Origin of the sequence: Mesorhizobium sp. M1A.T.Ca.IN.004.03.1.1, from assembly GCF_003997555.1 — a bacterium.
Taxonomy (GTDB): Bacteria; Pseudomonadota; Alphaproteobacteria; order Rhizobiales; family Rhizobiaceae; genus Mesorhizobium.
This window is the reverse complement of record NZ_RZTV01000002.1, coordinates 1-53313: the sequence shown is the minus strand read 5'-3', so window position 1 is coordinate 53313 and position 53313 is coordinate 1. Positions and strand designations below refer to the sequence as shown.

65 protein-coding genes, 1 tRNA gene, 1 pseudogene and 1 riboswitch (1 of these 68 only partly in view) are annotated in these 53313 nt (G+C 62.8%); of the genes and pseudogenes, 44 read left to right on the top strand and 23 right to left on the bottom strand.

What is annotated here, in order from left to right; genetic code table 11:
* From uvrC to crcB (EOD29_RS06165), 7 genes are all read left to right on the top strand, one after another.
* On the top strand, nt 1-1578 hold the 3' portion of the coding sequence (uvrC, locus tag EOD29_RS06195) for an excinuclease ABC subunit UvrC (protein WP_127246186.1). Its footprint begins 507 nt before the window's first position; only the last 1578 of its 2085 coding nucleotides appear in the window; its start codon lies off the left edge, out of view; its stop codon occupies nt 1576-1578.
* A 104-nt stretch (nt 1579-1682) separates the two neighbouring features.
* Entirely contained in the window at nt 1683-2279 is a 597-nt protein-coding gene (pgsA, locus tag EOD29_RS06190; RefSeq protein WP_067330383.1) for a CDP-diacylglycerol--glycerol-3-phosphate 3-phosphatidyltransferase, read from the top strand.
* A gap of 1 nt (nt 2280) precedes the next feature.
* Complete coding sequence (gene moaD, locus EOD29_RS06185; RefSeq protein WP_067330385.1) at nt 2281-2538, top strand: molybdopterin converting factor subunit 1; 258 nt, start codon at nt 2281-2283, stop codon at nt 2536-2538.
* Between the two features lies 1 nt (nt 2539).
* Entirely contained in the window at nt 2540-3019 is a 480-nt protein-coding gene (locus EOD29_RS06180) for a molybdenum cofactor biosynthesis protein MoaE (RefSeq protein WP_095800048.1), read from the top strand.
* 219 nt (nt 3020-3238) lie between these two features.
* Nucleotides 3239-3655, top strand: a complete 417-nt coding sequence (locus tag EOD29_RS06175) for a YbaY family lipoprotein (RefSeq protein ID WP_127246185.1) — start codon at nt 3239-3241, stop codon at nt 3653-3655.
* A gap of 208 nt (nt 3656-3863) precedes the next feature.
* A riboswitch (Fluoride riboswitch) is annotated at nt 3864-3937 on the top strand.
* A gap of 97 nt (nt 3938-4034) precedes the next feature.
* Nucleotides 4035-4427, top strand: coding sequence for a fluoride efflux transporter CrcB (crcB, locus tag EOD29_RS06170; protein WP_095800321.1), 393 nt, complete (start codon nt 4035-4037; stop codon nt 4425-4427).
* Nucleotides 4428-4432: 5 nt separating this feature from the next.
* The gene (gene crcB, locus EOD29_RS06165) at nt 4433-4861 is read left to right on the top strand and encodes a fluoride efflux transporter CrcB (protein WP_095800046.1); all 429 of its coding nucleotides are present in this window, start codon (nt 4433-4435) and stop codon (nt 4859-4861) included.
* A 145-nt stretch (nt 4862-5006) separates the two neighbouring features.
* On the opposite strand, the gene ndk is transcribed toward crcB (EOD29_RS06165), so the two are convergent.
* Nucleotides 5007-5429: a nucleoside-diphosphate kinase gene (ndk, locus tag EOD29_RS06160; RefSeq protein WP_127246184.1), complete on the bottom strand. Its 423-nt coding sequence runs from the start codon at nt 5427-5429 to the stop codon at nt 5007-5009.
* Nucleotides 5430-5605: 176 nt separating this feature from the next.
* On the opposite strand from ndk, the gene EOD29_RS06155 reads away from it, so the two are divergent.
* Nucleotides 5606-5821 carry a hypothetical protein gene (locus EOD29_RS06155; RefSeq protein ID WP_067330396.1) on the top strand — a complete coding sequence of 72 codons (216 nt, stop codon included), beginning with the start codon at nt 5606-5608 and terminating at the stop codon, nt 5819-5821.
* 139 nt (nt 5822-5960) lie between these two features.
* Here EOD29_RS06155 and EOD29_RS06150 read toward each other — a convergent pair whose 3' ends face one another.
* Nucleotides 5961-6653: a glutathione S-transferase family protein gene (locus tag EOD29_RS06150; RefSeq protein WP_127246183.1), complete on the bottom strand. Its 693-nt coding sequence runs from the start codon at nt 6651-6653 to the stop codon at nt 5961-5963.
* Between the two features lie 54 nt (nt 6654-6707).
* Between EOD29_RS06150 and EOD29_RS06145 the strand changes: the two genes are divergently transcribed.
* Nucleotides 6708-7217, top strand: a complete 510-nt coding sequence (locus EOD29_RS06145; RefSeq protein WP_095830262.1) for a DinB family protein — start codon at nt 6708-6710, stop codon at nt 7215-7217.
* 156 nt (nt 7218-7373) lie between these two features.
* On the opposite strand, the gene EOD29_RS37040 is transcribed toward EOD29_RS06145, so the two are convergent.
* On the bottom strand, nt 7374-7730 hold the full coding sequence (locus EOD29_RS37040) for a hypothetical protein (RefSeq protein WP_245475257.1): 357 nt from the start codon (nt 7728-7730) through the stop codon (nt 7374-7376).
* A 34-nt stretch (nt 7731-7764) separates the two neighbouring features.
* Here EOD29_RS37040 and EOD29_RS37035 point away from each other — a divergent pair, with 34 nt between their 5' ends.
* Both EOD29_RS37035 and EOD29_RS06135 read left to right on the top strand, forming a co-directional pair.
* Entirely contained in the window at nt 7765-8025 is a 261-nt protein-coding gene (locus tag EOD29_RS37035) for a hypothetical protein (RefSeq protein WP_245307739.1), read from the top strand.
* A 186-nt stretch (nt 8026-8211) separates the two neighbouring features.
* A complete protein-coding gene (locus tag EOD29_RS06135) occupies nt 8212-8997 on the top strand; it encodes a GGDEF domain-containing protein (protein WP_127246181.1) in 786 nt (261 codons plus the stop codon).
* Between the two features lie 82 nt (nt 8998-9079).
* On the opposite strand, the gene EOD29_RS06130 is transcribed toward EOD29_RS06135, so the two are convergent.
* Both EOD29_RS06130 and EOD29_RS35835 read right to left on the bottom strand, forming a co-directional pair.
* A complete protein-coding gene (locus EOD29_RS06130; RefSeq protein WP_127246180.1) occupies nt 9080-11161 on the bottom strand; it encodes an ATP-dependent helicase in 2082 nt (693 codons plus the stop codon).
* A gap of 161 nt (nt 11162-11322) precedes the next feature.
* Nucleotides 11323-11478, bottom strand: a complete 156-nt coding sequence (locus EOD29_RS35835; protein ID WP_164763700.1) for a hypothetical protein — start codon at nt 11476-11478, stop codon at nt 11323-11325.
* A gap of 127 nt (nt 11479-11605) precedes the next feature.
* Here EOD29_RS35835 and EOD29_RS06125 point away from each other — a divergent pair, with 127 nt between their 5' ends.
* Nucleotides 11606-11788 (top strand): hypothetical protein, encoded by a 183-nt coding sequence (locus tag EOD29_RS06125; protein ID WP_067330410.1) that lies wholly within the window; start codon nt 11606-11608, stop codon nt 11786-11788.
* A 250-nt stretch (nt 11789-12038) separates the two neighbouring features.
* Here the strand turns inward: EOD29_RS06125 and EOD29_RS06120 are convergent, their stop codons facing one another.
* Nucleotides 12039-13007 carry a LysR substrate-binding domain-containing protein gene (locus tag EOD29_RS06120; RefSeq protein WP_127216510.1) on the bottom strand — a complete coding sequence of 323 codons (969 nt, stop codon included), beginning with the start codon at nt 13005-13007 and terminating at the stop codon, nt 12039-12041.
* A 110-nt stretch (nt 13008-13117) separates the two neighbouring features.
* Here EOD29_RS06120 and EOD29_RS35830 point away from each other — a divergent pair, with 110 nt between their 5' ends.
* From EOD29_RS35830 to EOD29_RS06090, 5 genes are all read left to right on the top strand, one after another.
* Entirely contained in the window at nt 13118-13951 is an 834-nt protein-coding gene (locus tag EOD29_RS35830; protein ID WP_066995820.1) for a hypothetical protein, read from the top strand.
* A complete protein-coding gene (locus EOD29_RS06105; protein ID WP_245475255.1) occupies nt 13951-14994 on the top strand; it encodes a DMT family transporter in 1044 nt (347 codons plus the stop codon). The genes EOD29_RS35830 and EOD29_RS06105 overlap by 1 nt, the downstream gene beginning before the upstream one ends.
* A 5-nt stretch (nt 14995-14999) precedes the next feature.
* The gene (locus EOD29_RS06100) at nt 15000-15242 is read left to right on the top strand and encodes a hypothetical protein (RefSeq protein ID WP_245475253.1); all 243 of its coding nucleotides are present in this window, start codon (nt 15000-15002) and stop codon (nt 15240-15242) included.
* A gap of 350 nt (nt 15243-15592) precedes the next feature.
* Complete coding sequence (locus tag EOD29_RS06095; protein WP_066995912.1) at nt 15593-16033, top strand: MucR family transcriptional regulator; 441 nt, start codon at nt 15593-15595, stop codon at nt 16031-16033.
* A gap of 10 nt (nt 16034-16043) precedes the next feature.
* Nucleotides 16044-16325 (top strand): hypothetical protein, encoded by a 282-nt coding sequence (locus EOD29_RS06090; RefSeq protein WP_127246179.1) that lies wholly within the window; start codon nt 16044-16046, stop codon nt 16323-16325.
* 111 nt (nt 16326-16436) lie between these two features.
* On the opposite strand, the gene EOD29_RS06085 is transcribed toward EOD29_RS06090, so the two are convergent.
* Nucleotides 16437-16622, bottom strand: a complete 186-nt coding sequence (locus tag EOD29_RS06085) for a hypothetical protein (RefSeq protein ID WP_127246178.1) — start codon at nt 16620-16622, stop codon at nt 16437-16439.
* Nucleotides 16623-16820: 198 nt separating this feature from the next.
* Nucleotides 16821-17075 (bottom strand): hypothetical protein, encoded by a 255-nt coding sequence (locus EOD29_RS06080; RefSeq protein ID WP_127246177.1) that lies wholly within the window; start codon nt 17073-17075, stop codon nt 16821-16823.
* 129 nt (nt 17076-17204) lie between these two features.
* On the opposite strand from EOD29_RS06080, the gene EOD29_RS06075 reads away from it, so the two are divergent.
* The 6 genes from EOD29_RS06075 (at nt 17205) to EOD29_RS06050 (ending at nt 25426) form a co-directional block, all read left to right on the top strand.
* Nucleotides 17205-19082 (top strand): ABC-F family ATP-binding cassette domain-containing protein, encoded by a 1878-nt coding sequence (locus EOD29_RS06075; protein ID WP_127246176.1) that lies wholly within the window; start codon nt 17205-17207, stop codon nt 19080-19082.
* 248 nt (nt 19083-19330) lie between these two features.
* Entirely contained in the window at nt 19331-21436 is a 2106-nt protein-coding gene (locus tag EOD29_RS06070; protein WP_127246175.1) for a molybdopterin oxidoreductase family protein, read from the top strand.
* 112 nt (nt 21437-21548) lie between these two features.
* Nucleotides 21549-22328, top strand: a complete 780-nt coding sequence (gene dapB / locus EOD29_RS06065) for a 4-hydroxy-tetrahydrodipicolinate reductase (protein WP_281059206.1) — start codon at nt 21549-21551, stop codon at nt 22326-22328.
* Between the two features lie 204 nt (nt 22329-22532).
* The gene (locus tag EOD29_RS06060) at nt 22533-23519 is read left to right on the top strand and encodes an ABC transporter substrate-binding protein (RefSeq protein ID WP_245430701.1); all 987 of its coding nucleotides are present in this window, start codon (nt 22533-22535) and stop codon (nt 23517-23519) included.
* A 163-nt stretch (nt 23520-23682) separates the two neighbouring features.
* The gene (locus EOD29_RS06055; RefSeq protein ID WP_127246173.1) at nt 23683-24537 is read left to right on the top strand and encodes an ABC transporter ATP-binding protein; all 855 of its coding nucleotides are present in this window, start codon (nt 23683-23685) and stop codon (nt 24535-24537) included.
* A gap of 13 nt (nt 24538-24550) precedes the next feature.
* Complete coding sequence (locus EOD29_RS06050; RefSeq protein ID WP_127246172.1) at nt 24551-25426, top strand: ABC transporter permease; 876 nt, start codon at nt 24551-24553, stop codon at nt 25424-25426.
* Here the strand turns inward: EOD29_RS06050 and EOD29_RS06045 are convergent.
* Nucleotides 25407-26804: a sensor histidine kinase gene (locus EOD29_RS06045; RefSeq protein ID WP_095826472.1), complete on the bottom strand. Its 1398-nt coding sequence runs from the start codon at nt 26802-26804 to the stop codon at nt 25407-25409. The genes EOD29_RS06050 and EOD29_RS06045 overlap by 20 nt on opposite strands.
* Before the next feature lie 4 nt (nt 26805-26808).
* On the bottom strand, nt 26809-27477 hold the full coding sequence (locus EOD29_RS06040) for a response regulator (RefSeq protein WP_067330446.1): 669 nt from the start codon (nt 27475-27477) through the stop codon (nt 26809-26811).
* A gap of 484 nt (nt 27478-27961) precedes the next feature.
* Between EOD29_RS06040 and EOD29_RS06035 the strand changes: the two genes are divergently transcribed.
* The 3 genes from EOD29_RS06035 to EOD29_RS06025 are packed head-to-tail and all read left to right on the top strand — an operon-like array spanning nt 27962 to nt 28728.
* Complete coding sequence (locus tag EOD29_RS06035; RefSeq protein ID WP_066995852.1) at nt 27962-28207, top strand: DUF680 domain-containing protein; 246 nt, start codon at nt 27962-27964, stop codon at nt 28205-28207.
* A 53-nt stretch (nt 28208-28260) separates the two neighbouring features.
* Nucleotides 28261-28467 (top strand): DUF680 domain-containing protein, encoded by a 207-nt coding sequence (locus tag EOD29_RS06030; protein WP_066995857.1) that lies wholly within the window; start codon nt 28261-28263, stop codon nt 28465-28467.
* A 54-nt stretch (nt 28468-28521) separates the two neighbouring features.
* On the top strand, nt 28522-28728 hold the full coding sequence (locus EOD29_RS06025) for a DUF680 domain-containing protein (RefSeq protein WP_067330449.1): 207 nt from the start codon (nt 28522-28524) through the stop codon (nt 28726-28728).
* Nucleotides 28729-28850: 122 nt separating this feature from the next.
* Here EOD29_RS06025 and EOD29_RS06020 read toward each other — a convergent pair whose 3' ends face one another.
* Genes EOD29_RS06020 through purM form a run of 3 tightly spaced genes read right to left on the bottom strand, consistent with a single transcriptional unit; the run spans nt 28851 to nt 31160 of the window.
* Nucleotides 28851-29369, bottom strand: a complete 519-nt coding sequence (locus EOD29_RS06020; RefSeq protein WP_067330453.1) for a histidine phosphatase family protein — start codon at nt 29367-29369, stop codon at nt 28851-28853.
* Between the two features lie 7 nt (nt 29370-29376).
* A complete protein-coding gene (gene purN / locus EOD29_RS06015) occupies nt 29377-30084 on the bottom strand; it encodes a phosphoribosylglycinamide formyltransferase (protein ID WP_066995863.1) in 708 nt (235 codons plus the stop codon).
* Nucleotides 30081-31160, bottom strand: a complete 1080-nt coding sequence (gene purM / locus EOD29_RS06010; protein WP_095826474.1) for a phosphoribosylformylglycinamidine cyclo-ligase — start codon at nt 31158-31160, stop codon at nt 30081-30083. The genes purN and purM overlap by 4 nt, the downstream gene beginning before the upstream one ends.
* Before the next feature lie 259 nt (nt 31161-31419).
* On the opposite strand from purM, the gene EOD29_RS06005 reads away from it, so the two are divergent.
* The 3 genes from EOD29_RS06005 to hdaA are packed head-to-tail and all read left to right on the top strand — an operon-like array spanning nt 31420 to nt 33866.
* Nucleotides 31420-32007: a CDP-alcohol phosphatidyltransferase family protein gene (locus tag EOD29_RS06005; protein WP_127246171.1), complete on the top strand. Its 588-nt coding sequence runs from the start codon at nt 31420-31422 to the stop codon at nt 32005-32007.
* Nucleotides 31949-33160, top strand: coding sequence for an AI-2E family transporter (locus tag EOD29_RS06000; RefSeq protein ID WP_067330460.1), 1212 nt, complete (start codon nt 31949-31951; stop codon nt 33158-33160). The genes EOD29_RS06005 and EOD29_RS06000 overlap by 59 nt, the downstream gene beginning before the upstream one ends.
* Before the next feature lies 1 nt (nt 33161).
* On the top strand, nt 33162-33866 hold the full coding sequence (gene hdaA / locus EOD29_RS05995; protein WP_127246170.1) for a DnaA regulatory inactivator HdaA: 705 nt from the start codon (nt 33162-33164) through the stop codon (nt 33864-33866).
* Between the two features lie 37 nt (nt 33867-33903).
* Here hdaA and EOD29_RS05990 read toward each other — a convergent pair whose 3' ends face one another.
* The 4 genes from EOD29_RS05990 to EOD29_RS05975 form a co-directional block, all read right to left on the bottom strand.
* Complete coding sequence (locus tag EOD29_RS05990; RefSeq protein WP_127246169.1) at nt 33904-34170, bottom strand: hypothetical protein; 267 nt, start codon at nt 34168-34170, stop codon at nt 33904-33906.
* Nucleotides 34171-34465: 295 nt separating this feature from the next.
* On the bottom strand, nt 34466-34801 hold the full coding sequence (locus EOD29_RS05985) for a hypothetical protein (protein WP_067330472.1): 336 nt from the start codon (nt 34799-34801) through the stop codon (nt 34466-34468).
* Between the two features lie 64 nt (nt 34802-34865).
* Nucleotides 34866-34942 (bottom strand) — tRNA-Pro (locus tag EOD29_RS05980).
* Nucleotides 34943-35654: 712 nt separating this feature from the next.
* Nucleotides 35655-36233, bottom strand: a complete 579-nt coding sequence (locus EOD29_RS05975) for a PTS sugar transporter subunit IIA (protein ID WP_127246168.1) — start codon at nt 36231-36233, stop codon at nt 35655-35657.
* Nucleotides 36234-36664: 431 nt separating this feature from the next.
* Here EOD29_RS05975 and EOD29_RS05970 point away from each other — a divergent pair, with 431 nt between their 5' ends.
* The 3 genes from EOD29_RS05970 to EOD29_RS05960 all read left to right on the top strand — a co-directional run bounded on the left by EOD29_RS05970 (nt 36665) and on the right by EOD29_RS05960 (nt 38548).
* The gene (locus EOD29_RS05970) at nt 36665-37078 is read left to right on the top strand and encodes a DUF5602 domain-containing protein (protein ID WP_127216081.1); all 414 of its coding nucleotides are present in this window, start codon (nt 36665-36667) and stop codon (nt 37076-37078) included.
* Nucleotides 37079-37179: 101 nt separating this feature from the next.
* Nucleotides 37180-37623 (top strand): plastocyanin/azurin family copper-binding protein, encoded by a 444-nt coding sequence (locus EOD29_RS05965; RefSeq protein ID WP_127324463.1) that lies wholly within the window; start codon nt 37180-37182, stop codon nt 37621-37623.
* A 73-nt stretch (nt 37624-37696) separates the two neighbouring features.
* Entirely contained in the window at nt 37697-38548 is an 852-nt protein-coding gene (locus EOD29_RS05960; RefSeq protein WP_127216079.1) for an ATP-binding protein, read from the top strand.
* On the opposite strand, the gene EOD29_RS05955 is transcribed toward EOD29_RS05960, so the two are convergent.
* Nucleotides 38538-39389: a LysR family transcriptional regulator gene (locus tag EOD29_RS05955; protein WP_127216078.1), complete on the bottom strand. Its 852-nt coding sequence runs from the start codon at nt 39387-39389 to the stop codon at nt 38538-38540. The two genes, EOD29_RS05960 and EOD29_RS05955, sit on opposite strands and share 11 nt — an antisense overlap.
* A gap of 189 nt (nt 39390-39578) precedes the next feature.
* Here EOD29_RS05955 and EOD29_RS05950 point away from each other — a divergent pair, with 189 nt between their 5' ends.
* The 10 genes from EOD29_RS05950 to EOD29_RS37025 all read left to right on the top strand — a co-directional run bounded on the left by EOD29_RS05950 (nt 39579) and on the right by EOD29_RS37025 (nt 47263).
* A complete protein-coding gene (locus EOD29_RS05950; RefSeq protein WP_127216077.1) occupies nt 39579-40337 on the top strand; it encodes a gluconate 2-dehydrogenase subunit 3 family protein in 759 nt (252 codons plus the stop codon).
* Between the two features lie 103 nt (nt 40338-40440).
* Complete coding sequence (locus tag EOD29_RS05945; protein ID WP_348630409.1) at nt 40441-42114, top strand: GMC family oxidoreductase; 1674 nt, start codon at nt 40441-40443, stop codon at nt 42112-42114.
* A 118-nt stretch (nt 42115-42232) separates the two neighbouring features.
* Nucleotides 42233-42640: a cytochrome c family protein gene (locus tag EOD29_RS05940; protein WP_127246167.1), complete on the top strand. Its 408-nt coding sequence runs from the start codon at nt 42233-42235 to the stop codon at nt 42638-42640.
* Nucleotides 42641-42678: 38 nt separating this feature from the next.
* Nucleotides 42679-42933, top strand: a complete 255-nt coding sequence (locus tag EOD29_RS35825; RefSeq protein WP_127241940.1) for a hypothetical protein — start codon at nt 42679-42681, stop codon at nt 42931-42933.
* Complete coding sequence (locus EOD29_RS05935; RefSeq protein WP_095800014.1) at nt 42884-43255, top strand: DUF488 domain-containing protein; 372 nt, start codon at nt 42884-42886, stop codon at nt 43253-43255. The genes EOD29_RS35825 and EOD29_RS05935 overlap by 50 nt, the downstream gene beginning before the upstream one ends.
* A 125-nt stretch (nt 43256-43380) precedes the next feature.
* Nucleotides 43381-44037 carry a fructose-6-phosphate aldolase gene (gene fsa, locus EOD29_RS05930; RefSeq protein WP_067330524.1) on the top strand — a complete coding sequence of 219 codons (657 nt, stop codon included), beginning with the start codon at nt 43381-43383 and terminating at the stop codon, nt 44035-44037.
* A gap of 345 nt (nt 44038-44382) precedes the next feature.
* Complete coding sequence (locus EOD29_RS05925) at nt 44383-45912, top strand: FAD-dependent oxidoreductase (RefSeq protein ID WP_127246166.1); 1530 nt, start codon at nt 44383-44385, stop codon at nt 45910-45912.
* A gap of 82 nt (nt 45913-45994) precedes the next feature.
* Nucleotides 45995-46285, top strand: a complete 291-nt coding sequence (locus EOD29_RS05920; protein WP_127216072.1) for a hypothetical protein — start codon at nt 45995-45997, stop codon at nt 46283-46285.
* Nucleotides 46286-46360: 75 nt separating this feature from the next.
* On the top strand, nt 46361-46852 hold the full coding sequence (locus EOD29_RS37030; RefSeq protein WP_245475251.1) for a hypothetical protein: 492 nt from the start codon (nt 46361-46363) through the stop codon (nt 46850-46852).
* A 12-nt stretch (nt 46853-46864) separates the two neighbouring features.
* Nucleotides 46865-47263 carry a universal stress protein gene (locus EOD29_RS37025; RefSeq protein ID WP_245475250.1) on the top strand — a complete coding sequence of 133 codons (399 nt, stop codon included), beginning with the start codon at nt 46865-46867 and terminating at the stop codon, nt 47261-47263.
* A 121-nt stretch (nt 47264-47384) separates the two neighbouring features.
* On the opposite strand, the gene EOD29_RS05910 is transcribed toward EOD29_RS37025, so the two are convergent.
* Both EOD29_RS05910 and ctaD read right to left on the bottom strand, forming a co-directional pair.
* Nucleotides 47385-48014: a Tim44/TimA family putative adaptor protein gene (locus tag EOD29_RS05910; RefSeq protein WP_164747379.1), complete on the bottom strand. Its 630-nt coding sequence runs from the start codon at nt 48012-48014 to the stop codon at nt 47385-47387.
* 35 nt (nt 48015-48049) lie between these two features.
* Nucleotides 48050-49645 carry a cytochrome c oxidase subunit I gene (gene ctaD / locus EOD29_RS05905; RefSeq protein ID WP_127246164.1) on the bottom strand — a complete coding sequence of 532 codons (1596 nt, stop codon included), beginning with the start codon at nt 49643-49645 and terminating at the stop codon, nt 48050-48052.
* 602 nt (nt 49646-50247) lie between these two features.
* Here ctaD and EOD29_RS05900 point away from each other — a divergent pair.
* Nucleotides 50248-50632 (top strand): annotated as a pseudogene (locus EOD29_RS05900) (DUF488 family protein).
* Nucleotides 50633-50640: 8 nt separating this feature from the next.
* On the opposite strand, the gene EOD29_RS05895 reads toward EOD29_RS05900, so the two are convergent.
* On the bottom strand, nt 50641-51204 hold the full coding sequence (locus EOD29_RS05895; RefSeq protein ID WP_127246163.1) for a nucleoside-diphosphate kinase: 564 nt from the start codon (nt 51202-51204) through the stop codon (nt 50641-50643).
* Nucleotides 51205-51363: 159 nt separating this feature from the next.
* Nucleotides 51364-51828, bottom strand: a complete 465-nt coding sequence (rnk, locus tag EOD29_RS05890) for a nucleoside diphosphate kinase regulator (RefSeq protein ID WP_067330551.1) — start codon at nt 51826-51828, stop codon at nt 51364-51366.
* Nucleotides 51829-52267: 439 nt separating this feature from the next.
* Between rnk and EOD29_RS05885 the strand changes: the two genes are divergently transcribed.
* Nucleotides 52268-53089: a universal stress protein gene (locus tag EOD29_RS05885; RefSeq protein ID WP_127246162.1), complete on the top strand. Its 822-nt coding sequence runs from the start codon at nt 52268-52270 to the stop codon at nt 53087-53089.
* Here EOD29_RS05885 and EOD29_RS05880 read toward each other — a convergent pair.
* The coding region (locus tag EOD29_RS05880) for a transposase (protein WP_245475248.1) at nt 53002-53313 on the bottom strand (312 nt) is incomplete at its 5' end. The two genes, EOD29_RS05885 and EOD29_RS05880, sit on opposite strands and share 88 nt — an antisense overlap.

Genomic DNA, 53313 nt, shown 5'->3' with positions numbered 1-53313 from the left:
GTTTCGCCCGGCATCTACAAGCATCGCGGCGCGCGCTCGCGCAAGGGCGACTATTTTGGGCCCTTCGCTTCCGCCGGCGCGGTCGGGCGCACCATCAATTCGCTGCAGCGCGCCTTCCTGCTGCGAAGCTGCACGGATTCCTTCTACGAGAACCGCACGCGACCTTGCCTGCTCTACCAGATCAAGCGTTGCGCCGGTCCCTGCACCGGCGAGATATCGCATCGTGGCTATGCCGAGCTGGTTGCCGAGGCGAAGGATTTTCTCTCCGGCCGCAGCCAGAAGGTGAAGACCGAGATCTCGGCCGCCATGCAACAAGCCTCCGAAGAGCTCGACTTCGAGCGGGCCGCTATCTACCGGGATCGCCTGGCGGCGCTGTCGCATGTGCAGGCGCATCAGGGCATCAACCCGCAGACTGTGGAAGAGGCGGATGTCTTTGCCATCCACCAGGAAGGCGGCCAGACCTGCATCCAGGTGTTCTTCTTCCGCACCGGCCAGAACTGGGGCAACCGCGCCTATTTCCCCAAGGCCGATCCGGCGCTGGAGCCGGCCGAGGTGCTGGGCTCGTTCCTGGCGCAGTTCTATGACGACAAGCTGCCGGCGCGTACGCTGCTTCTCTCCCAGCCGGTGCAGGAGCAGGAGCTGCTCGCCGAGGCGCTGTCAACCCGCGCCGGGCGCAGGATAGCGATCTCGGTGCCGCAGCGCGGCGAGAAGAAGGATCTCACCGATCACGCGCTGCAGAACGCGCGTGAGGCGCTCGGCCGCAGGCTGGCGGAAACGTCGACGCAGGCGCGGCTATTGCAAGGCTTTGCCGAGACCTTCGGCCTCGCAAGGCCGCCAGTGCGCATCGAGGTCTACGACAATTCGCACATCATGGGCACCAATGCGGTTGGCGCCATGGTCGTCGCCGGGCCGGAAGGTTTTGTGAAGAACCAGTACCGAAAGTTCAACATCCGCTCGACCGAGATCACGCCCGGTGACGATTTCGGCATGATGCGCGAGGTGATGGAGCGCCGCTTCTCGCGGCTCCTCAGGGAGCATGGCGACGTCCAGCCTTCAATCGGAGCGGGCGCGGAGGCCGAGGACGATGCGGCAGAGGATCTTGTCGAGGGAAACGGCAGCTTCCCGGCATGGCCGGACGTCATCCTGATTGACGGCGGCCAGGGCCAGATGACGGCGGTGCGCAAGATCCTCTCCGATCTCGGCATCGAGGACCGGGTCGTCGCCATCGGCATCGCCAAGGGCCAGGACCGCGACGCCGGGCGCGAGCGCTTCTTCGTCAAGGGCAGGGACTCTTTCACGCTGCCGGTGCGCGACCCGGTGCTCTATTTCGTCCAGCGCCTGCGCGACGAGGTGCATCGCTTCGCCATTGGCTCGCACCGCGCCCGCCGCAAGAAGGAGATGGTCAAGAGCCCGCTTGACGAGATCGTCGGCATCGGCCCAGGCCGCAAGCGGGCGCTGCTTCACCATTTCGGCACCGCCAAGGCGGTCAGCCGCGCCGCGGTCGAGGACCTGGTCAAGGTCGATGGCATTTCCGAGCACGTGGCGAAGCTGGTCTACAACCATTTTCATGACAGCTGACCATTCTTGCGCCTATTTTGGGTTGACCAATCGAATCTCGCCTGTTGACCCCCCACATTGGCTTCTGATTTGAGTAGGCAGGCGGAGAGAGATCCCGATCAGATATGGCCCAGCGCGCGTTCAACCTGCCGAACATCCTCACCTACGCCCGCATCATCGCGGTGCCGCTGGTGGTGCTGTGCTTTTTTCTCGAAGGCCATCTGAAGTCCTCCGACTTTGCCCGCTGGTCGGCGCTCGCCATCTTCCTGCTCGCCTCCATCACCGACTATTTCGACGGCTATTTCGCGCGCGCCTGGCAGCAGACCTCCAACATCGGCAAGATGCTGGACCCGATCGCCGACAAGCTCCTGGTCGCCACCTGCCTGCTCTTGCTCGCCGCCGACACCGACCGCCATGCCGGCATTGCCGGCTGGTCGCTATGGGCGGCGATCATCATCCTGTGCCGCGAGATTCTTGTCTCGGGCCTGCGCGAATATTTGGCCGCGCTGAAGGTCTCGGTGCCGGTGACGCAACTCGCCAAATGGAAGACGACCATCCAGATGGTCGCCATCGCCTTCCTGCTCGTCGGCCCGGCCGGCGACAAGATCTTCCCGCTGACCACCCAAATCGGCCTGGTGCTGTTGTGGATCGCGGCACTTGTCACCCTCTACACCGGCTACGACTATTTCCGCGCCGGCCTGAAACACATCATGGACGAGTGAGATGTCGACCAAGCTCATTTATTTCGCCTGGGTGCGCGAGCGGATCGGCAAGCCGGAAGAGCATGTCGAACTGCCCGCCGGCGTCGAGACCGTCGCCGACCTGTTGCGCTGGCTGAAGTCGCGCGGCGAGGAATACGAAAACGCGCTGCAATATCCGGACGTCATTCGCGTCGCCATCAACCAGGAACATGTCGGCCACCGCGAGAAAATCGCGGGCGCGCGCGAGATCGCGCTGTTTCCGCCAATGACCGGGGGCTGAGATGGCGAGCACGGTCGTGCCGGCCATCCGCGTCCAGCGGGAGGATTTCGACGTCGCCGCCGAGATTGCCGCGCTGACCGAAGGCCGTGCCGACATCGGCGCCGTGGTCACCTTCTCCGGCCTCTGCCGTGACGAAAAAGGCGCGCTCGCCGCCCTCGAGCTCGAGCACTATCCCGGCATGGCCGAGGCCGAGATCGGCCGCATCGCCACTGAGGCCATCGGGCGTTGGCCGCTGCAGGGGCTCACCGTCGTACACCGCCATGGAAAAATCGCGCCGGGCGAAAACATCGTGCTGGTGGTCGCGGCCTCCGCACATCGCCAGGCGGCCTTCGAGGCGGCGAATTTCCTGATGGATTACCTGAAGTCGCGTGCGCCTTTCTGGAAGAAGGAGCACCGTGCCGACGGCTCCGAAGGCGGCTGGGTCGAGGCCAAGGAAGCCGACGACGAAGCCGCGGATCGTTGGAAGACCCCGGACAAGTAAGCCAGGACGGCATTGCCTTGGCGATCGCCCAATCTGGCGCGCTTCGCAGCACCTTCTCCCCTTGGGGAGAAGAGGGTCGCCCCGAACTGCTCTTCGCAATTTCGGTTGGCAATCCGCCTGAGGGACAAGCCGGCGAAATTTCCTCCCCAAGGCCATCGAACGACCGCAATCCTTCCCGACCTTGCAAATCGGTTTGATTTGCTGGGCGGGAGCAATCTTATGCTGGACAGGATCGCGGAATTTTTCATCTTCGGCCTTGTGCCGCTGGTGGTCGGCGTGCTTGCCGTGCCGGAGTTCACCAGTGCCGCCGAAAAGACGATTGCCGGCGAGGTGACCTATCGCGAGCGCATCGCGCTGCCGCCCAATGCCGTGCTTTCGGTCGAACTCGCCGACATCTCGCTGGCCGGCGCGCCGGCAACGCTCCTCGGCCAGCGCAAGATCGTCCTGGCCGGCCAAGTGCCGATCAAATTCGAGATCGGCTTCGATCCCAAGGCAATCCAGCCCGGCAGGGCCTACGCGCTGCAGGCCCGCATAACTGTCGATGATCGGCTGATCTTCCTCACCGACACTCGCCACCAGGTCGATCCGCTGGACGGCAAGCCGCAGACCATCGTGCTGAAGAAGGTCACGTCGTAGCCTGGTTCGCAAAATTTCCGACACGCCGGAAACGCATAGAGACGAGGGATCGCGGCCGCTTCTGCGTCAGCCCCGGGAGTTCCGGTCTCTCGTCCGCCACCGCGTCCGCCACCATAACGGATTCGGCAAATGTTAACGGGGCGCGAAGAAACGCGTCGCAACCATAGTGGCCCCGATTGACCGCGACCCCGCGACCACCTAGTTTCCCTCGTCAAATGGGGATGGGGTTCCCCCGAAACCGCCCGAGCTTTTCGCATCTGGGCTGATGACTCCTGCCAGGCGTGCTTTCGCGCGGCAGGATTTCTTTTTCCGCTCGCACACGCCTGTCTTGATGGCGCGATTCCCGCGAGGAATCGCTTTGTGGAAAGGCAAAGAAGCGATGAGCCTTGCGGCCTGCGCCCTGGTCCTGATCGGCGGCTTCCTCGGCGGTGTTTCCCGCTTCTTCCTGTCGGGCCTTGTCGGCCGCAGCGTCGGCGAGACCTTTCCCTGGGGCACGCTGGTGGTCAACGTCTCCGGCGCGCTTGCCATCGGCGCCTTCGCAGGCGCGGCGCGGGCCGTCGGCGGCATCTTTTCCGCCGAACTCGTGCGCGACCTGATCGTGGTCGGGCTGTTCGGCGGCTACACCACGGTTTCGTCCTTCTGCCTACAGACGCTGAACCTCGCGCTCGACGGCGAGCGCCGGCTCGCCGCCTTCAACATCGTGGCTTCGGCGGCGCTCTGCGTGCTTGCCGTCGCCTTCGGCTTTTGGACCGTCGTGCGGATGGCGGGGTAGGGCGCATGTTTGGAAACGATAGACAGACAGCCCTGCCGCTTTATCTGGCGGTCGGCTGCGGCGCGGCTATCGGTTCGCTGGCGCGCTTTTTATGCGGCTACGTCGTCGTCTCGCTGCTGGGCTGGAGCGCGCTGCTTGCAACGGCGTTCGTCAACGTCGTCGGCTCCTGGGTCATCATGTTCTTTTCCACGCTGACCCGGCCGGATGGACGCTTGATGGTCGGCCCGGCCGGCCGCCAGTTCGTGACCGGCGGCTTCTGCGGCGGTCTCACCACATTTTCGTCGATGAGCCTCGACACCTTCATCCTGCTTCTCGAGGGCGACCTCGGCCTTGCGGCGACCTATCTTGTCAGTGTGGTGGTGCTGTCGCTTGCGTCGGCCTGGCTCGGCTATCTCATGGCGGCCAGGTTCAACCGCTTGCCGATCACCAGGTGATCAGGCAGGAGAGCATGGCACTTCTCGCCGGCTCGGAGGCCTCGGCGCAGCCGCGGGCAATCGCCCGTTCCTAAAGCCTGCCCGGCCGCCCGCTCCAACAAAAAGGCGGCCCGAGAGCCGCCTTCATTGCCGGGACCGAAGCGTCTCAGCCGACGATCTCGGTGTCGGAGAACCAGTACCTGATCTCCTGCGCGGCGGTCTCCGGCGCGTCCGAGCCGTGCACCGAATTTTCGCCGATCGACAGCGCATGCACCTTGCGGATGGTGCCCTCGGCGGCATTGCCCGGGTTGGTGGCGCCCATCACTTCGCGGTTCTTGGCGATGGCGTTCTCGCCCTCCAGCACCTGCACGACGGTCGGGCCCGACGACATGAATTCGACCAGCTCGCCGAAGAAAGGACGCTCCTTGTGGACGGCGTAGAAGCCTTCGGCCTCGCGGCGGCTCATCCATACGCGACGCGACGCGACGACGCTGAGGCCCGCGTCTTCCAGCATCTTGGTGATGGCGCCGGTCAGATTGCGCTTGGTGGCATCCGGCTTGATCATGGAGAAGGTGCGTTCGATCGCCATTGGGTCGTCCTTGTTCTGGGAATGGAAATTGGAGTGGCGGGCTCTATACAAGCCGCTTGGCGGCTTGCCAAGGGGAGGCGGCTTCTGGTCAAGGCCGGCTGTTTGCGGGATAATTAGACGGCTGAGAGCGCGCTTCGCGTGCAGTCCGGAGCGCCGCGGCAGCGGAGCAGGAGGCGATGAACCGGCTCTACCTCAAACGCGACGATATCGCCGGCATTTTCTTGATGGCCGTGGTCCTTGCCGTGATCGTCTTCGTCCTGCTGTTCTTTCCACAAACCGGACAGCAGAATTTCGGCTTCGGCCCGGAATGGCAATGCGCCCGCATGGGAGAGGGCGATCCGATCTGCGTCAGGCTGGTCGAAAAGGATGAAGCCGGAAAATTCCCGCCTTGAGGGGGAGATGGCCGGCAGCACAGAGCGGGGCGCCGCGCGTGAAACGCCGACTTCTTCTTTCGCAAGTAGGCGCCGCAGCTGTTGAGGCGCCCACTCTGTCACCTTCGGCGACATCTTCCCACAAGAGGAAGATTAGCGCTTACGCCGCCGCGGCGACCTGCCGGCCGATTCCGCCATGCAGGTCGAGGCAGCGTTCGAACCATTCGGCAACGCCGTCGCCCGTCTCGAGCAGCTGGTAGGGCGAGGCGACGCGCGCCCATTGCAGCGCCCCGAACACGATGTAGTCGGCAAACAGCGGCGATGTCCCGCCGATGAAAGGCTGATAGCTGAGCATCGAGCGCAGCGGCTCGAGCGAGGCACGAAAGCCGGCAAGCCCCTCGTCGCGGCCGGCCACCACCTCTTCGAGCCGCTTGCCGAGCCGCTGCTCGCGGCTCTCGCGGAAATAGGCGCGGTTCGCCTCGTCCTGCATGCTGTGCAGATCGGTGAGCAGCACCGTCATGAGGTAAGGATGGATGGTGAGCTGCGACCAGCGTTCGATGAAGCGCGCCGTCGCCTTGCCGCCTTCGCCGCCGAACAACGTCGGCCGCTCGGGGTAGGCTTCGTCGAGATAAAGGGCGATGGCGAAGGAATCGGCCACCACGCGCTCGCCATCGCGGATCACCGGCACCGTCTTCGACGCGCCGCCTTCCACCTTGGGGACTTCCAGGAAGCGCGTCGGCACCTTGGTGGCGTCGAGCCTTTTGTGGGCCAGCGCCATCTTCGTCTTCCAGCAATGCGGACTGAATGGGCGTTTTGCGTCGTGGCCGACGAGATCATAGAACAGAATGGTCATTACGGTTCCTGCGGGTTACGAAGAGCCGGGATTGGTTGCGAGCCGGATGGAAGAATGAAACAGCATTTCATGATGTTTGCGGCCTACAATCAATGGGCCAACACGCGCATCTATGATGCCGCCGCCGATCTCAGCGAAGAGGAACTCGGCCGCGATGTCGGCGCCTTCTTCGGCTCGATGCTGGGCACGCTCAATCACCTGCTCGTCACCGACCGCGTCTGGATGAAGCGCTTTACGGGCGAGGGGGACGCGCCCTCAAACCTTGCGACGATCCTCTATCGCGCCTTCCCGGGCTTGCGCCTGGCACGCGAGGCCGAGGACAGGAGGATTGTCGACTGGATGGGCGGCATGACCGATAAGGCACTCACCGGGCGATTTTCCTATATGACCACCGACATGCGCACCGTTTCGCAGCGGCTGGCGCCGGCGCTCAGCCATCTCTTCAATCACCAGACCCACCATCGCGGCCAGGCGCATATGTGCCTTACCGTCCTCGGCAGGCCCTCGGTGCCGCTTGACCTGATGCAGTTCCAGCGCTCCGAAGAAGGCCGCGCCTACGCCTGAAGCTTACGGGATTCCGGTTGGCCAATTCAAAAAAATTAAGAAACACTTCAATTTCGTCTATATTTTTAAAGCAGAAGTATGGTTTTTGAAAAATACGATTCGTCACATGCGAAATAGCTAAAGAAACCGAAAGGGCACTCTCGGCGTATTTCTGTCTCAAAAGCTACGCGCTCTAGAAAAGCGCAACAAACGGTGCAAGGCGGAAATACAAAACCACAGGGAGAGTGTCATGGCCAGTATCGTAAAAAGATTCGCCAGCACATTGGCGAGTGGTGCAATCGTCGTTGCTCTTGCCATGCCTGCGAGCGCCCAGAGCGTCGGGGTCGGCAGCCTCGGCGGCGTATCCGTAGGCGGCAACAGCGCCGACGCCAATGCGGGCGGCCCAAATGGGGCTGACGGCAATGCATCCTTCGGCGGCAGCAACAGCAGCGCCAGGGTTTCGATCGGCGGCCCAAGCGGCGGCAGCGGAAACGCCACCATCGGCGGCAGCAGTTCCACGGCCACCGCATCCATCGGCGGCACCAACGGGGCTGGAGCCGATGCGACTTTGGGCAACGGCACCAATAGCGCGCTCAACGTGACGACCGGCGGCACGAGCGGCGCTGGCGTCGCCCTCGGCGCGGGCGCCGCCGTTCCTGGAACCGTCGGCGCGACGCCGCCGGGAACGACGAACCTGTCCTCCGCCGTCGCGCAAATGTCGAGCAGCCAGTTGTCGCGGATGAAGAAGCGCTGCGTCGATGTGCTCAGCAGCGAGGGCACCTATGATCGTGATCTGAGGGCGCTCTGCCTGATGATTTCGCGTCGTTGACGGCGCGCTGACGAGCGCCTCTGGCCAATCGCAAAGCCCGCCGCTGCGTCGGCGGGCCTTCTTCAGCTGGTATCGCGGTGCGGCGCGCTCGACGCCTGGTTAACCACATTCCCATTGAAGCCAATATATTAGGACTTCGTTTGCGCTCGCGCTCCACAATAGGCCAGTTGTAGTGGGAGCAATGCCATGCGCATCGATTTGTCCCCCACCAGTTGGGGCAGGGTCGCGCTGGTCACCGTTGCCGGCACGGCATTCTTCATTGCCGCGGCCTTCTTCGTCGATTCCTTCAACTTCGCCTCGCTGTCACCCGAAGCGCTGCTCTGGGCCAAGCTCACCGACCTGTTCCTGCCGCTCATCCTTGGCGGCTCCTTCCTTTTCTTCCTAATGTGGAAGACGCGCCAGCTGGCCATCGCCCAGAAGGAGCTCAGCATCATTGCCGCGACCGACAGCCTGACGGCGGTCTTCAACCGCGGCGCTTTCTCGATGCTGGTCGAGGCCTATCTCGACAAGGCCCGCAGCCACGCGGTGGCCGAAGCCGGCGCGCTGCTGATCGTCGATGCCGACCATTTCAAATCGATCAACGACCGGCTCGGCCACGATTGCGGCGATCAGGCGCTGAAGCTGATCGCGAGCACGATCCGGAGCCAGCTCCACGGCGCCGACATCGTTGGACGCATCGGCGGCGAGGAATTCGCGGTCTTCCTTCCGGGCGCCGACGCGACACGCTCCTTCCTGGTCGCCGAGTCGATCAGACTGCGTATCCGCGAGGCCGAGTTCGCGCCGGGCGGGCAGCCGTGCCCGCTTTCGGTCAGCATCGGCGGCGTCGCGTTCAGCGGGCCCACCACCTATCACCACATGTTTCGGGTCGCGGACAGGCATCTTTACAAGGCGAAGTCGAACGGACGCGACCAGGTGAGCTTCGAAAGCCCGCGCAGCAGGCTATCCGGCGAGGCCGCCGGCACGTTCCACTGAACGAACCCGCGCAGCAGGGAACGGAGCGCCCTCACCAGCGGTGGGGCTGAGTAGGAGTGTCGTCCCGCCTTTGGGTAGGCGTCTATTTCCACATGCCGCGCATGCGCGCGCCGAGATCGACCTTGACGCCCGGCTTTTGGCGCGGGTCGTCCGTGATCGCCGCGCTCGCCCAGGATGACTGTTCGAAAGCCGAAAGCATCGAGGCCGGGATAAAGCGGGTGCGCGAGGCATAGACGTGACGGTCGCCGCGGGCCGGCTGATTGTGCGGATAAAAGCGCTGCGGCACCACCAGGTGCAGGCTGTCCTTGGCGCGCGTCATCGCCACATAGAGCAGCCGCCGCTCCTCCTCGATATCCTCCTTGGTACCGACGCCGAGATCGGCCGGGATGCAGCCGTCGACCGTGTTGAGCACGAAGACGTTCTTCCACTCCTGGCCCTTGGCCGAATGGATCGTGGACAGGATCAGGTAATCCTCGTCGCGATGCGGCGGGCCGGCCTGGTCGCTGGTGGCGTCGGGCGGGTCGAGCGTCAGCTCGGTCAGGAAACGCTCGCGCGAGGGATAGCCCGACGCGATCTGCTCGAGCTGCAACAGGTCGGCCCGGCGCGTGATCGCGTCCTCGTGGATGCGCTCCAGATGCGGCTCGTACCAGAGCCTGACCCGCTCGAGGTCGGCCGGCCATTTGGCGCCGGCGCGCAGCCCGCTGTAGATGTCGAGGAAGACCGGCCAGTCTTCGGCCGCGCGCTGCGGCGGCCGGAAGCGTGCAAGGCCGAGCGTCTCGTCGAGCGACGTCGCCATCGCCTCGACGATCTGTGAGGCGGCCGAAGGCCCGATGCCGGGCATCAACTGCAGCACCCGGAAGCCGGCGATCCTGTCGCGCGGGTTCTCGGCAAAGCGCAGCATCGCCAGCATGTCTTTCACGTGCGCGGCATCGAGGAATTTCAGCCCGCCGAATTTGACGAAGGGGATGTTGCGCCGCGTGAGCTCCACCTCCAGCGGCCCGCTGTGATGCGAGGCGCGGAAGAGCACGGCTTGCGCCTTGAGCGCCGTGCCGGCCTCGCGCTCGGCAAGGATCGCCTGGCAGACATAATTGGCCTGCTCAGCGTCGTCGCGCACGCTTACCAGTTGCGGCTTGTGCGACGACCGGCGTTCGGTCCAGAGATTCTTGGTGAAACGCTCGCTTGCCTCGCCGATCACTTTGTTGGCGGCGGCCAGGATCGGCTCGGTCGAGCGGTAGTTGCGCTCCAGCATGACGATCTCGGCGCCTTGCGCGAACTGTTTTGGGAAATCGAGAATGTTGCGCACTTCCGCGGCCCGGAAGGAATATATCGACTGTGCGTCATCGCCCACCACGGTCAAGCCCGCGCCGTCCGGCTTCAGCGCCAACAGAATAGAGGCCTGCAGCCGGTTGGTGTCCTGGTATTCGTCGACCAGCACGTGGTCGAAGCGGGAGCCAAGGTGAGCGGCGATCTCCGGCTCGGCCGCCATCTGCGCCCAGTAGAGCAAAAGGTCGTCGTAATCGAGCACGTTCTGCGCCTGCTTGGCCTCGACATAAGCCGCGAACAGCTCCTTCAGCTGTTCCGCCCATCCTGAGCACCAGGGAAAGGCCGAGCCCAGCACCTCGCCGAGCGGCGCCTGGGCGTTCACCGCCCGCGAATAGATCTGCAGGCAGGTGGCTTTGGTCGGGAAGCGGCTTTCGGTCTTGGAAAAACCGAGCTCGTGCCGGGCAAGGTTCATCAGGTCGGCCGAATCCTCGCGATCGTGGATGGTGAAAGCCGGATCGAGGCCGATCTGATCGGCATAGTCGCGCAAGAGTCTGGCGCCGATACCGTGGAAAGTACCGGCCCAGGATAGCGCATCGGCGATGATCGCGGCATCGCGGCCCAGCACCTCGCCGGCGATGCGCTCGACGCGCTTTGCCATTTCAGCCGCGGCGCGGCGCGAAAAGGTCATCAAAAGGATGCGGCGCGGATCGGCGCCCTTGACGATGAGGTGCGCCACGCGATGCGCCAGCGTGCTGGTCTTGCCGGAGCCGGCCCCGGCGATCACCAGCAGCGGCGCGGCCACCTTGCCGTCGCCATGCACCACCGCCAGCCGCTGCTCGTCGTTCAGCCGGGCAAGATAGGCAGGAGTTTCGAAGGACGAATCACGGGCGGCGATGTTCATCGCCCATCAAGCATCGTTTCCGCTTTGTTCGCAATACAGCTAATCCCGCCCAAAGGCGACCAAGTGGGGGGCGATGCCCGGCAGGGCAGAGGGGACGCTGTACGCGCCGGCATGTGCTGGATAGGCCGGCCATCTTCCCAACAAGCGCGAGATTGGCCGATCTACCTTTTCGGCTCGACGCCCATCGACGCCGACTGGCGCCGCAGCGACCGCCGATCGTCCGGCGGCGCGAGATCGCCGGACGCCTCCTCGATGATCCTCATCGTGACGCGATAGGCCGTGTAGCCGAACAGGCCGACGAGCAGCAGACGGATCATGACATCTCCTCGTGAGTTATCGAGGTTCAACCGGAGACAGGCGCGTTGGTTCCCGCCGGACGGCGCAACCAAACCGCCGCCGCCTCGTTTGCTTCGAAGAAAGGGGCGAACGAGAGAGGAGGTCGTCATGAAGAAACTTCCTGTGCTGCTTGCTCTCGCGGCAGGGCTCGGGCTCGCCGCCTGCGACAACAGCGTGCAGCCCACCAAGGCGCCAAGCGACACCGTCGACAAAAACCCGCAGGTCGACAAGAACCCGGTGCCGCAATCGACCACCGGCGGCGACCAGCCCGGCACGCCGCCGAAGCAATGAGAGCGGACGATGTTGTCGGGAGACGAAGCGGCGGCGCCGCAGAAGAAGGCCGGCGCTGCTTGGGAGGAAGCTGGAAAGCGCCGGCCAAGCGGGAAAATCAGGCCCGCCGCAGGATCAAAGATAGCTGAGTCTCTCCGCCGCGTCATGGGGCGATCGCGCTAGCCGGCTACAGGTATCCGTCCAAACGCTTTGTCGGCCTTCAAAGATCGGAGAATCTCAGGGGTGTGTTTGCGTCGCTTGCGCCGCCGCGTCACGCCATCGCGGCGCGCGCCAGCGGCACGTTGGCGATCTCCAGGTCCAACTGGCGCTGCGTCAGCGCCGCTTCGGCCATGATCCACTGCTTGAACAGCTCCACCTTGCGGGCGCCGAGCGCCTTGATGGGGCTGACGAAATACCAGCCGGCGGTGTTGGGATGGTGGACCGCGAAGGGGGCGACCAGCCGCTCGGCTCGGATGTCGCTTGCCATATAGGCGCGGTTGGCAACGGCAAAGCCCATGCCGGCATTGGCCGCCTCGTAGGACATCATGCAGGAATCGAAATAGATGCTCTTGGTCTCGCCAAGCACGAAACTCGCGCCGGCAAAAGCCAGCCACGACTGCCAGTTCTGGGTGCAGGTGTCGGAGTGGAGCAGGGTGAAGTGCCTGAGGTCCTCCGGCGTCACCTTGGACAGCGGCTTGTCGCCCAGCACCTCGCGGAACAGCTTGCGGCTGCACACCGGCGTCAGGTCCTCCTTGAACAGCAGCACGGAGTTGAGGCCGGGGAAATTGCCGTCGCCATAGCGGATCTCGAGATCGTATTCGGAGGTCGCGAATTCATGCGTGGCATAGGAAGTCGAGACCCGCATCTCGATATCCGGATACTGCCGCTGGAAGGTGGCAAGCCGCGGAAACAGCCAGCGCGCCGCGAAGGTCGGCAAGACGCAGATCTTCAGCACATGCGCCTGGGATTGGCCGGTCGCCTCCATGCTGGCAGCCACGATCCGCTCCAGCGCCTCGCGCACGCGCGCCACGTAGGTCTCGCCTTCCGGCGTCAGCGACACCGCGTTGCCGCCGCGCTGGAAGATCTTGAAGCGCAGCTGGTCCTCCAGGCTCTTCACCCGCTGGCTGACGGCTGAGGCGGTAATGAACTGCTCTTCGCCCGCGCGCGTGAAGTTGCGGTGCCTGGCGGCGCTCTCCACGATTTTCAGCGAGTTTAAGTTGACCTGGCTGAGCAGACGCACGGGGTTCGACCTTTAGCTATGCTTAAAGTAGCACCAGCATTCCTAAATTTACAGGGGCGGGTGCTCAATCGACTGTTTACCAAGTGTTGCCCCCACCTTGGAGAAGTAGAATGAACGCCCATACAATCCCCGAACTGCGCTATGCGATGAGCCGTGAAGCCATCATCGGTCATGATACGGCGTGGAAAGTGTCGAGCTTCGGCGTCGCCCAGTATCTTCACGGCTACGACCCGCAACTGCTCGCCGCGATCGAGGAGGCGGCGCTCAAGCTCAAGGCCAGCCACGCCGTGCACAAGCATCTCGACCTCACCTTCATCACCGGCGCGGACCGCTACATTCCCGAGATCAAGGAACTGCTCAACGACAAGCTGCGGCTGGAACGGCTGTCCGACATGATGGGCACCAAGCTCGAACCCTATCCGCTGTCTATCGTCGGCTCGACCGTCACCTTCATGAACCCCAAGGACGGCGCCGTCGACTGGCACTGCGATGGCGTTCCGGTCACGGAACTCATTCCGCTCTCGATCAGCGATCCTCTGATCGGCGGCCATCTTGAAATCTATTGCGACGATTCCGAGACGGGGCGTGCCATCCTCGAATCCGGCAGCGACCTGCCGCGCAACAGGGTCATGCGCATCGACCACAAGATGAATTACGCCACGCTCGGCCAGTTCCTCGGCGTGCTCCATCGCACCGCGCCGATCCAGCTCGGCTCGCGCGTCACCCTGGTGCTCAACCAGCGTTCGGTGGCGAAGCCCTATGTCGACGACAACCGCATGTTCTACCTCGCCGCCGACAACGATCAGGACCGCGGCTGGGTGAACGAACTCGCCGAGGACGTCTGGACGAACCAGCTGCCGGCCTATCGCCGTCATGCAGAAGAACATCCCGTGCCGAAGCCGGCTGTCGATCCGGTCTCCGGCGGAGCCAGGGAATCGTGGTAGTGGCTGACGATCCGGCCGGTCGCCAGCCGCCTTCAGCATCGCTGAGCCGTGGCCCGGTCGCCGCCGGAAGGCGGAAGGACCGTTCCAGCGCTGCTCCCCCGGCGGCGCTGAGCTTTGCCCTCGGCGCCGTGGCGCTCTGGGCGACCAACGCTTTGGTCGGCAAGACGCTGCTTGCCAATCACCCGGTATCCGAGGTGCAGTTCCTGCAGTTCTCAGGCGCCGCGCTGGTCTTTGCGCTGATCAGGTTCTTCCCTTCTCCCCTTGTGATCAAGGGGGCCGGACGGATCGCCGACGCAGGAGTTTCTTCCAACATCTCTCATCCGTCTCGGCGCTCCGTGCCGATCCACCTTGTTCCCCAAGGGTATAAGGGGAGAACCGTGCTCGCCTGCGCCGTCGGCTTCATCGGCCTGGTCGGCACCATGGCGTTGCAATACATCGCCTTCGCCTCGATGCCGGTCATCGAGGCCAATCTCGTTGCCTACACCTGGCCGCTGATGGTCGCCGCCGCCGTCATCGTGCTCGGCCGCCCGAGACGGCCGCTGCTGCTTGGACTGACCGCCGCGCTGGGCTTCACCGGCGTCGCGCTGGTGATCTCCGGCGGAGGCGCGCATGCCTGGTTCGGAGGTAGCCCCGTCGGTTATTGCGCCGCCTTCGGCTCGGCACTTTGCATGGCCTTCTACTCGCTTGCCGTCGGCCGCCTTGCCGTGCCGCCGGATCGGCTTCTGCTGCCTTCGGCCCTGATCGGCGTGGCGCTGACCTTCGCATGGTGTCTGCATGACGGCGTCGCCGCTCTGGGCGGCTTGGACCTGCTGCTAGGACTCTATCTCGGCGCCGGGCCGATGGGGCTCGGCTATTATTTCTGGTCGCGCGCGCTCAGCCTCGATCAGGATGGGCGGCTTGCGGTCGTGGCGTATCTCACGCCGATCGCTTCCACGCTTTTGCTGGCGCTGTCGGGCGAAAGCCTATCGATGACGGCCATGGCTGGCGCCGTCCTTGTCATCGGCAGTTGCATTGCTGTCGGCATCGAACGTCCGGAGGGCTGAAGACCATGCCAGGGATCGTACCAGGAAACATGCCAGGGAGCGGGCTTGACGACGACGAACGCCGGGCCAGACAGGAGGCGCATTGGCTGGTCAAGGAATTCGGCGCCGAGGCGCAGCTCTATGCCGCCATGAAGGCTGAGAAGGCCATCGAGCAGAAGGATTTCGGCCGCTGCGCCCGCTGGAAACGCGTGCTGGAGATTCTGACCGACGGCCCGACTGATCTCCGGCGCGGCGCTGCCGCGAAATAAGCGACTTGCCCTAACGAATCGGGCATGATCGATGATCCGAGCCAGCGCTGCTCGCAAGTATTGGCTTTCCGTCCAGAATTCCGATTTTTGCAGGAATTACTCGTAGAAATTGAAGTGCTGTTGCGTCATTTACTCGCCCGTGCAGAGCTTCGGTGCTGTAAAGTGTTTGTTTGTAGGTATTAGAATTCCTAACTTGCGCGGTCGCGGCCCGCGGTGAAAACATACCTTCGGTATTGAGTCTCGCACGTCTACTGACTCTGGACGTCCGTTGGGGGACAGGTCCAATAAGATACCTAGACTAAAGTCTTAAAAACAGCTGGTCATTTGAGAGCCAGCAGAAGGTGAAAAAATTGTCCAATATCGACGACAAGACTGCAATCGAGCTGACCGCCGACATTGTTTCGGCCTATGTGGGCAACAACCCGCTTCCGGCATCCGGCCTGCCTGATCTGATCGCCAGCGTCAGCGCTTCGGTGCGCAAGCTCGCCGGGGGCGCCCCGGTGAAGGAAAGCGCGCCGCAGACGCCGGCCGTCAATCCGAAGCGTTCGGTATTCCCCGACTACATCGTCTGCCTCGAGGACGGCAAGAAGTTCAAGTCGCTGAAGCGGCACCTGTCTACCGACCATGGGCTGACGCCGGACGAATATCGCGCGAAATGGGGCCTGCCGGCGGACTATCCGATGGTGGCGCCCAGTTATTCGGCCACTCGCTCGGCGCTCGCCAAGTCTTCCGGCCTGGGCCGCAAGCCGGCCGCGGATTCCGGCAGGGGCAAGCGCAAAGCCAAGGCCTGAGCCGAAGATCATGCTGCCCGCAACGGACGGCGCCACGCCGTCGGCCGACTGCTTTGCCGCGCTCGACGCGTTGCGTCGCAGGGTGGCTATCCAGTCTTGCGCCGATGCCGGCGAGGGGGTCAAGGCGCGGCGCGTCCTGTTTTCATTGGACCTGCCGGCCATCGATCTGCGTACCGCGCTCGACGCGCTCGACAATTTCGAGCGCGCCATCGTCGAGCATGACGACCGGCCGGTCGTCGCTGCGCGACGGCTGAGATGCCTCGCGGTCCTGGACAGCATCGTCGGCGGCTGAAAAGGCGCATGGTCAAGGCGGTTCCGAGACAACCGCGCAGCGGTTTTCCGGAATCATGTGAGGAGCGGTATTCAGCGTCAGCACCTGTTGCCGGACCCGCTCGGGCCGCCTTCAATTGCGCGGCAGCTTGCGCGCCCCGGTGCCTCGATCCTGGTCGGCCGCGAGGCTGTCCGCCTCGACGGCGGTCATTTCCAGAAAATAGACAAGCATTTGATAGCGCGTGCTTGAAAGCATCTTTGCCAGCCTGCGCGTGATCTCCGCCACATATCTCAGCAGATCGTTTGCCGCCCCGTCCATCGTGAGCTTCTAAACAAGCCAAGTTATTGTTGTTGTTCTTCTTGATCATTCTTGGCGCTTACGCGCCACTCACAGTGCAATGCCAAATTCGCAGGGTCACGACAAAACTGAAGTCAATTTTCGGAAAGCATCAGGCCTGGGCCAAAAGCTTTCGACGCACGGCAGCCCACAGCGGCGCTGCGCCGCCGGCCTATCGGTCTATTGCCTAGGCAACGTCTGGGATTGTTTTCCAGGATAAATTTGGATCAGCAGGTGTTTCGTCGCGTCCGCCTCTGGCCTGCCGGTCATCTCCCCCACTTGGGCGGAGACTGGCAGCGTCGACGCCGCGCTTGCCGGGTCAGTTAAGGGGAGCACTGCGGCCGTCTCGCCCTCAAACAGCACCACTTGTGTCGCCAGCGCGGCGGTCGTGGCGACCTGGAAGAAGATGAAGGCGAGGGCGAAATAGCGGATCACGGGGCTCACAACGCTTCGGCCGGCAACTGGTTCCCTGATTGGGCTCGGGACCGGCGCCCGGAACCACGGCTAGCCGTCCTCCAGGCCTGGCTCTTGCGAAGCGCCGACGTCCGGTGCAAAAGCCCGCCCATGCTTATCATCAACGATCTCTCGCTGCGCATGGCGGGGCGCCTGCTTCTCGATCATGCCTCGCTGACCCTGCCGGCCGGCACCAAGGCCGGTCTCGTCGGCCGCAATGGCACCGGCAAGACGACACTGTTCAAGGCAATCACCGGCGATTTCCCCTCCGAGACCGGCTCGATCAGCCTGCCGAAAAACACCCGCATCGGCCAGGTCGCACAGGAAGCGCCGGGCACCGAGGAGCCGCTGATCGACATCGTGCTGAAAGCCGATGTCGAGCGGCAGGCCTTGCTGGAAGAGGAGAAGACCGCGACCGATCCGCACCGCATCGCGGAAATCCACACGCGGCTCGCCGACATCGATGCGCATTCGGCCGAATCCCGCGCCGCCACCATCCTTGCCGGCCTCGGCTTCGACGATGCGGCGCAGAAGCGCCCGGCTTCGTCCTTCTCCGGCGGCTGGCGCATGCGCGTGGCCTTGGCCGCCGTGCTGTTTTCCGAACCCGATCTCCTGTTGCTCGACGAGCCGACCAACTATCTCGACCTCGAAGGCACGCTCTGGCTCGAGAACTATGTCGCAAAGTATCCGCACACGGTTTTGCTCATCTCGCACGATCGCGACCTGCTCAACCGCGCGGTCAATTCGATCGTCCATCTCGACCAGAAGAAGCTGACCTTCTGGCGCGGCGGCTACGACCAGTTCGAGCGCCAGCTCACCGAGCAGCGCGAGCTGCAGGAAAAGAGCCGCGTCAAGCAGGAAGCGCAGCGCAAGCATATGGAATCCTTCGTCGAGCGTTTTCGCGCCAAGGCCTCGAAGGCCAGGCAGGCGCAATCGCGGCTGAAGGCGCTGGAGAAGATGAAGCCGATCGCCGCGGTGGTGAACGACACGGTGCGGCCGTTCTCCTTCCCCGAGCCGGTGAAGACGGTGGCCTCGCCGATCGTGGCGCTCAACGGCGTCAATGTCGGCTACACCGAGGGCAACCCGGTGCTGAAGAAGATGACGCTGCGCATCGATGCCGACGATCGCATCGCGCTGCTCGGCGCCAACGGCAACGGCAAATCGACCTTCGCCAAGATGCTCGCCGGCCGCCTCAAAGCCGAGACCGGCACGATGACGGTGGCTCCGGGCCTGAAGGTGGCGATCTTCACACAGCACCAGCTCGACGATCTGCGTCCCGAGGAAAGCGCCTATGAGCATGTGCGCCGGCTGATGCCGGATGCGCCGGAAGCCAAGGTGCGCGCCCGCGTCGCGCAGTTCGGGCTCTCGACCGAAAAGATGAACACCGCGGCCAAGGACCTGTCCGGCGGCGAGAAGGCGCGTCTCCTGATGGGGCTCTCGGCCTTCGAGGGGCCGAACCTGTTCATCCTCGACGAGCCCACCAACCACCTCGACATCGACAGCCGTGAATCGCTGATCCATGCGCTCAACGATTTCCCTGGCGCGGTGATCCTCATCTCGCACGACCGGCATCTGCTCGAGGCCACCGCCGATCGCCTCTGGTTGGTCAAGGACGGCGCGGTCAATCCTTATGACGGCGACCTGGAGGATTATAAAACGCTGGTCACCGGCGTTTCCTCAAATCGTCGCGAGCAGAAGGAGGCGGACAAGGCATCCAAGGCCGACCGTCGCCGCGAGGCCGCCGCCCGGCGCTCGGCGCTCGAGCCTCTAGCCAAGGAGATCCGCGCCACCGAGGCGCTGATGGACCGCATCCGCAAGCGCATCGACCTGATCGAGGACGAGCTCGCCAACCCGGCGATTTACGAGAAGGACCCCTCGACCGCGACGCGGCTGGCCAAGGAGCGCTCGCAGCTTGCCCACACACTTGCCCTCAACGAGGACAAGTGGCTGACGATGTCGGCGGAATATGAGGAGGGGATCGCGGAGTAGGGCGGTTCCCCTTCTCCCCTTGTGGGAGAAGGTGGATCGGCGCGAAGCGCCGAGACGGATGAGGGGTGTTGGATGGAGTGACGCGCCGAACAACAGGCGGCTTCGATCGCCCATTTCTTTGTCGTAGCGATCCTTCCAACACCCCTCATCCGACCGAGCTTCGCTCGGCCTCCTTCTCCCACAAGGGGAGAAGGAGGAGCCCCATCTGGCCCTACACCTCTCCCGCAAAACCCGCTACACACCCTGGCATGAACCAGCACGCCAAGCTCGGGATCGGCCATTCGGCCTGTCCGCATGACTGTCCTTCCACCTGCGCGCTCGAGGTGGAGCTGCTCGACAATAACCGCATCGGCCGCGTCCACGGCGCGAAAGCGAACAGCTACACGGCAGGAGTCGTTTGCGCCAAGGTCGCGCGATATGCGGACCGCGTCCATCACCCCGACCGGCTCCTGAAGCCGCTGGTGCGCGCGGGCGGCAAGGGGGAGGGCGCCTGGAAGGAAGCCAGCTGGGAAGCGGCGCTCGACCTCGTCGCCGAGAAGTTCATCGCGGCGGAAGAGAAATACGGCTCGGAGACGGTCTGGCCCTATTTTTACGCCGGCACGATGGGATTGGTGCAGCGCGACGGTATCGAGCGGCTGCGGCACGCGAAGAGATATTCGGGCTTCTTCGGCTCGATCTGCACCAATCTCGCCTGGACCGGCTGGATGATGGGAGCGGGCGCTCTGCGCGGCCCCGATCCGCGTGAGATGGCGAAGTCCGACTGCGTGGTGATCTGGGGCACCAATGCCGTGGTTACCCAGGTCAACGTCATGACCCATGCGACGAGGGCGCGAAAAGAGCGCGGCGCCAAGATTGTCGCCATCGACATCTACGACAACGCCACCATGAAGCAGGCCGATCTCGGCCTGGTGCTCAAACCCGGCACCGACGGCGCGCTGGCTTGCGCGGTCATGCATGTCTTGTTCCGCGACGGCATGGCCGACCGCGCCTATCTGGAAAAATACACCGACGATCCGCGCGGGCTGCAAGAACATCTGAGGACGCGCACGCCCGAATGGGCGGCGGCAATCACGGGTCTGACAGTCACCGAGATCGAGACCTTCGCGCATCTGGTCGGCACAACGAAGAAGACCTACTTCCGCCTCGGCTACGGTTTTGCGCGCCAGCGCAACGGCTCGGTCAACATGCATGCCGCCTCATGCGTCGCGGCGGTTACCGGCGCCTGGCAATATGAGGGCGGCGGCGCCTTTCACTCCAATTCCGGCATCTTCAAGCTGAACCAGGATGTGCTCGAAGGCACCGCGATGCGCGACCCGAAGGTGCGCTATCTCGATCATTCGCGCATCGGCCCGGTGCTGACCGGTGCCGAGGATGCGCTTTATGGCGGCCCGCCGGTGACGGCGATGCTGATCCAGAACACCAATCCCGCCAATGTCGCCCCCGAGCAGCGGCTGGTGAGAAAAGGTTTCCTGCGGGAGGACCTGTTCACCTGCGTGCACGAGCAGTTCATGACCGATACGGCCAAGCTCGCCGACGTCGTGCTGCCGGCGACGATGTTCTTGGAGCATGACGACATCTACAAGGGCGGCGGCAACCAGCACATCACGCTCGGCCCCAAGCTGATCGATCCGCCGGAAGGGCCGCGCACCAACCACTACGTCAATGAAGAACTCGGCAAACGGCTGGGCGTCGGCGACCGGCCGGGCTTTGGCCTGACCGAGAAGGAGCATATCGACATCATCCTCGGCAAGCGCGGGCTAGGCAGCTTCGACAGCCTGAAGGAACAAAAGTGGGTCGACCTGCAACCCGATTTCGACGACGCGCATTTCATCAACGGCTTCGGCCATGCCGACAAGAAATTCCACTTCCGGCCCAATTGGACCGGGCAGTCGGCGCCGAACCGGCCGCCGAAGAGCATGGGCTTGTTCGGACCGGTCGAGCGCCTGCCCCAATTCCCCGACCATGTCGAGCTGATCGAGCTCGCGGACGAAGAGCATCCGTTCCGGCTGGCAACTTCTCCGGCGCGCAACTTCCTCAATTCCAGTTTTGCCGAGACGCCGGTGTCGAAAGCCAAGGAAGGCAGGCCGGAGCTTTTGCTGCACCCGGAAGATGCCGCGGCGCTCAGCATCGAGGACGGCGGCCGCGTTGAGATCGGCAACCGGCGCGGCGACGTGGTGCTGCATGCCAGGTTCTTCGACGGCGTGAAGCGCGGCGTGGTGATTGCGGAAGGCATCTGGCCGAACAGTGCGCATGAGCGCGGCGAAGGCATCAACGTGCTGACCGGTGCCGACGCCCCGGCGCCCTATGGCGGTGCTGCCCTCCACGACAACAAGGTCTGGCTCAGGGCGCTGTGATGGTCTGTGGCGCGAGCTCGGCAGGTCACATGCCCGGGAGATTAGCCGAAAACGCCCGTTGCTTCGTCATCCAAGGACGGAGCAAGGAGCGAAGCGACGGGCGAGGTGTCCCTTGCCGCAACAGCCATTGAAAATAGCCATCGCCGGCGCGCTCGGCCGCATGGGCCGGGAGATGACGGAGGCGGTGCAGGTCGATCCGCGGCTGGAGCTTGTCGCCCGCTTCCATCGACCGGGCAGCACGGGCGAGGGGCCGGTCGCGCGCGACGCGGCGCTGGCGCTTGCCGACGTCGTCATCGACTTTACCACGCCGGCGGCGTCAGTCGAACTAGCAAAGGCATGCGCGGCGCGCGGCGGTCCGGCGCTGGTGATCGGCTCCACCGGCTTAGATGGTTCCGAGCTGGAGACGATCGCCGACGCGGCGAAGACGATCGCGATCGTGCGCTCCGGCAGTTACTCGCTGGGTCTCAACATGCTGACCGGGCTGGTGGAGCAGGCGGCGCGGGCGCTTGGGGCTGACGATTGCGACATCGATATCCTGGAAGCGCACCACCGTTTCAAGGTCGATGCGCCGTCCGGAACGGCGCTGATGTTGGGCGAGGCGGCGGCGCGCGGACGCGGCGTCAGGCTGGACGAAGTGGCGCGGCGCGCTCGAAATGGGATTGTCGGCACACGCCCTGCCGGCGAGATCGGCTTCGCCGTGCTGCGCGGCGGCAGCATCATCGGCGAGCATTCCGTCAGCTTCCTCGCCGAGGGCGAGGCGCTGACGCTCTCGCACTCGGCTGGCGACCGCTCGATGTTTGCTCGCGGCGCCATCGCGGCGGCACTCTGGGTGGCCGGACAGTGTCCAGGCGAATACGGCATGCACGATGTGCTTGGCTTCGCCGCTTCGTGACCAGCGATAGCTGCGGAATTCGCTCTTTCGGCCGCTAAAATGACTGAAAGCCAGCTGAAAGCTTGGGCATGCCATGACATTTTTGCGGCGTTCGCCGCGGGATCGGTCCGGGAGCGGGCCGGCAAGGAGGAAATGCGGCGTGGCCTGGTGGCACGCCGCCCAGGTGGAGGAAGTTACGTGACCGGTTTCATCTCGAAGTGCGTCTTGCGTTCGGCGGCGCTTTCGTTTGCCATCGTCGCCGCGGGCGCCACGGCGGCATCGGCTGCCGACAAGATCACTATCATCGTCGGCGGCATGGAAAAGCAGATCTACCTGCCGGCCGTGCTCACCCAGCAGCTCGGCTACTTCAAGGATGAGGGGCTCGATGTCGAGCTGGTCAACTCCCGCGCCGGCGTCGAGGCCGAGAATGAGTTGCTGGCCGGTGCCGTGCAGGGCGTCGTCGGCTTCTATGATCACACCGTCGACTTGCAGTCGAAGGGCAAATACATCCAGTCGATCGTCCAGTTCAGCCAGGCGCCGGGCGAGGTCGAGCTGGTTTCGGCCAAGCATCCGGAAATCAAATCGCCGGCCGACTTCAAGGGCGCCACGCTCGGCGTCACCGGTCTTGGCTCCTCGACCGATTTCCTGACGCAGTATCTCGCCGTGCGCAACGGCCTGAAGCCGGGCGACTACACGCTGCTGCCGGTGGGCGCCGGCAACACTTTCATCGCCGCCGTCAAGCAGGACCAGATCCAGGCCGGCATGACCACCGAGCCGACCATCGCCAAGCTGCTTCAGACCGGCGAGGCCAAGGTGCTGGTCGATATGCGCACGCCCGAAAAGACCAGGGAAGCGCTGGGCGGCGACTATCCGGCGGCATCCTTCTATGTCCAGTCCGCCTGGATCGAGAGCCATAAGGACGAGGCGCAGAAGCTCGCCAACGCTTTCGTCAAGACGATGAAGTATATCGCCAGCCATTCGGCCGAAGAGATCGCGGACCAGATGCCGAAGGATTATTACGCCGGCAACAAGGACCTCTATGTGCAAGGGTTGGCCGGCGGCAAGGCGATGTTCACGCCTGACGGCCGCATGCCCGCCGATGGCCCGGAGACGGTGCTGAAGGTGCTGTCGACCTTCTCGAAGAGCCTGCAGGGCAAGCAGATCGACCTGTCGAAGACCTATACCACGGCATTCGTCGACGCTGCCAAGTAGCGCCGACAGGGAGCCGGGCCTGCCGGCTCGGTCGTTGAAGAACAACAAGTTGCGCCGCTTGCCTGAATCAATTCGGCAGCGGCGCCTTTCCGGATACCGAGGCGCGGCGGGCCCATGGGCTCGAGCCCCAGTCATCCTCGCACTATCGCTACAGGAGTGTGCCATGCAGTTGCAAACCATGGCGGCCGAGAAATTGTCTCCGGCCGCGCCGCCGGCCGATGCCGCGATCGCCATCGACGATGTGACGCTGCGCTTCGTCACCCCCGACGGCCACATGATGACGGCCATCCGCGATTTCACCATGACGGTGGCGCGCGGCGAGTTCGCCTGCGTCGTCGGGCCGACCGGCTGCGGCAAGTCGACGACGCTTAACCTCGTCACCGGGCTGCTCAGGCCGACGACCGGCAATGTCCGCGTCATGGGCAATCCCGTAACCGAGATCAGCCGCGACATCGGTTTCGTCTTCCAGGCAGACGCGCTGTTTCCGTGGCGCAGCGTCATCGACAACGTCGCCGCCGGCCCGCTCTATCGCGGCACGCCGAAGGCTCAAGCCTATGACCGGGCGCGCGACTGGATCGCCCGCGTCGGCCTTGCGCGTTTTGAGAAACACTATCCGCACCAGCTCTCTGGCGGCATGCGCAAACGGGTCGCGCTAGCGCAAACCTTCATCAACCAGCCAAAGATTCTGCTGATGGACGAGCCGTTCAGCGCGCTCGACATGCAGACCCGCACCGCCATGCAGGACGAGCTGCTCGGCCTCTGGTCGGAACTCAAATCCTCCGTCGTCTTCGTCACTCACGATCTCGAGGAGGCGGTGGCGCTGGCCGACAAGGTCTATGTGCTCACCGCCGGGCCGGGCACGGTGAAGAGCGTCTACCGCATCGACCTGCCGCGCCCGCGTGTCATGGCCGACATCCGCTACGATCAGAAATTCATCGAGATCGCCAAGGTGATCTGGAACGACCTGCGCGACGAAGTGCAGCTCGGCCAGAGCCGCGGCCTGCAGACCGGCCATTGAAAGGAGACTTGCCATGACCGCCATCTCTCCAGCCTCTCACCAAGCCGCCCGCGCGACCTCGATCGTCGCCGCGGAAGCCCGGGCGAGGGCGCGGCTGCGCCGCCGCCATGCCTTGGTCATCGGCCTGCGGCTCGCCATCCTGATCGTCTTCCTCGCTCTTTGGGAACTTGGCGCCGATCACGGCGTCATCGATCCGTTCTTCTTCTCAAGCCCCTCCGGCATCTGGGAGCAGATCTGGTCCTGGGTCACCGAGGGCACCTCGCAGGGGCCGCTCTGGCTGCAGATCTATGTGACGCTCGAGGAAACTTTCCTCGGCTTCGCCATCGGCGCCGTCGGCGGCATCGCCGCCGGCATCATCCTTGGCCGCAACAAGCTCCTGGCGGATGTCTTCTCGATCTACATCAAGATCGCCAACTCGGTGCCGCGCGTCGTGCTGGGCTCGGTCTTCATCATAGCGCTCGGCCTCGGCATGGCCTCCAAGGTGGCGCTGGCCGTCGTCATGGTGTTCTTCGTGGTCTTCGCCAACGCCTTCCAGGGCGTGCGCGAGGCCGACAGGGCGATGATCGCCAACGCCCAGATCCTCGGCGCCTCACCCTATCAGATCACCACCACAGTCATCATTCCCTCGGCCATGAGCTGGATCCTGGCGAGCCTGCATGTCAGCTTTGGCTTCGCGCTGGTCGGCGCCGTGGTCGGCGAGTTCCTCGGCGCCAAGCAGGGCATGGGCTTGCTGATCTCGACCGCCCAGGGCGCGTTCAACGCCAATGGCGTCTTCGGCGCCATGATTATCCTGGCGGTGATGGCGCTGGTGGTGGAGTTCATCATCACCCGTTTCGAGAACTACGTCGTCAAATGGCGTCCGGCGCCGTTCAACGAGCAGGGGGCCTGACCGCTCCAGTCGGCCTGTCCTGGGGCGCGGCGAGCGGCAGCCGGACCTCGACCCTGAGCCCGCTGCCGGCGGCCCCGCCAAGCGCAACGCTGCCGCCGGCATTCTCGACCACCTCGCGTACGATCGCGAGTCCGAGCCCGCTGCCTTCCTCGGCAGCACCGGCAATGCGGTAGAAGCGCTCGAAGACCTGCTCGCGCTCTTCGGCCGGAATGCCGGGACCGGTGTCGGTGACCGTCAGCACGCCCTCGCGACCGATCGCGGCCAGCTGGACGGTCACCGTGCCGCCGGCTGGCGTGTAGCGCAGCGCGTTGTCGACCAGGTTGACGATCATCTCGCGCAGCATGGTGCCCTCGCCGATGACGGGAACAGGTCCGGCTTCCTCGAGCCCAAGATCGATGTTGCGCTCGACGGCCTTCGGCGCATGTGTTTCCAGCACCTCGCGGGCGGCTTCGGTGAGGTCGATGCGGTCGGCACGCGGCCGGCGGCTGCCCGGCTCGGCGCGCGACAGCGTGAGCAGCTGTTCGGCCAGCCGCGCCAGCCGGCCGGAGCCTGCCTGTAGAGCCACCAGCGCCTCCTCGCGCCGGTCGGCGGCGCTTTCGCGCAGCACATAGCTCGCCTGTGTCGACATGAGCGCCAGCGGCGTACGCAGCTGGTGCGCGGCATTGGCGATGAAGCGGCGCTGCGCCGCCATCTGCGCCCGCACGCGCTCCATATAGGCGTTGAGCGCGTCGATCAGCGGCCGGATCTCGCTTTGCGCGCCCGGCACCTCGACCGGGTCGAGATCGCTGCGATCCGGCGAGCGCACCGTATCGCGCAGGCGCATCAGCGGCGCCAGCCCGCGGCGCAGGCCAAGCAGCACGAAGAGGCCGGCGATCGCCACCAGCGCCAGCTGCTGGGCAAAGGCGCTGAACCACAGCCGCTGCACCATCGCGTCATGGCCGGCGAGCGTGACGCCCACCGTGACCCTGATCGGCGAATCCGTGCCGGCGCCGATCACGGCATGGCTGAGCGTTGTCAGACGCAGCCGACGATCGCGATAGGAAGCCTCGATGCTGCCGCTCTGCGACGCCTGGGGGAGGTCGGGATATCCGGTCAGCAGCCGGCCGTTGGCGGTCTCGACCCGGTAGTAGACGCTGTCGCGGTCGCCGGTGTCGAACATCTCGATCGCCGCCGGCGGAATGGTGGCGTCGAGCACGCCTTCGGCCATCGCCACCCGCTCGGCGATCGCGCGCGCCGAGCCGACCAGCATCCGGTCGGTGACCAGATCTGCCGTCGCCAGCGCGTTGCGCTGGCTGGTCCACAGATTGACCGTCACCAGCGCGGTCAGCGGCAGCACCACCCAGGCCAGCAATTGCAGGCGGAGGCTGCTAATTTTCATGGCCCTAATCTTCATGGCGGAGCAGATAGCCAAGGCCGCGCAAGGTGGCGATCTGCACGCGCGAGCCTTCCAGCTTCTTGCGCAGCCGATGCACGTAGATCTCGATGGCGCTGGGATCGGCGTCGGTGTCGAAGTCGTAGATCGCCGTCGAGAGTGCCGCCTTGCTCACCGTGCGCCCCGCCTTGACTACCAGCTGTTCCAGCACCGCATGTTCGCGCGGCGTCAGCGAAAGCGCCGCGCCGCCGAGCGAGAACAGCCTGGTGTTGGTGTCGAAGACGAGGTCGCCGCAGGAGATGACGGGCGCTGTCCGGTCGTTGGCACGGCGCAGCTGCACGCGGATGCGCGCTTCCAGTTCCTCGATCTGGAAGGGTTTAGCCAGATAGTCGTCGGCGCCCTCGTTGAGGCCCTTCACCCGGCCGTCGAGACTGGCGTTGGCGGTGAGCACGATGACCGGCACCGGGTTGCCGCGTGCCCTCAGCCGCTTCAGCACCTCCATCCCGCCCATGCGCGGCAGGGCGAGGTCGAGGATGATCAGCGCATGGTCGCCGGCCGCCAGCGCATGCTCGACGTCCTCGCCGTCATGTACCACGTCGACGACGTAGCTCGCCTGGCGCAGCGTCTTGCTCAGCCAATCGGCCAGTTCGCGATTGTCTTCGACAAGCAGGAGCCGCATCGTCCATCGCTGTTCGGCAATGCCTCCATCCGGGTGGCGCCGGGCTTTCGCAAGCGCGGCCCGGCGGTCCGAACGGACAGTTTGAAAGCAATCGATAGTCTCGATCCGCGGACAAGGCAAACGCCGGCTGAAATCGGTTCCGTCGGTCAGCCTGGAGGCCCAATTCGCTCGCGCGATGGATAAAACCGAACGGTTCGGTTCAATTTATGTTGACGGTTCGTGTAACTCAGGTGAACGCTGGCTCGTTGTCCAGACCGTGAAACCTCGTCGGCTAACACTGCAAGTAGTTGATATTCAAACAAAAGAATGTGGCAGCCGCGCTGTTCACGCGATTTCAAGGTCGAACCGAACGGTTCGATTTGCACATCTTCGTGATTGGAAATGGCAACAGGACCGACCCATCTCGGGGTGGTCCGAGCGACGCGAATTTCCATTACGGCACGCCACTTGACGGACAGAATTTTGAAAATCTGGAGTACCTAAAATGAACAAGATTGCTCTTACCGCCGCGGTCCTTCTCGTTGCCACGGGCAGCGCCTTCGCCGGCAGCGACCATTACGGTTCCGACAACGTCAACCAGCCGGCCGTCACCCAGTCGGTTGCGCCGCGGTCGGGCGACAACATCGACCGCAGCATCACCGGTTCGATCCGCAAGTTCGAGCAGCGCGATCTCAGGATCACGCCCGATCAGAACCAGCCGGAATCCGGCCAGGGCATTTGGGGCCGCTAGGCCTCCGTCCCGAACCGATCAGAACCACAACTCTCAAATCTGGAGTAACTGAAATGACCAAGATCGCTCTTACCGCCGCTGCCCTTCTCGTTGCCACTGGTGCTGCTTTCGCCGGCTCCGACAACTACGGTTCGGCTAACGCCAACCAGCCGGCTGCTTCGGTCGACACCTCGTACACCGCTTCGGTCAAGAAGTCTGATGCGAATGTCCAGAAGCCCGTCACCCAGGGCAGCGACCGCGACCTGTTCGGCAACCACTAACCGGCCGCCAGCCCGACCTCTTCAAACTCACCCCTCAAATCTGGAGTAACTGAAATGACCAAGATCGCTCTTACCGCCGCTGCCCTTCTCGTTGCCACCGGTGCCGCTTTCGCCGGTTCCGACAACTACGGTTCGGCCAACGCCCACCAGCCGGCTGCTTCGGTCGATACCTCGTACACCGCTTCGGTCAAGAAGTCTGATGCGAACGTCCAGAAGCCGGTTACCCAGGGCGCCGACCGCGATCTGTTCGGCAACCACTAGACGGTCGATCGTCGATAGACCTGAAAGCGGCGGGTTTGTCCCGCCGCTCTGCTTTTATGGAGCCGGCTATCCGCAGGCCGGCTTGTGTCGTGACTATAGGCCCGGCTGCGCACAGAGGCGCTCTATTCCAAATCCTTCGGCCTGACGAAATGCGTCAGTCGCGCTCCGCCGAAGTCGAGGTTCGCCCAATCCTCCTTCACCGTGAACCGGGCCAGTGCCGCCGTCGGAAACTTCGCTTCGACTTTTTTGAACACGCCCTCATCCGATCCGGTGCCGGCGAGCCGCAGCACGAAATTCTGCAGGCCGGGATTGTGACCAATCACGATCAGGCTGGTGGCTTTCGCCTGCCGCACGCACGCCAGGATGGCGGCCGGCGCCGCCGCGTAGAGCTCCTCGGCGAATTCCGCTGGCCCATGCTTCGGCAATTCGGCGGCGACCAGTCGCCAGGTGTCGCGGGTGCGCAGCGCCGGCGAGACCAGTGCCAGATCCGGCAGCCAGCCGCGCCGCGAAAGCTCGCGCCCGATCAGCGGTGCCGTCTTCAGCCCGCGCGGGGCGAGCGGACGGTCGAAATCGGCGAGCTTGGGATCGTCCCGGCTCGACTTGGCATGGCGCAGCACAAGGAGTTGTCTGGGCGTCGCCATGGCAGTCCTACGGCGTGATGCGCGCCAGCTGTTCGAGGTCGGTTTCCTCGCGCAGCGGGTCGGGCGCCATCACCACTGAAGTGGCGTTGTCGGCGTCGTCGGCGAAATGGGCAAGCACGGTGTGGCCCTTTTCCATGCGCGCCTTGCCTTCGGCGACCAGCCCTAGCGCCAGCGGATAGAGCCGGTGCTCCACCTTCAGCACCCGCGCGGCTAAAGTGTCCTCGTTGTCGCCGACCATCACCGGCACGGCGGCCTGGGCGATGATCGGGCCGTCATCCATCTCGGGCGTGACGAAATGCACGGAGCAGCCATGGATGCGCACGCCCGCGCGGATGGCGCGCGCATGCGTGTCCAGCCCCTTGAAGGCAGGCAGAAGGGCAGGGTGGATGTTGACCATGCGCCCCTGCCATTTTTCGACCAGGCCGCGGCCGAGGATGCGCATATAGCCGGCCAGAGCCACGATCTCGGCGCCGAAGCCGGTAAGCGCGGCATCGATCGCAGCGTCATGTGCGTCCTTGCTCGGATGGTCGGCGCGCTGAATGACCTTGGTGGCGATGCCGCGCGACTGCGCGAGGCCGAGGCCCGCGGCGTTCGCACGATCGGAGATGACGCCGACGATCTCGGTCGGATAGGTCGGGTCGCTGGCTGCCGCGATCAGCGCCGTCATGTTGGAGCCGCGGCCCGAGATCAGGACGACCGTGCGTTTCCTGCTCATAGTTCGATCGAGCCCCGGTAGATGACGCCGGCGTCGCGGCGCGGCACGATGCGGCCGATCGGCGTCACCGTCTCGCCGGCTTCCTGCAGCACCGCCGCCACCTGCGCCGCCTGGCCGGAAGCAACCGCGAGAATCATGCCGATGCCGCAGTTGAAGGTGCGCATCATTTCTTGCGGCGCGACGCCGCCGGTCCTGGCGAGCCACGAGAATACCGGCGGTACGTCGATCGCTTCGAGGTCGAGCTCGGCGGAGAAATCCTTGGGCAGCACGCGCGGAATGTTTTCCGGAAAACCGCCGCCGGTGATATGAGCCAGCGCCTTGATGCCATGCGTGTTGCGGATCGCCTTCAGGATCGACTTCACGTAGATGCGCGTCGGCTCGAGCAGCGCTTCGGCGAGGCTGAGCTCATCGTTGAACGGCGCAGGATCGCTCCAGCCAAGTCCGCTCGCGGCAACGATGCGGCGCACCAGCGAAAAGCCGTTGGAGTGGAGGCCGGAGGAGGCGAGGCCAAGCAGCACGTCGCCCTCGACGATGTCGTCGGTGGGCAGCAACTGGCCGCGCTCGGCCGCGCCCACGGCAAAGCCGGCAAGGTCGTAATCCTTGTCGTGGTACATGCCGGGCATCTCGGCGGTCTCGCCGCCGATCAGCGCGCAGCCGGCCTGACGGCAGCCTTGCGCGATGCCGCCGACGATGGACGCGCCCTGGTCCGGATCGAGCTTGCCGGTGGCGAAATAGTCGAGGAAGAACAGCGGCTCGGCGCCCTGCACGACAATATCGTTGACGCACATTGCGACGAGGTCGATGCCGATGGTGTCGTGCTTGCCGGAATCGATGGCGATCTTGAGCTTGGTGCCGACCCCATCATTGGCCGCGACCAGCACCGGATCGGTGAAGCCGGCGGCTTTCAAATCGAACAGGCCGCCGAAGCCGCCGATCTCGCCGTCGGCGCCCGGCCGGCGCGTCGCGCGCACGAGCGGCTTGATCTTCTCGACCATGAGATTGCCGGCATCGATATCGACGCCCGCCTCGGCATAGGTGAGCCCGTTCTTGCGCTTGGCCTTGTCGCCGTTGCTCATCTTCGGCTCATCCCTGTTTCCATTGCGGGCTCATCGCATGAATGGTTTCGAGGGGCAAGGCGCGTGAGAGCCAATCTCCCCCCTTGAGGGGGAGATGTCGCCGGAGGCGACAGAGGGGGGTCGCCTCGCGTGGAGCTCCAGCGCCTTGTGCGCCAGAGACCATCTTCCCCCTCGAGCGGGGAGATCCGCAACTCCTCCCTTGCGTGCGCCTCTCATCTCCATCAACTATCTTCCAACAAAACCCATGATGGGACATCACGTGACCATACCTAACATGATCACGATCATGCGGCTGTTGCTGGTGCCGGCCGTGGTGCTGGCCATGCTGCAGGCGCACTGGGACTGGGCCTTTGCCGGCTTCCTCGTCGCCGGCATCTCCGACGGCGTCGACGGTTTCATCGCTCGCCGCTACCGGTTGTTCTCGCGGCTCGGCGCTTATCTCGATCCGGTCGCCGACAAGCTCCTCCTGGTCTCGGTCTTCGTCGTCATGGGTTATGCCGGGGAACTGCCGCTCTGGCTTGTCGTGACCATGGTCTCGCGCGACGCGCTGATCGTCTGCGCCGTGCTTTTGTCCAGCGTGATGGCGCAGCCGGTCGAGATGAAGCCGCTCTTGGTGTCGAAGGTGAACACCGCCGTGCAGATCGCGCTGGCGGCGCTTGTGCTGGGCGAGCTTGCCTTTTCCATGCATCTCTATCCGCTCCGGCCGGCCCTCATATTGCTCTCGGGGGTCTTGACCGTGGCTTCGGCCGCGGCCTATCTCGTGGCCTGGCTAAGGCATATGAGTGGCTATGGCGAAGGCTCCCGGACGAGCAACACCAAGTCGGGCAATTCCAGCACGGACACCTGACGGCGAAGCCTGGACGGCCGCGGCCTCGACCGCGTTGCGCCGGCAGATCGCGTTCTGGCTGATCGTCGCCGTGCTTCTGGCGCTGTTCCTCTATGTCTTCTCCGGCATCCTCTTGCCCTTCGTCGCCGGCATGGTGCTCGCTTATTTCCTCGATCCGGTGGCTGATCGGCTGCAGCGGCTCGGCCTCTCCCGGCTGATGGCGACGGTGGTGATCCTCATTGCCTTCGTCGTCGTCGTAGTGCTCGCCTTCGTTATTCTGGTCCCTGTGCTGGCCACGCAGATGGCCGATTTCGCGCGCAAGCTGCCGGAATATCTCACCCGCCTGCAGTCGCTCATCACCAGCTTCGACCCGAAGTGGCTGGAGCAGCGTTTTGGCGTCAACGCGGCCAGCCTGCGCGAAGGACTGAACTCGCTGCTCACCACCGGCTTCGGGCTGCTCACCACCGTCTTCACCTCGATCTGGAGCTCGGGCGTGGCGCTGGTTTCGGTGGTCAGCCTCTTCGTCGTCACCCCGGTCGTTGCCTTCTACATGCTGCTCGACTGGGACCGGATGGTGGCCGTGGTCGACAGCTGGGTGCCGCGAGATTATGTCGAGACGGTCAGGGCGCTTGCCCGCGACATCAACACCGCCACCGCCGGCTTCGTGCGCGGGCAGGGCACGCTCTGCCTTGTGCTGGGCGCCATGTACGCTACCGGCCTGACGCTGACGGGGCTGAACTTCGCCATCCTCATCGGCTTCTTCGCCGGGCTGATCTCCTTCATCCCCTATGTGGGCTCGCTGACCGGGCTGGTGCTTGCTGTCGGCGTCGCCTTCGTCCAGTTCTGGCCGGATTGGACGATGATCGTGGCGGTGGTCTGCGTGTTCTTCGTCGGCCAGTTCATCGAGGGCAATATCCTGCAGCCGAGGCTGGTCGGCAAAAGCGTCGGCCTGCACCCGGTTTGGCTGATGTTCGCGCTCTTTGCCTTCGGTGCGCTGTTCGGCTTCGTCGGCCTGCTGATTGCGGTGCCGGCTTCGGCGGCCATTGCCGTGCTGGTGCGCTTTGCGATTGCCCGCTACCTCGAATCGCCGCTTTACAACGGCCATGCCACAGAGCCAGCACCTCCTTTGCCGGCGGATCGCGGCGGCGGCCGCCGCTCACAGCCGCGTGGCTGAAATGACTGGCGAACGAACCGATCCACCGCGCCAGCTGCCGCTCGATCTCGGCCACGGTACCGGCTACTCGCGCGACGAGCTCGTCGTCTCAGGCGCCAACGCGCAGGCCGCAGCACTGGTCGACCGCTGGCCGGACTGGCCCGCGCCGGTGGTGGTGCTCGCCGGCCCTCCCGGGTCCGGCAAGACGCATCTCGCCCAGATCTGGCAAGCGCATGCGCACGCTGTCGCCATCGCTCCCGACAGCATCGGCGAGCACATTGGCGGGCTAGGTGCGAGCCCCGCGCTGATCGACGACATCGACAAGCTCCCGATCGACGAGCAAGGCCTGTTCCACCTGATCAACACCGTGCGCGGCGCCGGCTCCACGCTGCTTCTGACGGCGCGGCGCTTTCCCTCGGCCTGGCGCGTCGCGCTGCCGGATCTCATCTCGCGGCTGAAAGCGGCGGCGACCATCGAGATCCACGAGCCGGACGACCTGCTGCTCGCCGGCGTTATCACCAAGCTCTTCGCCGACCGCCAGGTCGAGGTCGAGCCGCATGTCGTGCAATATCTGGTGCGGCGCATCGAACGCTCGCTGGCGACCGCCATGCGGGTCGTGGAGCGCCTCGACCGCGCCGCTCTCGAGCGCAAGACGCCGATCACCCGAGCGCTTGCCGCCGAGACCGTCAGCGCCATGGATGAGGGCCAGGGCGAGTTCGATATTTAGAGTATCGAGGAAGGCTGTTCTCGAGGTTGTGCGCTCTTTACGCCCATAGTCCGGCCAGATGCCGAGCCAGCAGATAGACCCCCGTATGCGTCGCCACGCAGCATGCGGCGACAAAGACGAAGAGCACCAGGCTGGCGATCCGCGACGGGGCGACGCTGCCATTCTGCCTCTTGCTCGGCCGGTTGTTCCAAACCCACAGAGTAGCGCACAGGATTGCCCAGGCGACCGCGACCGGAACCGCGAAGCCATAATAGGCCAAATAGGCCGGGCCGATCAGCGACAGCAGCGCCTCGAGAATAGGCATCCAGAGTCCCCCTTGCCCCGTTTGCCCGGAGTCTAGAGCAACTCCGGGAAAAGCGCGTAGCGGTTTTCCGTCCGGAGTTGCGGGACGATCGTGGCTGTCCCATTTCGAGCCATTTCCCTGGCATCCATCTTGCAGCGTGGAAGGGGCCGGTTGATCCCGGTCCCGGTCACATTGCAGATCGGGTTGTAGGCTCGCCGGGCTCGAGGTTGTTGGGGACTCGCCCGGCGGGTTTACTCGGTTCCACGCCGACGGCTCCCTTCAGAGATCAAGGCCTGTTGCTCGATGCTGGACACCTTCAGCCCGTCTTGCCATGGCTGGTGAGCAAGCGCAGCACTTGCACGCTCTTCGGCAGCTCGATCAGGAATTCCGCGTCGCGGTCGAGGTGGTGGACCTGGGTCGGCCCGCCGCCGGTGAAGCGCGCCATTGCCTCGATGCTCTCCCAATAGGAGATCGTCACGAACTCGGAATGGGTCGCCGTGTCCTCGCGAAATGTCTGGACGCCGACTGCCTTTTCGATGAGCGGCTTGATGCCGGTCTCGTAATTGTAAGCTTCATAATCGTCGGCTTTTTCCGGCAAGGTCCGGCCGCGCCAGATGCGGGCGATGGTGGGGGTCCTTGGAGTGTCGGCCATGGCAACAGAACTTCTGAAGGCCGACAGGGTTCCCGAAGCGCGGGCTCTAAGATGTTCAGGAAACTGGTCGGAGTGGCGTGATTCGAACACGCGACCCCCTGATCCCAAATCAGGTGCGCTACCAGGCTGCGCTACACTCCGAACGGCATCCCCATAGGGTTCCGAACCATTTTGAGCAAGCCCCAAAATGGAAGAGCGGAACGAACGGCGTACATTGGCAGAGTCCGGCACGCAAAGTCCCACGGAAAGTCCCACGGTGTTGCCCAGTCGTTCCCCCCTCCTGCTTTCGAGCCGAGGTTCAAGATGATAAGTCTCGATGCCGGCTGCGGGCGATGGGCAGGCGCAGATACGCGGCGGCGTACGGATGCGCGCCTAGCAACATCTCTATCGACCGCGCCCGCCGTTGAGCTTCGCGTCACCACACATCCACGTAACGAGGCCAGAGTCCTGTCAAATTGATCAGCAGGCCTAATGGCGGGTGGGTCACGGCCGCTATTCGCGTCGGTACCCATGCGAAACTAAACGAACATCATAACGACGGTTGCCCCGATAATGATTCAGGACAAGCCCGCCGATCAGCATCGGCAGCAAGCTGCTGTCACGGTTAATGTTAGACTCGAACTGCCTTGAAACTGGCTTGTCGTTTTTCTTCGGCTTAACCATTCTCGTCTACTTCCCAGAAAGAGCGCTCTTCCCATGCGGTAGTGTGACATCCGTCCAGTCGAAGCCTAGACTGCACCCAATTGTCCACACGCAGCCATCTCACGTAGTTCCAGCGTTCCTAGTGGCCCGCTGGCTCGCCCGTCGCCAATACAGCCGGGGAACGGGGGGCCTACGAGGAAGTTTTCGGGCATCATCGCGGTGTGTAGCGGTCAGGGGTGCTCGGAAATGAGGCCATCGCACCGCGCCCCGCAAGGCAGCGCTGCATCCCCATACGATACAACTCCAACCCCTCCGGGGAAATATGCAAATTGGTGGAACTCGGGAGCAGCTGAGTTTCGAGAACCGTCAACGCCTCATCTGCGGATTGTGCAAGGCGGAGCCGCTCCCGAACCTGAGATGCCCGAAGCAGCCGGCATATTCGCGAAAGGGCAGGGAGGAAGGCGGAAGAGGCTGAGCGCGGCCAAAGGATAGTGTAAATGAGATCGACTGGGTCGTCGTCGGGACCGTCGAAATCCACAGGCGGGGCCAAGCGTGTCAAAGACGCGACAGGCGAGCAGATGTTCTCCAGCAGAGCGTGCGGGATCGCCACGCCACGACCGATGCCAGTCGAGGCGAGGCGCTCGCGGTCGAAAAGACCGCGGAGAACCACCTTCTCGTCAAGTCCACTCCTTCGAGCGATCCTGATCGCGATTTTCGACAAGGCTGATTGCTTTCCTTTTGTCACAAGATCAAGCGAGATGTCTTCTTCCGACAAGATGGGGGAGATCATCAGGGTCAAACCTCCGCGTCGATCCAAACGCAAGCGACAAATGAGTGTTCAGCCGCGCTGCTTAGGCAGAAGCCGAAATCACTTTCGAATGAAGTTGAGATCCTGGCCGTCCCGGACGCGAAGCCAGGACATTCTCGCGTCCGGGTTAATGGCCCGTTTTGAGGCGTTTCGGCATTCGCCGGAAATCGAGGTTAAAAATATGCATAGCAGTTTGAAGGTAGTGAAAGATTTTTCGAAATCAAGCAAACCGTACGCGATCTGACGAGCAAAAATAGTGCACTGAGACAACAGTTAATTTCGTTTGACGACCGGAACAGTCTCCTGCTTGCTGGTTTGGACGCGATATGCCCGTCTCACCAATGAATATCGGTTGTCCACCTTCCTATAGATCAACGGTGGTCGCATTTTTAGTTCAACAAGGAGATACCGTGATGAAAAAACTCATCCTCGCAGTTGCCTTCACAGCGGGCAGTTCGCTTTGCGCCATGGCGGCGGATGAGGTCACCAAAGCCCCACCAGCGGCTCCTTACGAACAGGTCAGCAAGCTCGTGAAGCTGCCCGACTTCCTGCCGGGCATGGGCCAACTTTTCGTCGATCCGACGACATTGCCTGCCGGCCCGTTCCTTGCCTATGACCATGACGGCAAGCTTGTCAGCACCATCTATATGCTGCCGATCAAGGATCTCAATCCGGACAAGCGTTTGGACGACCTCAAGGCGCCAGGCGGCAATGTCGACCATGTCGACATCTACTACAATGCCGGGCATCCCGGCGTTCCGGAACCGCACGTCCACGTCGTGTTGTGGCACGTCTCTACCGCCGACGAAGCACGTGTCGCCAAATGAGCTTCACACGTCGTCAGGTACTGGGCGGGGGTGGCGGGCTTGTGGCTGCCCTTTCCCTCTCTCCCCAGGTCGCGTGGGCCGACGAGGTGGTGGAAATCAGAATGCGAGGCCGCGACGACGGCTCACAGGTCTGGTTCGACCCGATCGGCATCCTGGTCGAACCGGGACAGACGGTGCGCTGGACGAATCTCAATTCCGGCAATTCGCACACGACGACTGCCTACAGTCCGACGAACTTCGGGAGACCGCGCCGCATGCCCAAGGCGGCAAAACCGTGGGATTCCGATTACCTCCTGCCCAACGAGAGCTTTTCGGTCATTTTCATCGAGAAGGGGGTCTATGACTACTATTGCATCCCGCATGAGCACGCCGGAATGGTCGGACGTATCATCGTCGGCGCGCCCGAGGCACATGGCTGGAGCGAGCTGGTTGGCCCGAATGGCGATCTGCCGGAGGCGGCCCTCAAGGCATTTCCGAAAGTCGAAGACATCATGACACGAGGGTTCGTCCGGCGCGATCAGACCATGCCTACGGGACCGGGCTGAAACAAGGAAGATTGGATGCTGCGTCAGACCGGGGCACGAGTTCCCGGCTGTCGTCGATTGGGGGAGGGCTCTCATGACAGGCGACGTGCATACATGCGAAAATCAGTCGCGGTCTCAAGCTGCGCGAGGCGGGCGCTCTCAGCTGCTGGACGCTTCTATCGATGGCTGGGCCGTAGTCGAGGGACGCGAGCGTGCGAGGAATCGCCTTGCTGCATTGGGCGAGATGACTGGCGGCATTGCGCATGACTTCAGGAACCTGCTGGCGGTCATCGAGTCCGGCCTGAGGTTTGCCGAAGCAAGAGCCGACGAGCCCAACCGTGTGAGGGCCTGCATCACGCTGGCGCGGGAAGGAATCAATCGCGGGATCGATTTGACCTCGCAGCTCCTCGCCTTTGCAAAGCACCAGGAACTTGATGCTCATGCTGGCGACGTGAATGAATTCCTCAGATCCTTCGCGCCTTTGCTGAGGTACGGCGGCGGACCCGATGTGCGCGTCGAGCTTGAACTCGGTGCAGAAATTCCCGACTGCCTGATCGATCCCGCATTGTTCGACACCGCAGTGCTTAATCTCGTCGTCAACGCGCGCGATGCCATGCCAAATGGCGGCGAGATCAGGGTCATCACCGGGCCGTTGGTGCAGGAGACCGCGACACCCGACCCGCCTGGGCCGGGAACCTATGTCTGCGTTAGCGTCAAGGACCAAGGTTGCGGCATGACCGCCGAAGTGTTGCGAAACGTGTTCGATCCTTTCTTCACCACGAAGGGTGAGGAAGGTACCGGCATGGGGCTGCCGCAAGTGCGCGCATTGATGCGTATGATCGGCGGCCATGTTCGCATCGCGAGCGAGCCGGGGATTGGGACGACAGTCGACCTGCTGTTCCCGTCAATCCGATCGGATGTAAAAGCAAGAATGACTAGAATTTAACGTCGCCGCCTGCAACGGCATGTAATCCTGACAGGGCAGGACCTACTACGCTTCCATCCGCACTTGCGGACTGCACCGCATAGACCGGATAGGAGAACTGGGGCATTTCAGGCACAAGATGAAGCCGGCCGGCTTCTATGTGAGGTTGCACGGAGCTCATTCGGAAATATCCGGACCCGCCAGCGGCCAGAACATAGTTCAATCCGAGCGGACCGAGGTCGAAGGAAAGATCCGGCGCAGCACTCGGGAAATTCACGCCGTGATGAAGCTCAAAATCCGGCCCCCAATCCATATAGACATAATCGGATCCGTCCAGGAGTTGCGCTTCGGGGTTGGTGGTCGCGAGAACCAGTTTTTCCTCAAGAAGCAGATCGATCTTCAAGCCCGGTCTGTGTGGGGGCGCGTACATGATGGCTATGTCGACCATTCCCGAGGCGACCTGGTTGATCAGGTCCTGTGGCACGTCGACGTGTACTCGCAGCGCGATATCCTGAAGCGAGCGGCGCATCCAGCGGACCCAGTCGAGCAGAAGAGGTTGCGCAAGGCTGACTTCGCTGCCGACCGTCAGGACGGCCCGGCGTCCCGGAGGCACGGCAACCTGGTGAAGGGTGCGTTGCCATAGTTGGACGAACATCGGAGCGTGCCGCAGAAATTGCTCACCCGCGGGCGTGAGCGAAGCGCCGCCTTTGTGGCGAACGAAGAGTGATCGGCCCAATTGTTGCTCGAGGTTGCGGATCCGTGCGCTGACGGTCGTCTGGGCGACGTTCAAGCGCTCCGAGGCGCGAATGAAGCTCCCGGTCGAGACGATCTCAATGAAGGTGCGAGCGAGTTCAATATCCATGACCGCTAATAGCATAAAAATTGCGCTTAAATGTCAATGAATTTCGTTTGCCACATAGTGGGCGCGAACATTAGGCTCTCCGAATACTCACCGGATTGAGCGCTGAACGCGGCGCAGCGCCGGGATGGAGCGGGCATAGGCCTCTCCATCCTCACCCCCTCGTTTGCCCGCGGTGTCACAGGAGCGATCATGTCGACGAATGAAAAGAACGGCCAAGGCGATGTCGGACGTCGTGACTTTCTAAAACTGTTCGGCGCGGCCGGCGCGGCAGCGGGCACCCTGCCGTTTGGCGGATCCGCATCGGCGGACGAGATCGTGGCAGCGGCCGCCACGGACACGAAGCACCATCACGCCGCCGAACCTCGTGCCCGAGGCGGTGGCTACGAATTCTTCAATGTCGACGAATCCGCCTTCGTCGAGGCGGCGGTCGACACGCTCATTCCAAACGATGCGGCCGGTCCCGGAGCCAAGGAGCTTGGCGTGGCGACATACATCGACCGGCAGATGGCCAGCGGATACGGCAAGGGCGACCGGCTTTATCTGGAAGGGCCGTTCGGCGAGGGTACGCCCGGGCAGGGATATCAATTGCCGATGACGCCCTCGGAGCTGATCCGGGCGGGAATCGCCGACGTCAATGCCGTCGTACAGAAAAGCCACAAGAACAGCTTCGCGGCCCTTTCGGCAAAGGATCGCGCCGCCACTATGGCGGACCTTGAGGCCACGAAGACCGAGCTTCCAACGGTGCCCGCTGCAACCTTCTTCAGCCTCCTTCTGCAGCTCACGATCGAGGGTTATTTCGCGGACCCGATGTACGGCGGGAACAAGGACGCGGCTGCCTGGAAGATGATCGGCTTCCCCGGCGCAGATGCCATGTACGCGGACAAGATCGAGCCGTTCCGGAACAAGCCCTACAAGGCTGAACCGAAGGGCATCCAGGACCTCATTTGATCGCCGCAAGAAAAAGGAGACTTTGACATGGCCACCAAACTGAACCCGGTCGATGTGCTGATTGTCGGTCTTGGATGGACAGGCGGCATCATTGCCAAGGAGCTTGATCGTCGCCCTTGAGCGGGGAGGCCCGCGTGACACCAATCCGGATTTCATCGATCCTGAAATCCACGACGAACTGCGCTACGCCGCCCGCCACGACCTCATGCAGAACGTGCGGCGGGAAACCATCACATTCCGCAATAGTGAATCGCAAACGGCGCTGCCGATGCGTCAACTCGGCTCGTTCTTGCCAGGGCAGGGTGTCGGCGGTGCCGGCGTGCATTGGAACGGCGTGACCTGGCGCTGGCTCGAATGGGATCATCAGGCGCGCACCCGGACCGTCGACAAGTACGGCGAAAAGATCATCCCTTCGGACATGCACCTGCAGGACTGGCCGATCACCTATGACGATCTCGAACCTTATTACGACAAGTTCGAAAAGACCTGCGGCACCTCCGGGAAGGCCGGCAATCTCAACGGCAAGAAAATCGACGGCGGCAATATCTTCGAGGGCTCGCGCAAGGAAGATTATCCCAACCCGCCAATGATCGCCGCGCAGAGCATGGTGATGTTCGAGAAGGCGGCCCGCAACCTCGGCTACCATCCCTTCCCAAACCCCTCGTCCAACGCGTCTCGCGATTACGTCAATCCCGATGGCGTGGCGTTCGGCCAATGCCACTACTGCGGCTACTGCGAGCGTTTCGGCTGCGAGGCGAATGCAAAAGCCAGCCCGCATTTCACCGTTATTCCGCTGGCGCTGAAGAATCCGAATTTCGAACTGCGCACAAATTCGATCGTGCTGAAGGTCAATCTCGATTCGACCCGCAAGAAGGCCGTCAGCGTCAGCTATCTCGACGCTCGCGGGCGAGAATTCGAACAACCTGCCGGCCTCATCATCCTGTCGGCCTACGCGCTCGGCAACGTCAACCTGCTGCTGCAGTCGGGGATCGGCGTTCCTTACGATCCCGCCACGGGTAAAGGCGTGGTCGGCCGAAACTATGCCTACCAGTGCGGCGGCGGGGCTACCGCCTTCTTCGACAAGAAGACCATCCTGAACCGCTTCATGGGCGCCGGCGCGCTCGGCACCTGCATGGATGATTTCAACGGCGACAACTACGATTTCGTGAAGGCCGGATACATCGGCGGCGGCGGTATCAGTTGCAGCAACTCGGGCGCCCGGCCTATCCAGTCACATCCGACACCCCATGGCACGCCGCGCTGGGGCTCGGACTGGAAGAAGGCAGTGGTCGACAACTATGACCATGCTGCCAACGTTGGCAATCAAGGCGCGGTGATGGCCTACAGGCAGAACTATCTCAGCCTCGATCCAACCTATACGGACATCTTCGGACGTCCGCTGATGAGGATGACGTTCGACTTCCAGGACAACGAGGTTAAGCAGATGAACGGCCAGGCTGACATTTGCGTGAACATCGCCAAGGAGATGGGTGCGATCAGGGTCGATCGGAGCATTCCGCCGGTGCCCTATTCCATCGTTCCCTATCAGAGCACCCACAATACCGGCGGGGCCGTTTTCGGCGCCGACCCCACCACCAGCGTCCTGAACAAACATCTTCAGGTCTGGGATGTCCCGAACGTATTTGTCACCGGCGCCTGCGTGTTCCCGCAGAACGCCGGGAAGAATCCGACCGGACCGGTGGGCGCTCTTGCCTATTGGGCGGCGGACGCGATCAAGAATTATCTGAAGAACCCCGGCCCATTGGTTCCCTCCTGAGGCAGGTCTGCCGGGTCCGGATTCACGCTTCGGATCCGGCAGACTGTGCGTTTCGAATACCGACATAACCAGGGTGGCTTGGCGACAACCAAGCCGCCCCTGATTGAAGCACGCGAAGATGAGATCGACGATTCTTGGATTGACGACCGCGGTTCTCACCGCAGTCGGCTCTGCGCAGGCGCAGGACAAATCTCCTGGCGATGCTGACGCCGGCGCCTCGGTCTTCAAGAGATGCATGGCCTGCCATGCGGTCGGGCCCGACGCCAAGAACGGGGTAGGGCCGGTATTGAATGGCGTCGTTGGCCGTGCGGCAGGCACTTACCCTGGTTACAGCTATTCCGCGGCGAACAAGAATTCGGGCCTGACCTGGGATGAACCGACGCTGACCACATATCTGCACGCGCCGCGCAAGTTGGTGCCCGGCACGAAGATGACATTCGCTGGTCTCAGCAAAGACCAGGAGATCGCCGATGTGATCGCCTATCTGAAACAATTCAACGCCCAAGGACAGAAGGCCTCTCCCTGAGCCAGGGACGATCTGTCCGGCTTGCAAAGCACAATCTTATGAAATTCCTCCTGCATCAGGGCCTGGGGTATTCGACCGTTCATCAGATCGGCGACTACCTGCGAAGCCACGGAACCGGCCATCACTGGATCGAACGGTATCGGGGCAGCATCTTCGTCATCGTATCCGATCAAGCCGACGAGATGATCCTTCGAAACGAGTTCTCCGGGCTTCTCGATGCCGTCAACGAAAGGAGACGGACGGATGAGCGGAAAAGCCATCGACGAGAGCATAAAACTGAAGCGCGCCTATGAGAGCCCAGCTGCCGACGATGGCACGCGGGTGCTGATTGACCGGCTTTGGCCGCGCGGGGTCAAGAAGATCGATGCCGGCATCGACTGCTGGATGAAAGAACTCGCGCCAAGCACCGAGCTTCGGAAATGGTTCGGACACGATCCCGCCCGCTGGGACGAATTCCGTCGGAGATATGCGGCGGAAATCCACGCGCATGGCGATGAGCTCGACCGGCTCCGCGACCTGATACGACACGGCCCTGTCACGCTCGTCTACTCGGCTCATGACGAGGCCCACAACGATGCCGTCGTCCTGAGAGAGATTTTGCTGGGACATCGCTAGAGACGTCGCGCCGCCCTGCCTTTGTGCCATCAAGGACATGGGGCGTGTGACCACTACAGCGGGTTCAAATCACTTTTCTGGAACCAAACCGAGCAAGGTTCATCAAATCATCGAGGAGACGCACAATGAAATTCTTTGTCGATACAGCCGATATATCTGAAATTCGCGAGCTTGCCGCGGCAGGCTTTGTCGATGGGGTGACCACGAACCCGTCGCTCATCTCGAAGACCGGTCGGCCGATCAGGGATGTGATCAAGGAGATCTGCGGGACGATCGAAGGCCCGGTTTCAGCGGAAGTCACCGCGACCGACTTCGACGGCATGATTGCCGAAGGAGAGCGTTTGGCGAGCATCGCGACCACCGTGGCCATCAAGGTACCATCCACCTGGGATGGGTTCAGGGCTTGTCGGGCGCTCGCTCGCCTCGGCCACAAGGTCAATGTCACGCTGTGCTTTTCCGCAAACCAAGCATTGCTTGCGGCCAAGGCGGGCGCGACGTTCATTTCGCCCTTCATCGGCAGGCTCGACGACCTCGGATTGGACGGCATGGAAGTGGTCCGGGAAATCCGCGCGATCTACGACAACGACGCATGCTTCACGACGGAAATCCTGGCTTCTTCAATACGCACTCCACTCCATGTCAAAGCTGCGGCAATTGCAGGCGCCGATATTGCGACCATTCCCCCAACTGTACTTCGGAGCCTTGCCAAGCATCCACTCACCGACAAGGGGTTGGCATCCTTTCTCGCGGACTGGGGCAAGACCAGGCAAGCGATCCTTTAAAACTTGCTGGCCGGCGGTCCGACGGGCTGGTCGAGAACACGCGCCGTGGTGACACCGACAGCCTCAAAGTGGCCGGCATGTTCACTTTGTCCTCACTTCGTCCGTCCATCACATGCTCCTGGAATCCAACACAAAAAATGCATTCAATCGCTCACTAAATTCGTTTGCATGGTGCCCTGGATGGCAGGAGACTGGGACGTAGCGGTTCCGCTTTAGTCGGGAGCTCCGGTGAAAACGAAAGCGTCGGTCTGAAGGCGCGCCTGGATGGAACATGTTCAGGGCGTGCGAAGTCTATCGAGGCTCCAGTTATCGATCTTGCGCTGAGAATCGCCAACGGAGACGAAAATGGCTGGGAGCCATTCGAAGGCAAACGGTCCGGATCTGGTTCAGGGCATCGCGATCGCCGATCTTGAGGATGGCGGCAAGCTCGTCGGCCATTGCGGCGACGAGCAGGTGCTGCTGGTGCGCCGCGGGAGCGAGGTATTCGCGATCAGCGCGACATGCACGCATTACGGCGGGCCGCTCGTCGACGGTCTGGTAGCAGAAGACACGGTTCGGTGTCCGTGGCATCACGCGTGCTTCGATCTGCGCACGGGCGAGGCGCTGCGCGCGCCCGCCTTCAGCCCGCTCGCCTGCTGGTCTGTGGAACAGCGAGAAGGCAAGATATTCGTGGTCGAGAAGCGTAAGCGAACGGCACCGGTGGTGCGAGATGGCGGTGCGGCTCCGGAAAGAATTGTCATTGTCGGGGGTGGCGCGGCTGGTTTCGCTGCCGTCGAGACACTGCGGCGTGAGCAATACCAGGGCAGCATCACCATGATCAGCGATGACCAGGCGCCGCCCGTCGACAGACCGAACCTCTCAAAGGACTATCTCGCCGGCAGGGCGCCGCAGGATTGGATTCCGCTGCGCGGCGAGAAGTATTATTCGAAAAACAACATCGACCTGCGTCTCGACACAAAGGCCGACCGCATCGACCCGCGGTCCCGCGAGGTTGTGCTGTCGGATGGCAGCACGACTTCTTACGAAAGGCTGCTCCTTGCCACGGGGACCGAACCAGTTCGGCTTGCTACCCCCGGAGCCGAGCAATCATTTGTCCACACGCTGCGCTCTTTCGCCGACTGCAAGGCGATTATCGAGCGGGCCGCGAATGCGCGACGCTGCGCCGTGCTCGGCGCCAGTTTCATCGGCCTCGAGGTTGCGGCGGCGCTGCGCTCGCGCGGCATCGACGTTCATGTCGTAGCGCCGGACAGACGGCCTATGGAGCGGGTCCTGGGTCCGCGGATGGGCGACTTCATCCGCGCCCTCCATGAGGAGAAGGGTGTCGTCTTCCATCTCGAGGCGACTGCGGCCAGCATCGACGGCAACAAGATGAAGCTCAGCAGCGGCGGCACGTTGATGGCGGATTTCGTCGTGGCCGGCGTCGGCGTCAGGCCACGCATAGGTCTCGCCGAAAAGGCCGGGCTCAAACTCAATCGCGGCGTTGCGGTGAACGCGTTTTTGGAAACAAGCGCGCCCGGAATTTTCGCGGCCGGCGACATTGCCCGGTGGCCCGATCCGCATAGTGGCGAGAATCTTCGGGTAGAGCATTGGGTGGTTGCGGAGAGACAAGGTCGCACCGCCGCACTCAACATGCTTGGCCATCGCGAGAAGTTCGCGGCTGTGCCGTTCTTCTGGAGCCAGCATTACGATGTGCCCATCAACTATGTCGGCCATGCCGAGCGATGGGACGAGATCTCGGTCGATGGAGACGTCGCGGCCAGGGATTGCCTGCTCCGATTCAAACGGGAGGGGCGCACGCTCGCTGTCGCCTCGATCTTCCGCGACCTGGAAAGTTTGCAGGCCGAGCTGGAAATGGAGCGCCAAACGGCAAGCTAGAACGCGCTCTCGAGCACGGGTGGGAGCGCACCGAGAATGACGCAGCCGAGCATGTCACCGTGACCGAAAGGGAGACCGATCTATGTCCGCATTGCAACAGGACGTTGCCAGGGATTTGCAAATCATTGCGCCCACTCAGCATCATTCCAAGATCGTCGAGTTCGCCAAGGAGGTTGCCGAACAAGAGTCCCATCAGATGCCGACGTCGGTCGCAATCTTCTCCGACAGCGGTCGTTGGTACTGCCAGGTCCGTCGCGGCAATGAAAAGACCCGGCCGATGGGCCCCTATACCAAACGAGAGGCTGAACGGGTTCAGGAAGTTCGCAGAGCCTTGATCGCCAAAAGAGGCACCGCTCGGATTATGTTCGAGTAGGCGGGGACCTGACGATCGCGCCGGCCGGCGAACTCCTCACTCCAACCATCGTTCGTCCTTGAGTTTGTTGAAACCTTGCCGGATCTCGCGGCGGGCCCTGTTGACGTTTGCGTTCCGGCGCCGCGATCAACCGCAACCAACGGAAGAAAAGCCAACATGGGCTACAAGTCGATCGTTCTCAACCTCGACATCGACGGGATGGTCGCTCCTGTTGTCAAGCTCGGAGTCGATCTCGCCCAGCGCTTCGACGCGCGCCTGATAGGTCTGTCGGCCGCCGACGTTCCGCCGCCGGTTGTAATGGAAGGTGGAGTGGCCTTCGAAGGCGAGAGCATGATGCGCCAGCGCAAGAACATCAAGCGACGGCTCGAGGACCTCCACGCGCAGTTCGAAAGCATTGCTGGCACGACGGTTCATACGCAATGGCGTGGGACCGTGGGCAATCCGACCCGCTCGCTAATTGAATCGGCGCGGTTGGCCGATGTCATCGTCACAGCATCGCCGGAGGGTGCCAGTTTCGACGACGCGTATCGGTCGACCGACCTCGGCAATCTGATCCTTCAGGCCTGACGGCCCGTATTTGTGGAAGCGACCAACCAGGAGAATTTCCGCATCAACAAGGTTCTGGTCGGATGGAAGGACACGCGTGAAGCCAGGCGCGCGGTTCTAGATGCCATGCCCTTTTTGCGGATGGCTCAGGAGGTTGGGGTCATTACGATCGACGATGGCCCAACTGACCAAACCTGGAACGGGCTGGACGATGTTGTCGCCTTCCTGGACATGCACGGCGTAGAGGCCAAGGCGGAGGTGTTTCCGGAAAAATCCAATGGCCGAACGATCGCCGACGTCGCCGGCGCAATGAACGCGGATCTCGTCATATCCGGCGCCTATGGCCACAGCAGGTTCAGGGAGTGGATCTTCGGCGGCGCTACCCGCTCGCTACTTGAAGCTGATCGGCTGAACCGGCTCATGTCGAACTGATCGCCGGCACCGATGGCGGAGTGCATCCCACCTGCTGACAGATTTCGCGAACGCATCCCAGCCCGCTGGGTTGGTGCTCGTTAACCGTGACAAGCCTGCCGCCGGACCCTATCGCAAGAACTCAGGCTTGTTGTTGTTCGCCCTCGGTGGCGATCAACATCCAGTTCCGCTTCCTTGACTGGGTTTGACAGGCGAACGTCCACGTATCGATCATCTCAACGATCTCCCAGGGATCGCCGGCGACGACTGCATTGTCGGCAGAGCGTGTAACGCCGACTACGTCGGAAACGTATCGAACAACTATCTCAGCGGTGCCATTCTCCACGAAAGCATCGACAACCTTCGTTTCGTCTGTCCTGATGAAGGTGAGTTCCAGCATCTCTTGCCGATCGCGCCGCCCGACGATATCTCGTTCGAAGGCATCAAGCACTTCCGGCCCGACGAGGCGCTGCAATGTCTGGATGTCACTCTCCGCAAACGCCCGCAGTATCGCTTCATAGGCCCTCCTGGCGCCGGCCAGAAATGCCGCGAGATCGAAATCCGGGTCGATCTTGCGAAGCGCATCCTGGGACATGTCCGCACAGGATGTGTGTTCGGCACTTTCGTCCCGCCGCGCCGCTGCAGTGTCCCGCTTGGCCCTCTCGTCGTTCCAGCGGGAGAGGAGCTGGCTCCAACTCCCAAGCATTGCCCAATAAAGCGCGAGAATCGCAACGAGAAGGATCTGGCTGGTCGGGTCTGAGGTCTCGCTCATGACATTCACCCATCGACTTGTCGAAGATGCCCATATCAGTGGATCCGGGGCAGCCTTTCCCACTGATGGAATGGCGGCGGCGACGGCAGCTGCCATTCAAGTGTGGTCGCCCCTTCGCCCCACGGGTTGGCGCTGGCCGGGCGCTTGCGGCTGAAAGCTTCTGCGACCGCGACGAAGAAGATGAACAGCCCCGCGGTCGAGATGTAGGAGCCGATCGAGGAGACGAAATTCCAGCCGGCGAAGGCATCGGGATAATCAGCGTAGCGGCGCGGCATGCCGGCCATGCCGAGGAAATGCTGCGGGAAGAAAACGAGATTGACGCCGATGAACATCGTCCAGAAATGCAGTTTCCCGAGCGTCTCGCTGTACATGTATCCGGTCATCTTCGGGAACCAGTAGTACCAGCCAGCGAAGATGGCGAAGACCGCGCCCAGTGACAGCACATAGTGGAAGCGGGCAATCACGAAATAGGTGTCGTGCAACGAGCGGTCGATTCCGGGGCTGGCGACCATGATCCCGGTGACGCCGCCGACGGTGAAGAGCAGGACGAAGCCGATAGCCCACAGCATCGGTGTCTTGAACTCGATCGATCCGCCCCACATTGTGGCCAGCCACGAAAACACCTTCACGCCTGTGGGAACGGCGATGACCATCGAGGCGAAGGCGAAGTAGCGCTGGCTGTCGAGGGAGATGCCGGTCGTATACATATGATGCGCCCAGACGAGGAAGCCGATCAGGCCGATCGCCACCATCGCATACGCCATGCCGAGATAGCCGAAGATTGGCTTCCTGGCGAAGGTCGAGATGACGTGGCTGATGATGCCAAAGCCGGGCAGGATCATGATGTAGACCTCCGGATGGCCGAAGAACCAGAACAGGTGCTGGTAGAGCATCGGGTCACCTCCGCCGTCGGGAACGAAGAACGTCGTGCCGAAGTTGCGGTCCGTGAGCAGCATCGTGATCGCTCCGGCCAGCACCGGCAGCGACATCAGCAGCATGAAAGCGGTCACCAGCATCGCCCAGGCAAGGAGCGGCATCTTGTGCATCGTCATTCCTGGCGCGCGCATGTTGAAGATGGTCGTGATGAAGTTGATCGCTCCGAGGATCGATGACGCTCCCGCAAGGTGGATCGAAAGGATGACGAGATCGACCGCGGGACCAGGCTGGCCGGAGGTCGAAAGCGGCGGGTAGAGCGTCCAGCCGCCGCCATGGCCGAGCGTGCCCGGCGCTCCCGGCACGAACATCGAGGTGATGAAGAGGATGAACGCCATCACCAGCAGCCAGAACGAGATATTGTTCATGCGCGGAAACGCCATGTCGGGTGCGCCGATCATGATCGGCACCATCCAGTTGCCGAAGCCGCCGATCAGCGCCGGCATGAGCACGAAGAAGATCATGATGAGGCCGTGGGAGCTGACCGCAACATTGTAGGTCATCGGATCACTGAATATCTGCAGCCCGGGCTCCTGGAGCTCTATCCGGATCAGCATCGAAAGCGCGGTGCCGAGAATCCCCGCCAAGATCGAGAAGAGCAGGTAGAGCGTCCCGATGTCCTTGTGGTTGGTCGAGTACAGCCACCTGACCAGAAACCGGGGCTTGTGGCCTTCCATCGCTGCCGCTGGATTCGACATGGTGCGCTACCTGCCTTTCATTGCAGGCAAGCCTGATGGCTCTCGCGAGGGACGGCATTCATCCGCCGCGATCGGAGAACCAGGCGCTGTCTGCTTCGTGTTTTCAGTCGTCCGTGACATTGCGTCCATCGCAATGTCGTGGGCTTTGGAGCCGATCGGGCGTAAGCCGATGGCCAGCGGTCCGCCTGTGCATGGCCGCGAGCTTTCTGTCGAAGAAACCGCCGCCGCATTCCGAGGCGCCAGCTCCGTACCGCCCCAAACGTGCTACGGAGGGAAGAGGAAGGCAAACGGAATTAAATGCCGCGTAAGTGCAAATTTATTGCTCTTGCAAGCGAGCTGGTGGGAGGGGCGGGTCTTTAGGGATCAACAACCACAACGGAGCACAACTATGCCGGCAATATTTCGACATCGGCGCCGAAGTTCCCCATATTGAGGCAGGTAAGCTCGAGGTCACGCAAGGCGCCGGAACTCATCTATTCGGGGGCATGCAGCGGGAGAGAGCGGACTGCGGGAGGCTAGGCGGATTTAAAGCGACGTTGTGAAATGATCGTTCCTCCCAGGCGCGAAGCCACATGGCTGGCAGGTGGATCGACAAGGAAAAAATGCCTTATCCGTTTTACACTATCGGTCATTCGACCAGGTCGATTCCAGAATTCGTTGCCCTGCTGCATGTGGGCGAAGCTAAACGCGTTCTGGATTAACCAGAGTTTTCACAACTACGCCGACTACGCGTTGTCGGCGGAGTTTCATGACGGCCTGGCCCGGCTTGTATCGCTCGGCAGGGAGCGGCAGTGTGCCGTCATGTGCTCGGAAGCGCTGTGGTGGCGCTGTCACAGAAGGATCGTCGCGGACTACCTGATCAGCCGCGGCGAGTCCGTTTTTCATCTGATGAGCCATGACAAGGTCGTGCCGGCGAAACTCACCGACGGCGTGAGGGCAGGAGCCGATGGAATGCTTGTCTACCCGCCTTCACAGCCTTCGGCATAGTCGAGCCCTCAGGCAGCCGACGGCCCCGGGTCGTCGAACCCGGCGTTGAAAGCCGCCGCAACCTTGTTCTGAACTTCGTCGTGCGGTTCATCGGAACGATGGACGGCCCGCGGACCGTGTCCATCCAGCCGCAGCGAATCCGATGCAGCAACTCCCGCCAGTTTCAGTCTCTCGCGCCTTGCGGCTTCTGGTTGGTAAACCACTTCATGCACCGTCAGCGTTTCAAGCATCCCGTCCGCTGTCGGAATGGACATCGACTGCCCCTTGGCCAGACCGAGCAACGCCAGGCCTCGCGGATTGGTGATAGGCAAAAGCATGCCAACCAGACCGCGCATCTGGTCATGTGCGACGATGCGGGTTTCGGCAGGACCGTCGTTCACCCGATAGGCCACGCGGCTGCTGAGTGTCACGACGTTCGCTGGGATGTCATCGCGAAACATGACAACTGCGCTCGAAATCTTCCGCTGGAGAATAGTCGAGAAGGGTTCGTCGCGGATCGGATGGCGTTCCCGTATCACTTGAAGAATCGTGTAATCCTTGGTGGTCAGTTGGCAGGTGTCTATATTGGGCATGGTACGTCTCCAGCCGGCCCGCACAAGGCGATCCGGCAACTGCAGTTGATCGGATGTGAGGAAGTACCCCTGTGCCGGACCGAGATGAGCCGGCGCAGGGGTCAGACTCCCGCGATCAAGCTGCCTGCATGATTGAGGAGACGGACGGAGACGCCCATGTCAGACGCTCGCCGCCATCGTTGGAGACGCAGGTGCGAGCTGACTGACTCCATCACCTTGCGGGGCGGGCTGGGTCACACCAAGCACCAACAGTTCGTGCCGGCGCCCGTCTCGGGCGGTCCACATGATTGACTGTCCAGCCGAGAGGCCGATCAGGGCTGTGCCAATCGGTGTAAGAATCGAAACCTTGCCTTCGGAGATGTCAGCATCGCCAGGGAAAACCAGCGTTACCGTTCTCCGATCACCGGTGTCGGGCTTGAACGTCACAGTTGAACCCATCCGGACGGTACCGGCGGACACCCAACCATCGGCGACGATCCGCGCGCGCTCGAGCTCGGCGAGCAGCTCATCGGAAGCCTCCGGATATCGTGCGGCGAAAGTGCTCGCGAGCACCGATAAGCGCGCATGATCCGACTGCGAGATGCGGATATTCGGCTTGCGCCGGATTTTCGAGTTTTTCTGCATCTAATGCTCATATTTCTACTGGCTCAGCCGCCATCAAAGGTGGCGGACAGGCGACTTCGGAAATTGATCCCAGTGCGCCAAAAGGTTGGAGCCCTGCTGATCCTAACATGTCGATTAAGCGTTACCCCTCGGCTCGGGGCGCATTGGCAGCCGGGCCGGGGGTTAAGATCCCGCGATGGGGCAAACCCGGAAAAGAAAATCACGACAGAATTTGGCTGCGGCGTTCATATAGGTATAGTTGGTGACGTAATTCGTGAAGTCAAGGCGGACAATGGCAGGCTCAGCCGCAAGACCTGCCAAAAGCGGCACTTTGAAACAGTTGAGCCAGCGCCTGGGGTGACTCGGCGGACAAACGAGACCATCGTCACTTAGATCATTACCCAAAGTCTCCCGAAGGAAGGGGATGGTGATCTCATGGACGAGGAAGACGGAACCTGGCATGAAAATCCTTGCGGCGACAGATTTTTCCACCCGGTCACAACGGGCATTGCGGCGGGCCGGCCTTCTGGCCCGGAACGTTGCCGCGGAACTCACGCTCGTCCATGTCGTCGACGACGACCAACCCTCAGCCATAGTCCGGCTCGAAACCCGCGAGGCCCGAAGATATCTTGCAGAACAAATGACCTCGATCGCCGAGTTGAAGGGACTCCAATCTGATTTCGCAGTCGTGACCGGGAATCCGTTCCGCGGCATTTTGAATGCGGCCGAGGCGCGCGGGGTCGATCTCATTGTCATGGGCGCGCACCGCAAGCAATTGCTCCGTGATGTCTTTGTGGGAACGACGATCGAACGTGTGATCCGCACCGGACAATTCCCAGTGCTCATGGTGAATGCTGAGGTAGAACATTCCTACAAAAAAGTGATGGCTGCCGTGGATATGTCCGAGCCGTCGGCGCGCGCAATAAGCACGGCGAAGGAAACCGGATTGATAGGCGAGGCCAGTTTTTCGCTGGTCCATGGGTTCGATGCCTTCGCCAAGGGAAAAATGTCAAATGCCGGAATAGGCAAGGACGAGTTGGCGAGCTACGTGGCGACAGAACGTTCGCAGGTGGAAAAAGAACTCATAGCATTTCTGGAAGCGAACGACTTTGACGTCGACAATTGGTCGCTGCAAATTAGGGAAGGCGGCCCGGTCGAGGCGATCATGGAGGCAATTAACGTTGCCCCCAGTTTCTATCCAGTTTTGAGTTCGTTTCCGGCCTGGGTTGTGCCCTGCTGGGCGGGTGAAGCGACAGTCGCTGGCGCGGAGCCTTTGGCATAGCGCAGCGCGAGCGACCGTCGCGGATTGAAGGTGATGGCGAACTCGGCCGGTGTCTGCCAGGCGATTTGGGAGTGCGGCCGCGCGGTGTTGTAGTCGGCGCGCCACAGGGCGATGGCTACGCGCGCCTGAGCCAGCGAGGTAAACAGTGTCTCGTTGAGCAGTTCATCGCGCAGTCGGCCGTTGAAGCTCTCGATGAAGCCATTCTGCATCGGCTTGCCGGGCGC

Bases quoted from the DNA above. Each gene is read 5' to 3' on its own strand.
- EOD29_RS06035 (WP_066995852.1), top strand. From the start codon at position 27,962: ATGAACAAGATTGCTCTTACCGCCGCGGTCCTTCTCGTTGCCACGGGC.
- EOD29_RS05975 (WP_127246168.1), bottom strand. From the start codon at position 36,233: ATGATCTCCCCCATCTTGTCGGAAGAAGACATCTCGCTTGATCTTGTG.
- EOD29_RS06020 (WP_067330453.1), bottom strand. From the start codon at position 29,369: ATGGCGACGCCCAGACAACTCCTTGTGCTGCGCCATGCCAAGTCGAGC.
- EOD29_RS06085 (WP_127246178.1), bottom strand. From the start codon at position 16,622: ATGGACGGGGCGGCAAACGATCTGCTGAGATATGTGGCGGAGATCACG.
- EOD29_RS35835 (WP_164763700.1), bottom strand. From the start codon at position 11,478: ATGATCCGTCTGCTGCTCGTCGGCCTGTTCGGCTACACGGCCTATCGC.
- purN (WP_066995863.1), bottom strand. From the start codon at position 30,084: ATGAGCAGGAAACGCACGGTCGTCCTGATCTCGGGCCGCGGCTCCAAC.
- EOD29_RS05970 (WP_127216081.1), top strand. From the start codon at position 36,665: ATGAAAAAACTCATCCTCGCAGTTGCCTTCACAGCGGGCAGTTCGCTT.
- EOD29_RS05895 (WP_127246163.1), bottom strand. From the start codon at position 51,204: ATGCCCAATATAGACACCTGCCAACTGACCACCAAGGATTACACGATT.
- EOD29_RS06055 (WP_127246173.1), top strand. From the start codon at position 23,683: ATGCAGTTGCAAACCATGGCGGCCGAGAAATTGTCTCCGGCCGCGCCG.
- EOD29_RS05935 (WP_095800014.1), top strand. From the start codon at position 42,884: ATGAGCGGAAAAGCCATCGACGAGAGCATAAAACTGAAGCGCGCCTAT.
- fsa (WP_067330524.1), top strand. From the start codon at position 43,381: ATGAAATTCTTTGTCGATACAGCCGATATATCTGAAATTCGCGAGCTT.
- ctaD (WP_127246164.1), bottom strand. From the start codon at position 49,645: ATGTCGAATCCAGCGGCAGCGATGGAAGGCCACAAGCCCCGGTTTCTG.
- EOD29_RS06045 (WP_095826472.1), bottom strand. From the start codon at position 26,804: ATGAAAATTAGCAGCCTCCGCCTGCAATTGCTGGCCTGGGTGGTGCTG.
- EOD29_RS06090 (WP_127246179.1), top strand. From the start codon at position 16,044: ATGCTGCCCGCAACGGACGGCGCCACGCCGTCGGCCGACTGCTTTGCC.
- purM (WP_095826474.1), bottom strand. From the start codon at position 31,160: ATGAGCAACGGCGACAAGGCCAAGCGCAAGAACGGGCTCACCTATGCC.
- EOD29_RS37040 (WP_245475257.1), bottom strand. From the start codon at position 7,730: ATGGATGCGGTGGCCGTGGAACTGCTGCCGCCGATGGTGGCGTTTCCG.
- hdaA (WP_127246170.1), top strand. From the start codon at position 33,162: ATGACTGGCGAACGAACCGATCCACCGCGCCAGCTGCCGCTCGATCTC.
- pgsA (WP_067330383.1), top strand. From the start codon at position 1,683: ATGGCCCAGCGCGCGTTCAACCTGCCGAACATCCTCACCTACGCCCGC.
- rnk (WP_067330551.1), bottom strand. From the start codon at position 51,828: ATGCAGAAAAACTCGAAAATCCGGCGCAAGCCGAATATCCGCATCTCG.
- EOD29_RS35830 (WP_066995820.1), top strand. From the start codon at position 13,118: ATGAACGCCCATACAATCCCCGAACTGCGCTATGCGATGAGCCGTGAA.
- ndk (WP_127246184.1), bottom strand. From the start codon at position 5,429: ATGGCGATCGAACGCACCTTCTCCATGATCAAGCCGGATGCCACCAAG.
- EOD29_RS06075 (WP_127246176.1), top strand. From the start codon at position 17,205: ATGCTTATCATCAACGATCTCTCGCTGCGCATGGCGGGGCGCCTGCTT.
- EOD29_RS06135 (WP_127246181.1), top strand. From the start codon at position 8,212: ATGCGCATCGATTTGTCCCCCACCAGTTGGGGCAGGGTCGCGCTGGTC.
- EOD29_RS06155 (WP_067330396.1), top strand. From the start codon at position 5,606: ATGAACCGGCTCTACCTCAAACGCGACGATATCGCCGGCATTTTCTTG.
- EOD29_RS06150 (WP_127246183.1), bottom strand. From the start codon at position 6,653: ATGACCATTCTGTTCTATGATCTCGTCGGCCACGACGCAAAACGCCCA.
- EOD29_RS06025 (WP_067330449.1), top strand. From the start codon at position 28,522: ATGACCAAGATCGCTCTTACCGCCGCTGCCCTTCTCGTTGCCACCGGT.
- EOD29_RS06145 (WP_095830262.1), top strand. From the start codon at position 6,708: ATGAAACAGCATTTCATGATGTTTGCGGCCTACAATCAATGGGCCAAC.
- EOD29_RS05960 (WP_127216079.1), top strand. From the start codon at position 37,697: ATGACAGGCGACGTGCATACATGCGAAAATCAGTCGCGGTCTCAAGCT.
- EOD29_RS05985 (WP_067330472.1), bottom strand. From the start codon at position 34,801: ATGGCCGACACTCCAAGGACCCCCACCATCGCCCGCATCTGGCGCGGC.
- EOD29_RS05885 (WP_127246162.1), top strand. From the start codon at position 52,268: ATGAAAATCCTTGCGGCGACAGATTTTTCCACCCGGTCACAACGGGCA.
- EOD29_RS05940 (WP_127246167.1), top strand. From the start codon at position 42,233: ATGAGATCGACGATTCTTGGATTGACGACCGCGGTTCTCACCGCAGTC.
- EOD29_RS05950 (WP_127216077.1), top strand. From the start codon at position 39,579: ATGTCGACGAATGAAAAGAACGGCCAAGGCGATGTCGGACGTCGTGAC.
- EOD29_RS05990 (WP_127246169.1), bottom strand. From the start codon at position 34,170: ATGCCTATTCTCGAGGCGCTGCTGTCGCTGATCGGCCCGGCCTATTTG.
- EOD29_RS06175 (WP_127246185.1), top strand. From the start codon at position 3,239: ATGCTGGACAGGATCGCGGAATTTTTCATCTTCGGCCTTGTGCCGCTG.
- EOD29_RS05955 (WP_127216078.1), bottom strand. From the start codon at position 39,389: ATGGATATTGAACTCGCTCGCACCTTCATTGAGATCGTCTCGACCGGG.
- EOD29_RS06040 (WP_067330446.1), bottom strand. From the start codon at position 27,477: ATGCGGCTCCTGCTTGTCGAAGACAATCGCGAACTGGCCGATTGGCTG.
- EOD29_RS05910 (WP_164747379.1), bottom strand. From the start codon at position 48,014: ATGAGCGAGACCTCAGACCCGACCAGCCAGATCCTTCTCGTTGCGATT.
- EOD29_RS06030 (WP_066995857.1), top strand. From the start codon at position 28,261: ATGACCAAGATCGCTCTTACCGCCGCTGCCCTTCTCGTTGCCACTGGT.
- EOD29_RS06000 (WP_067330460.1), top strand. From the start codon at position 31,949: ATGGCGAAGGCTCCCGGACGAGCAACACCAAGTCGGGCAATTCCAGCA.
- moaD (WP_067330385.1), top strand. From the start codon at position 2,281: ATGTCGACCAAGCTCATTTATTTCGCCTGGGTGCGCGAGCGGATCGGC.
- EOD29_RS06130 (WP_127246180.1), bottom strand. From the start codon at position 11,161: ATGAACATCGCCGCCCGTGATTCGTCCTTCGAAACTCCTGCCTATCTT.
- EOD29_RS06050 (WP_127246172.1), top strand. From the start codon at position 24,551: ATGACCGCCATCTCTCCAGCCTCTCACCAAGCCGCCCGCGCGACCTCG.
- EOD29_RS06125 (WP_067330410.1), top strand. From the start codon at position 11,606: ATGAAGAAACTTCCTGTGCTGCTTGCTCTCGCGGCAGGGCTCGGGCTC.
- crcB (WP_095800321.1), top strand. From the start codon at position 4,035: ATGAGCCTTGCGGCCTGCGCCCTGGTCCTGATCGGCGGCTTCCTCGGC.
- crcB (WP_095800046.1), top strand. From the start codon at position 4,433: ATGTTTGGAAACGATAGACAGACAGCCCTGCCGCTTTATCTGGCGGTC.
- EOD29_RS35825 (WP_127241940.1), top strand. From the start codon at position 42,679: ATGAAATTCCTCCTGCATCAGGGCCTGGGGTATTCGACCGTTCATCAG.
- EOD29_RS06180 (WP_095800048.1), top strand. From the start codon at position 2,540: ATGGCGAGCACGGTCGTGCCGGCCATCCGCGTCCAGCGGGAGGATTTC.
- EOD29_RS05925 (WP_127246166.1), top strand. From the start codon at position 44,383: ATGGCTGGGAGCCATTCGAAGGCAAACGGTCCGGATCTGGTTCAGGGC.
- EOD29_RS06070 (WP_127246175.1), top strand. From the start codon at position 19,331: ATGAACCAGCACGCCAAGCTCGGGATCGGCCATTCGGCCTGTCCGCAT.
- EOD29_RS06100 (WP_245475253.1), top strand. From the start codon at position 15,000: ATGCCAGGGATCGTACCAGGAAACATGCCAGGGAGCGGGCTTGACGAC.
- EOD29_RS05965 (WP_127324463.1), top strand. From the start codon at position 37,180: ATGCGAGGCCGCGACGACGGCTCACAGGTCTGGTTCGACCCGATCGGC.
- EOD29_RS05920 (WP_127216072.1), top strand. From the start codon at position 45,995: ATGTCCGCATTGCAACAGGACGTTGCCAGGGATTTGCAAATCATTGCG.